General features: G+C 47.5%; 48 protein-coding genes, 1 tRNA gene and 3 pseudogenes (1 of these 52 running past the window's edge). 32 read left to right on the forward strand and 20 right to left on the reverse strand.

The genetic code is table 11. The features are described 5' to 3' along the window. The first annotated feature begins 160 nt into the window (after positions 1-160). The 3 genes from JCM15548_RS00005 to JCM15548_RS00015 all read left to right on the forward strand — a co-directional run bounded on the left by JCM15548_RS00005 (position 161) and on the right by JCM15548_RS00015 (position 4,812). Positions 161-1,768 carry a capsule assembly Wzi family protein gene (locus JCM15548_RS00005; protein ID WP_162198149.1) on the forward strand — a complete coding sequence of 536 codons (1,608 nt, stop codon included), beginning with the start codon at positions 161-163 and terminating at the stop codon, positions 1,766-1,768. Positions 1,769-1,864: 96 nt separating this feature from the next. Further along, positions 1,865-3,259, forward strand: coding sequence for a sugar transferase (locus JCM15548_RS00010; protein ID WP_062121827.1), 1,395 nt, complete (start codon positions 1,865-1,867; stop codon positions 3,257-3,259). 59 nt (positions 3,260-3,318) lie between these two features. Next, on the forward strand, positions 3,319-4,812 hold the full coding sequence (locus JCM15548_RS00015) for a DUF4296 domain-containing protein (RefSeq protein WP_062121830.1): 1,494 nt from the start codon (positions 3,319-3,321) through the stop codon (positions 4,810-4,812). A 135-nt stretch (positions 4,813-4,947) separates the two neighbouring features. On the opposite strand, the gene JCM15548_RS00020 is transcribed toward JCM15548_RS00015, so the two are convergent. After that, a complete protein-coding gene (locus JCM15548_RS00020) occupies positions 4,948-6,207 on the reverse strand; it encodes a phosphoglycerate kinase (RefSeq protein ID WP_062121834.1) in 1,260 nt (419 codons plus the stop codon). 172 nt (positions 6,208-6,379) lie between these two features. Between JCM15548_RS00020 and rnr the strand changes: the two genes are divergently transcribed. The 3 genes from rnr (at position 6,380) to metA (ending at position 10,160) form a co-directional block, all read left to right on the forward strand. Next, positions 6,380-8,548 carry a ribonuclease R gene (rnr, locus tag JCM15548_RS00025; protein ID WP_062121837.1) on the forward strand — a complete coding sequence of 723 codons (2,169 nt, stop codon included), beginning with the start codon at positions 6,380-6,382 and terminating at the stop codon, positions 8,546-8,548. 76 nt (positions 8,549-8,624) lie between these two features. Next, positions 8,625-9,233 carry a TetR/AcrR family transcriptional regulator gene (locus JCM15548_RS00030; protein WP_062121840.1) on the forward strand — a complete coding sequence of 203 codons (609 nt, stop codon included), beginning with the start codon at positions 8,625-8,627 and terminating at the stop codon, positions 9,231-9,233. A gap of 12 nt (positions 9,234-9,245) precedes the next feature. Beyond that, positions 9,246-10,160 (forward strand): homoserine O-acetyltransferase MetA, encoded by a 915-nt coding sequence (gene metA, locus JCM15548_RS00035; protein ID WP_062121842.1) that lies wholly within the window; start codon positions 9,246-9,248, stop codon positions 10,158-10,160. Positions 10,161-10,163: 3 nt separating this feature from the next. Here the strand turns inward: metA and JCM15548_RS00040 are convergent, their stop codons facing one another. After that, a complete protein-coding gene (locus JCM15548_RS00040) occupies positions 10,164-11,057 on the reverse strand; it encodes a DUF8429 coiled-coil domain-containing protein (RefSeq protein WP_062121845.1) in 894 nt (297 codons plus the stop codon). A 187-nt stretch (positions 11,058-11,244) separates the two neighbouring features. Between JCM15548_RS00040 and JCM15548_RS00045 the strand changes: the two genes are divergently transcribed. The 4 genes from JCM15548_RS00045 to JCM15548_RS00055 are packed head-to-tail and all read left to right on the forward strand — an operon-like array spanning position 11,245 to position 14,744. Next, the gene (locus JCM15548_RS00045) at positions 11,245-13,101 is read left to right on the forward strand and encodes an Ig-like domain-containing protein (protein WP_227625256.1); all 1,857 of its coding nucleotides are present in this window, start codon (positions 11,245-11,247) and stop codon (positions 13,099-13,101) included. 33 nt (positions 13,102-13,134) lie between these two features. Beyond that, entirely contained in the window at positions 13,135-13,305 is a 171-nt protein-coding gene (locus JCM15548_RS22350) for a hypothetical protein (RefSeq protein ID WP_227625257.1), read from the forward strand. Continuing rightward, on the forward strand, positions 13,299-13,955 hold the full coding sequence (locus JCM15548_RS00050; RefSeq protein ID WP_227625258.1) for a DUF3108 domain-containing protein: 657 nt from the start codon (positions 13,299-13,301) through the stop codon (positions 13,953-13,955). The genes JCM15548_RS22350 and JCM15548_RS00050 overlap by 7 nt, the downstream gene beginning before the upstream one ends. Before the next feature lie 9 nt (positions 13,956-13,964). Then, positions 13,965-14,744 carry a CHAD domain-containing protein gene (locus tag JCM15548_RS00055; RefSeq protein WP_062121847.1) on the forward strand — a complete coding sequence of 260 codons (780 nt, stop codon included), beginning with the start codon at positions 13,965-13,967 and terminating at the stop codon, positions 14,742-14,744. Positions 14,745-14,766: 22 nt separating this feature from the next. On the opposite strand, the gene JCM15548_RS00060 is transcribed toward JCM15548_RS00055, so the two are convergent. From JCM15548_RS00060 to JCM15548_RS00075, 5 genes are all read right to left on the reverse strand, one after another. Further along, the gene (locus JCM15548_RS00060; protein WP_157482267.1) at positions 14,767-15,090 is read right to left on the reverse strand and encodes a hypothetical protein; all 324 of its coding nucleotides are present in this window, start codon (positions 15,088-15,090) and stop codon (positions 14,767-14,769) included. 230 nt (positions 15,091-15,320) lie between these two features. Next, on the reverse strand, positions 15,321-15,689 hold the full coding sequence (locus tag JCM15548_RS00065; RefSeq protein WP_227625304.1) for a glycosyltransferase: 369 nt from the start codon (positions 15,687-15,689) through the stop codon (positions 15,321-15,323). Continuing rightward, positions 15,686-15,955, reverse strand: a complete 270-nt coding sequence (locus tag JCM15548_RS22355) for a hypothetical protein (protein WP_227625319.1) — start codon at positions 15,953-15,955, stop codon at positions 15,686-15,688. Before JCM15548_RS22355 ends, JCM15548_RS00065 begins: the two co-directional genes overlap by 4 nt. Beyond that, complete coding sequence (locus tag JCM15548_RS00070; RefSeq protein ID WP_062121857.1) at positions 15,871-16,425, reverse strand: hypothetical protein; 555 nt, start codon at positions 16,423-16,425, stop codon at positions 15,871-15,873. The genes JCM15548_RS22355 and JCM15548_RS00070 overlap by 85 nt, the downstream gene beginning before the upstream one ends. 8 nt (positions 16,426-16,433) lie before the next feature. After that, complete coding sequence (locus JCM15548_RS00075; RefSeq protein WP_062121860.1) at positions 16,434-17,213, reverse strand: radical SAM protein; 780 nt, start codon at positions 17,211-17,213, stop codon at positions 16,434-16,436. Between the two features lie 122 nt (positions 17,214-17,335). Between JCM15548_RS00075 and JCM15548_RS00080 the strand changes: the two genes are divergently transcribed. The 7 genes and pseudogenes from JCM15548_RS00080 (at position 17,336) to JCM15548_RS00110 (ending at position 22,802) form a co-directional block, all read left to right on the forward strand. Next, on the forward strand, positions 17,336-18,454 hold the full coding sequence (locus JCM15548_RS00080; protein ID WP_062121862.1) for a DNA polymerase III subunit: 1,119 nt from the start codon (positions 17,336-17,338) through the stop codon (positions 18,452-18,454). A gap of 77 nt (positions 18,455-18,531) precedes the next feature. Then, entirely contained in the window at positions 18,532-19,674 is a 1,143-nt protein-coding gene (locus tag JCM15548_RS00085; RefSeq protein WP_062121865.1) for a PSP1 domain-containing protein, read from the forward strand. A gap of 28 nt (positions 19,675-19,702) precedes the next feature. Next, positions 19,703-20,136: pseudogene (locus JCM15548_RS00090) on the forward strand (gliding motility lipoprotein GldH). A 93-nt stretch (positions 20,137-20,229) separates the two neighbouring features. Continuing rightward, positions 20,230-21,012, forward strand: a complete 783-nt coding sequence (gene trmB / locus JCM15548_RS00095; RefSeq protein ID WP_062121871.1) for a tRNA (guanosine(46)-N7)-methyltransferase TrmB — start codon at positions 20,230-20,232, stop codon at positions 21,010-21,012. Next, positions 20,978-21,352, forward strand: coding sequence for an MGMT family protein (locus JCM15548_RS00100; protein WP_062121874.1), 375 nt, complete (start codon positions 20,978-20,980; stop codon positions 21,350-21,352). Before trmB ends, JCM15548_RS00100 begins: the two co-directional genes overlap by 35 nt. A gap of 54 nt (positions 21,353-21,406) precedes the next feature. Further along, positions 21,407-22,552, forward strand: a complete 1,146-nt coding sequence (locus JCM15548_RS00105; RefSeq protein ID WP_227625259.1) for an Mrp/NBP35 family ATP-binding protein — start codon at positions 21,407-21,409, stop codon at positions 22,550-22,552. A gap of 13 nt (positions 22,553-22,565) precedes the next feature. Next, on the forward strand, positions 22,566-22,802 hold the full coding sequence (locus tag JCM15548_RS00110; protein ID WP_227625260.1) for a NifU family protein: 237 nt from the start codon (positions 22,566-22,568) through the stop codon (positions 22,800-22,802). Here JCM15548_RS00110 and JCM15548_RS00115 read toward each other — a convergent pair. The 4 genes from JCM15548_RS00115 to porW all read right to left on the reverse strand — a co-directional run bounded on the left by JCM15548_RS00115 (position 22,799) and on the right by porW (position 29,298). Continuing rightward, positions 22,799-24,025, reverse strand: a complete 1,227-nt coding sequence (locus JCM15548_RS00115; RefSeq protein WP_062121877.1) for an alanine dehydrogenase — start codon at positions 24,023-24,025, stop codon at positions 22,799-22,801. The genes JCM15548_RS00110 and JCM15548_RS00115 overlap by 4 nt on opposite strands. Before the next feature lie 62 nt (positions 24,026-24,087). Further along, the gene (tsaE, locus tag JCM15548_RS00120) at positions 24,088-24,510 is read right to left on the reverse strand and encodes a tRNA (adenosine(37)-N6)-threonylcarbamoyltransferase complex ATPase subunit type 1 TsaE (RefSeq protein ID WP_227625261.1); all 423 of its coding nucleotides are present in this window, start codon (positions 24,508-24,510) and stop codon (positions 24,088-24,090) included. Between the two features lie 9 nt (positions 24,511-24,519). After that, entirely contained in the window at positions 24,520-26,076 is a 1,557-nt protein-coding gene (gene porX / locus JCM15548_RS00125) for a T9SS response regulator signal transducer PorX (RefSeq protein WP_062121881.1), read from the reverse strand. 51 nt (positions 26,077-26,127) lie between these two features. Continuing rightward, a complete protein-coding gene (gene porW / locus JCM15548_RS00130; protein ID WP_083984883.1) occupies positions 26,128-29,298 on the reverse strand; it encodes a type IX secretion system periplasmic lipoprotein PorW/SprE in 3,171 nt (1,056 codons plus the stop codon). Between the two features lie 123 nt (positions 29,299-29,421). On the opposite strand from porW, the gene JCM15548_RS00135 reads away from it, so the two are divergent. Next, entirely contained in the window at positions 29,422-30,765 is a 1,344-nt protein-coding gene (locus JCM15548_RS00135) for a sigma-54-dependent transcriptional regulator (protein ID WP_062121886.1), read from the forward strand. A gap of 98 nt (positions 30,766-30,863) precedes the next feature. Here JCM15548_RS00135 and gcvH read toward each other — a convergent pair whose 3' ends face one another. The 4 genes and pseudogenes from gcvH to thiL all read right to left on the reverse strand — a co-directional run bounded on the left by gcvH (position 30,864) and on the right by thiL (position 40,482). Then, on the reverse strand, positions 30,864-31,241 hold the full coding sequence (gcvH, locus tag JCM15548_RS00140) for a glycine cleavage system protein GcvH (RefSeq protein ID WP_062122098.1): 378 nt from the start codon (positions 31,239-31,241) through the stop codon (positions 30,864-30,866). 84 nt (positions 31,242-31,325) lie between these two features. Beyond that, positions 31,326-38,749: pseudogene (sov, locus tag JCM15548_RS00150) on the reverse strand (T9SS outer membrane translocon Sov/SprA). Positions 38,750-38,848: 99 nt separating this feature from the next. Continuing rightward, on the reverse strand, positions 38,849-39,430 hold the full coding sequence (ruvA, locus tag JCM15548_RS00155; protein ID WP_062121895.1) for a Holliday junction branch migration protein RuvA: 582 nt from the start codon (positions 39,428-39,430) through the stop codon (positions 38,849-38,851). 14 nt (positions 39,431-39,444) lie between these two features. Further along, a complete protein-coding gene (gene thiL, locus JCM15548_RS00160) occupies positions 39,445-40,482 on the reverse strand; it encodes a thiamine-phosphate kinase (protein ID WP_062121897.1) in 1,038 nt (345 codons plus the stop codon). Positions 40,483-40,742: 260 nt separating this feature from the next. On the opposite strand from thiL, the gene rimP reads away from it, so the two are divergent. The 14 genes and pseudogenes from rimP (at position 40,743) to pdxA (ending at position 54,167) form a co-directional block, all read left to right on the forward strand. Continuing rightward, positions 40,743-41,090: a ribosome assembly cofactor RimP gene (gene rimP, locus JCM15548_RS00165; protein ID WP_227625262.1), complete on the forward strand. Its 348-nt coding sequence runs from the start codon at positions 40,743-40,745 to the stop codon at positions 41,088-41,090. A gap of 141 nt (positions 41,091-41,231) precedes the next feature. Next, on the forward strand, positions 41,232-42,473 hold the full coding sequence (gene nusA, locus JCM15548_RS00170) for a transcription termination factor NusA (protein ID WP_062121900.1): 1,242 nt from the start codon (positions 41,232-41,234) through the stop codon (positions 42,471-42,473). Positions 42,474-42,550: 77 nt separating this feature from the next. Next, positions 42,551-45,658, forward strand: a complete 3,108-nt coding sequence (gene infB / locus JCM15548_RS00175) for a translation initiation factor IF-2 (protein ID WP_062122099.1) — start codon at positions 42,551-42,553, stop codon at positions 45,656-45,658. Positions 45,659-45,875: 217 nt separating this feature from the next. Next, positions 45,876-45,948: transfer RNA gene (locus JCM15548_RS00180), tRNA-Met, on the forward strand. Between the two features lie 118 nt (positions 45,949-46,066). Further along, positions 46,067-46,339, forward strand: coding sequence for a hypothetical protein (locus JCM15548_RS22360; RefSeq protein ID WP_227625263.1), 273 nt, complete (start codon positions 46,067-46,069; stop codon positions 46,337-46,339). 2 nt (positions 46,340-46,341) lie between these two features. Continuing rightward, entirely contained in the window at positions 46,342-46,959 is a 618-nt protein-coding gene (locus tag JCM15548_RS00185; protein WP_227625264.1) for a M23 family metallopeptidase, read from the forward strand. Between the two features lie 21 nt (positions 46,960-46,980). After that, positions 46,981-47,603, forward strand: a pseudogene (locus JCM15548_RS22365) (1-deoxy-D-xylulose-5-phosphate reductoisomerase); the annotation flags it as partial. Positions 47,604-47,771: 168 nt separating this feature from the next. Next, on the forward strand, positions 47,772-48,134 hold the full coding sequence (locus JCM15548_RS22370; protein WP_227625305.1) for a hypothetical protein: 363 nt from the start codon (positions 47,772-47,774) through the stop codon (positions 48,132-48,134). A 79-nt stretch (positions 48,135-48,213) separates the two neighbouring features. Continuing rightward, positions 48,214-49,533, forward strand: coding sequence for an RIP metalloprotease RseP (gene rseP, locus JCM15548_RS00195; protein WP_062121902.1), 1,320 nt, complete (start codon positions 48,214-48,216; stop codon positions 49,531-49,533). A gap of 44 nt (positions 49,534-49,577) precedes the next feature. Beyond that, on the forward strand, positions 49,578-49,784 hold the full coding sequence (gene tatA / locus JCM15548_RS00200; protein ID WP_062121905.1) for a twin-arginine translocase TatA/TatE family subunit: 207 nt from the start codon (positions 49,578-49,580) through the stop codon (positions 49,782-49,784). Between the two features lie 370 nt (positions 49,785-50,154). Then, positions 50,155-51,171 (forward strand): DUF4837 family protein, encoded by a 1,017-nt coding sequence (locus JCM15548_RS00210; protein WP_062121910.1) that lies wholly within the window; start codon positions 50,155-50,157, stop codon positions 51,169-51,171. A gap of 8 nt (positions 51,172-51,179) precedes the next feature. Continuing rightward, complete coding sequence (locus tag JCM15548_RS00215; protein WP_062121912.1) at positions 51,180-51,551, forward strand: hypothetical protein; 372 nt, start codon at positions 51,180-51,182, stop codon at positions 51,549-51,551. Positions 51,552-51,600: 49 nt separating this feature from the next. Next, positions 51,601-53,058, forward strand: coding sequence for a leucyl aminopeptidase family protein (locus JCM15548_RS00220; protein WP_062121914.1), 1,458 nt, complete (start codon positions 51,601-51,603; stop codon positions 53,056-53,058). A 44-nt stretch (positions 53,059-53,102) separates the two neighbouring features. Then, positions 53,103-54,167, forward strand: coding sequence for a 4-hydroxythreonine-4-phosphate dehydrogenase PdxA (pdxA, locus tag JCM15548_RS00225; protein WP_062121916.1), 1,065 nt, complete (start codon positions 53,103-53,105; stop codon positions 54,165-54,167). 9 nt (positions 54,168-54,176) lie between these two features. On the opposite strand, the gene lpxA is transcribed toward pdxA, so the two are convergent. The 5 genes from lpxA to JCM15548_RS00245 form a co-directional block, all read right to left on the reverse strand. Then, positions 54,177-54,968: an acyl-ACP--UDP-N-acetylglucosamine O-acyltransferase gene (lpxA, locus tag JCM15548_RS00230; RefSeq protein ID WP_062121918.1), complete on the reverse strand. Its 792-nt coding sequence runs from the start codon at positions 54,966-54,968 to the stop codon at positions 54,177-54,179. A gap of 1 nt (position 54,969) precedes the next feature. Further along, positions 54,970-56,367 carry a bifunctional UDP-3-O-[3-hydroxymyristoyl] N-acetylglucosamine deacetylase/3-hydroxyacyl-ACP dehydratase gene (locus JCM15548_RS00235; RefSeq protein ID WP_062121920.1) on the reverse strand — a complete coding sequence of 466 codons (1,398 nt, stop codon included), beginning with the start codon at positions 56,365-56,367 and terminating at the stop codon, positions 54,970-54,972. A gap of 79 nt (positions 56,368-56,446) precedes the next feature. After that, positions 56,447-57,019 carry a UDP-3-O-(3-hydroxymyristoyl)glucosamine N-acyltransferase gene (gene lpxD / locus JCM15548_RS22375; RefSeq protein WP_227625306.1) on the reverse strand — a complete coding sequence of 191 codons (573 nt, stop codon included), beginning with the start codon at positions 57,017-57,019 and terminating at the stop codon, positions 56,447-56,449. A 2-nt stretch (positions 57,020-57,021) separates the two neighbouring features. Next, positions 57,022-57,462, reverse strand: coding sequence for an LpxD N-terminal domain-containing protein (locus tag JCM15548_RS22380; protein ID WP_227625265.1), 441 nt, complete (start codon positions 57,460-57,462; stop codon positions 57,022-57,024). A gap of 74 nt (positions 57,463-57,536) precedes the next feature. Further along, a protein-coding gene (locus JCM15548_RS00245; protein ID WP_062121922.1) for an HD domain-containing protein crosses the window boundary here: on the reverse strand, positions 57,537-57,671 show its 3' portion. The gene runs 1,119 nt beyond the window's last position; the window shows 135 of its 1,254 coding nt (coding positions 1,120-1,254); the start codon falls outside the window, past its right edge; its stop codon occupies positions 57,537-57,539.

Below are 57,671 nucleotides of genomic sequence, written 5' to 3' on the forward strand. Positions count from 1 at the left end.
TCCCCGCCCTTCACACCCCATCAACCCATCCCGCTTCGCCTTCCCTTCCATAATCAAAAAAATGGATGTATTTTTACAGCCTCAAAGCCGTTAACCGAATAATTGGGCCCATCCATTGGTGGTCGATCAAGTGAAAGGCGAAGTATAAATGATTTTTTGTATGATGAAAAAGCACTTGCTTTATATGTTTCTGCTGGTCGGTTTAGTGGCGCAGGCCCAGCAAAAGATGGAAATCCATGGAGGCGTGTCGGCAGAGGCCATGGCAGCAGACGGTGACCTTTTGCCCTTGTGGCTCTATGCTCGTCAGCAGGGCCGTTGGGGCCTGGATGCTGATGCGCAGTTTTTGGGCAGGGGCTTCGTTGGGGCGCATTATGCCCCTGGTGAGCGCCTGAGTGTGTCGCTGAAGGCCGAAGCCAATTACAACAGGGCGGTGACCGATTTTTACCTGCACAGTTACGCTTTGGATGTGCGCTGGCAGGCCTTGGGATTGCGCGTGGGGCGCCACCTTTTTGATCCGGTTTTTGAAAAAGGGTACAGGGGACATGGTTCTTATCTGTTTGGTGATAATGCCCGACCAGTAGATCGGATCACAGTGGGGATTCCGGATTACACCAGCTTGCCCGGGTTTTTTAATCGAATTGAAATAAAGGGGGAAGTGAGTCATGGCTGGCTGAACGATGAGCGTGCCGGTGCAGCTAAGTTTCATAAAGAGGTTTTGTTGCACGAGAAATATGCTTATGTGCGTTGGGATGGCGGACGATGGAAACCCTATGTCGGACTAAATCATTCTGCTTTTATGGGAGGATATAATTCCAGGGGGGACCAAATCCCCATTGATTATTGGCGGTCCATTCTGGCCAAGGGCTCAGAAAAAATTGGTGGAGGAGATGCCACCAATGCCGGAGGGGCGCATATGGGGTTGTTCGATTTTGGGGTTTATTTGGAAAGTGAGGCGGGAAGGTTTCGCTTTTATTACCAGGCCCCTTTTTCCGACGGATCGGGCATGCGACTGTTGGCCAGAAATCTGGACCAGATTGTAGGGGTATCCTGGAAGCCCTCTGGACATCGTTTTCTTCACAATTTGACGCTTGAATGGATTCATACGGCTCATCAATCGGGCAACGGTATGCCCGATGCCCGGGTGACCCATGAAAATGGAGATCAGCAGTTGATCGTCTCTTTTCAATTGGAGGATCCCGACTACCGGGAGGCCTTGATGACCCGCTTGGGTGTGGCTGATCCCGGGAGTTATTCCAAGGATGAGGTGACGAATTATTTACAGGACCATTTCAATAACGGGAATCGCTTTGGTGGCCGGGATGGTTATATGAGCAACGGGGTGTATCCGGCCGGATGGACGCATTACGGCATGGTAATGGGTTCACCGCTCAATTTGACATCCGATCAGCTGGCCCCCTTAAATGCCTCTTTGGGTAATTATGACCGTAACCTTATTGTGAACGATCGATATAAGGCCCTACATGTGGGGGCTGACGGACAAGTGGTGCCGGGTTTAAGGTGGCAGGCGATGGTGACTTTTACCCGGAATTATGGGTCCTATTTTCAACAGTATCCAGGTCGTTACTCCTGGGACGAGACACCGGACTATTTCTTTAAGGGAGGACGGAGTCAGTTCTATTCCCGTTTGGGTTTTGGGTGGCGGTTGCCGACGGAGCAAAGTCTCGAATTGAAGGGGGTTTTGGGTCTGGATGCGGGAGCGTTGAATAAATCTGTTGGGGGACGGTTGGGTCTGGTTTGGTTGTTTTGATTTTCAGCGGTTTAGCTTTTAAAGTGAGACCTGTCAGAAAAATCATTGGAAAAGAATTTTCATTAGATTATCTTCGTACCACTAAACGGAACAGAAATGCTTAAGGAGAAAGCGCGGGCGATTAACACTGTCCTAACCATGGTGGATGTAATCCTTGCCATTATTAGTTTTAATCTGGCCCTTTTTATTGAGTTTGGCAGGATTTCAGTATTGCACCATAAGGATAGTGTTATCCTTCAGTTACTGATCGTTATTTATTGGACCTTGTTGTCCAATGGACTGGGAACCAATATTATGTACCGGTCCAGGCCCTATTCAATGGTGCTTTTCAACTGTCTGGGACTGTCTGTTGTAGGTACCCTCTTTTTGGTTATTTCTGCCTGGGCCTTTAATCTTTTCTACTTGGGGATTCAGTTGTTTGGTGTATTTGTTGTTTTGAATCTCATCTTTACTTTTAGCTTTAAGACCCTGGTTTATCAATTTCTTAAAAAAGCCAGAAAAAAGGGTCTCAATTATCTGAATATGGTCATCATTGGCGATCATACCGCCAATGCCTTTGTCCGGCAGTTGGTTAAGCACCCGGAATGGGGGTACCGCATTACCGCCGTGATAGGTGATGCTGCACTGGAGAAGGATTGTGCAGATGTGGCGCCTTTGCTGCCTGCGAATACGGATATCGAACAATTACTGCGGGATAAAACCGTTGATGAAATTATTATTTGTAAAGAAGATATCAACCCCCATCAACTGGAGTCTCTGGTCCAGATTTGCTCTGAAGTCGGTGTGGTTTTTCGCATGTATTCCCCTTTCTTTAATATGTTGGCCAACAAGACCCACATGCATTATTTCGGCACAACTCCTTTGCTGACCATCTCGAATACACCAATGAACTATCTGGCACTGAAAGCCAAGCATTTTTTTGATGCTGTGTTTTCGGGTCTGGTTTTGATAGGCTTGTCGCCCGTGTTTTTAGGCATTGCTTTGGCCATTAAGCTGGATTCCAAAGGGCCTGTGTTTTTTAGTCAGAAACGCGTCGGTTTGCGGGGCAGGCGGTTTCAGGTGCTGAAATTCCGGACCATGGTCGTCAATGCGGAGGAACTCAGACAGCAATTGTTGGAAAGGAATGAAATGGATGGGCCGGTTTTTAAGATCGCGGATGATCCAAGAATCACCAGAGTCGGTCGCTTTCTGCGAAAAACCAGTCTGGATGAGTTGCCCCAGTTCTTCAATGTGCTGATGGGGGAAATGTCGGTGGTGGGACCGCGTCCGCCACTTCCGGATGAAGTCCGCGTATATGAGCGCTGGCAATTGCGTCGCCTGTCCATGAAGCCCGGAATTACCTGCATCTGGCAAGTCTCAGGCCGCAATGACATTCCCTTTGAAGAGTGGATGAAAATGGATTTGGAGTACATTGACAACTGGTCGCTTAAACTCGATTTTGTGCTCTTTTTGAAAACCATCAGAACCATGTTAAGAGGGGATGGCCGTTAATGGATCGATGCGGGCCAATCAGGTACGGATTTTGTTGTCATTTCTGATAAATAAATAATTTGAAAAGGAAATTTGTAAGTATCGTATTTGTGATAGCCGTTCTGGTAGCACCGGCATGCGGTCGGTACCGGTTGCCGGATGGCTTTCCGGAGCCCGACGAGATGGCCACCATTCTGGCAGATATCCATGTGGTGGAAAGTACCATCACTTATTTGCCGGGGCATACCGGATCCAGAAGCAAAGAAATTCCCGGTAATTATAAATTTGTGCTTGAGAAGCACGGTTTAACCCCGGCTGAATTTGACACCATCAGGAAATGGTATGTGGAACACCCGGAATTATACCAGGACGTTTACAGTAAGGTGATTGAACGCTTAAGTCAATTGGATGCGGACGTACGCATGCAAAATGAGCGGGAGAAAGAGTTGCGGGCGGAGGCGGAAAGACGGGCCCTTGAAGAGAAATTGCAAAACCTCTGGCAGGACTCCACGACCATTAGCTTAACGCCTGAAGATAGTGTGGTGAATGGCCATCCCTTTAGAATTGAGGTGGACACGCTGGCATTGACCGGTGAGCTTAAAATGAGTGCGGATTATCAGTTTATGCGGAAGGATCAAAGTCGTTCACCGCGCATGATGTTATCTGCTTTTTACAATGACAGTGTGGCTGATACGGTGTATCAATGGATCGATCATTCATTTCAAAAGCAGACAGAGGAGTTGTTTTTAGCGCTCAAACAAGATACAGCGCCCAAATATATCGACGGCTACTTATTGTTGAGGGATTCTTTGAATGCTGCTTCTGTTGAAATCAGTGCCATTCGCATTCAGGTGCTCGTTGATACCTTAAGCACCCAAAAACCGGAAGCAGGGGGAAAGGATTCCGTGATTTTACTTGCTCCCGAGAGGTTCGGTAAGCCACTGAAAACCAGATTTGACATGGCACATTCCCGTTTGTTTACGGCCCATTATCTGTTGCAGAAAGATGGCACTTTGGGCCCCTGGCCCGTGGTGGAGATGTCGGATGATGGCAGGGTCTTGTCGGTGGAACTGCATCCGGAGGGCCTGAAGGAGCGACCAGGCATGCAGCTGCATGGCGGACTGCTGATGGCGGGATTGGTGGATGTGGGGTTCATGGATCCGTCTCTTGTCTATTCACAAAGAGTACTCAATCGTCATTTTGCTTTGGGTACCCTGTATTTGGGTCATATCTCCACCGATCCACTGCTTTATCCACCTCCTTTTTTTGTAAAGCCCCTGGAATACGTGGTGGATGCCTGGCCGTTTTTACCTAGAGACAAGGACAATTATCAAACGCCCCTGCTGGAAAGGATCCGAACCTATTGCCGTAGCGTGCCGGGCGGTAACTGGCTGGAAATAATTGCTCAGGTGGCCGAATGGACCGCTCATCAAAGGGCTGATTTGAAAGACAAGGGTTTTGTTGAGCCCGGTAATCAATGTGGATTAATGGTGATAAAAAACCTGGATCTGAATACGATGATCATGTCCGAGGACCTGCAGGTAAAGTGGCTGTCGGTCCCTTCCTTAAAATAAAGAGGGACGTCATGGCTGACATCCCTCTTAAAGTTGTTTTTGATGCTATTTTCGTGAATGACGGTTTCAAAAACGAGAATAGCCCTCTGTCCCGGTTTTACGGGACCGTCTTAGGCCTTTTCTTATAAAGACGAATTAGCCACGGATGGCTTTGATACCCGGCAGGTCTTTGCCTTCAAGGTACTCCAGCAATGCACCACCGGCTGTCGAGATGTAGCTCACACCATCGGCAAAACCAAATTGGTTCACACAAGCTACAGAGTCACCTCCGCCAATAAGTGAGAAGGCACCTTTTTCAGTGGCTGTGACAATGGCCTGACCAACGGCTTTAGAGCCGGCAGCAAATTTTTCCATTTCAAAAACACCCACAGGACCATTCCAAAGGATGGTGGCTGAGTTTTCAATCACTTCCTGGAAAGTCTTAATCGACTCCGGTCCGGCATCCAGTCCCAACCATCCGTCTGGAATATTGTCGGCCGCACAAACCTGCGTATTGGCATCGTTGCTGAATTTGTCACCCGCTACGACATCGGTGGCCATGTAGAGGGTCACCCCTTTTTCAGCTGCTTTTTTCTCCAGGTCTTTGGCCAGTTCCAGGTACTCATCCTCGCAAAGAGAACTACCAATTTGTCCGCCGCGTGCTTTCAGGAAGGTGAAAGTCATGCCACCGCCCAAAATCAGATTGTCCACTGAGTCGAGCAGGTTCTCGATGATGGTAATTTTTGAGGATACTTTGGCTCCACCCATAATGGCGGTGAAAGGACGCTTAGGCGCCTTCACTACTTTGTCGAGACTGTTGACTTCACTTTCAATCAGAAAGCCGAACATTTTACTGTCCGCATCAAAATAGTCCGCAATGATGGCTGTAGAGGCATGGGCACGGTGGGCCGTACCAAAAGCATCGTTCACATACACGTCGGCCAAATCAGCCAGTGACTGGGAAAATGCTTTTTGTTTTTCTTTCATTTCAGCTTTGGCCGCCTTCTTTTCTTCATCAGAAGCGTTATCTGCCAATTTGGGTTTGCCCTCTTCTTCCAGATAGAAACGAAGGTTTTCCAGTAATAACACCTGACCGGGTTTCAGAGATTCAGCTTTGGCTTTTACCGCTTCGCCTACACAGTCGCCGGCGAAGATCACCTCTGTGCCAATGGTCTTGGCCAGGTGAGTCTGGATGTGTTTCAATGAAAAGTCGGGATTGACTTTCCCTTTGGGACGTCCCAGGTGCGACATGATAATAGCAGAACCGCCATCCTTAAGAATCTTTTGGATGGTGGGCATGGCCGCACGGATGCGGGTGTCGTCTGTGATTTCAAATTTGTCGTTGAGTGGCACGTTAAAGTCCACACGAACAATGGCTTTTTTGCCGGCAAAATTGTAGCCTTCGATTTTTGACATATTATTGTAGTTTATAGTGTTTTATTTGAAGCGTAAAGATACAAATTTTATGCGGTGGAACTAAATAAAACAGGGGGTAAGCCTGCTAAAAAACCTTTTTAATTGTAAATTGCCAAATGCCTGTGGTAATTTTGTTATCTTTGGTTAGAACCCTGGTTTAAATAGAAATAGTATGACGCAAAAAGAAGGAAAACGACCAAAGCGGTCTGAAATGTTGACAATGATTCAGGATGTTTTTTCAAACAATCCGAAGAAAACCTATAATTACAAGCAGATTGCTTCCATGATTGATGTGACCAAAAAAAGCGGACGTCAATTGGTGGAAGTATTGTTATATGAATTGATGGAAAGCGGTGTGTTGAGTGAAGTCTCATCGGGCAGATTCAAACTGCTGTCGAGGGGCGGCTCATACATTACCGGCAAAGTGGATATGACCGCCTCCGGTGCGGCCTATATTGTGCCGGACGATGGCGGCGATGATGTTTTTGTCGCTCAGGAGAATCTGAACACCGCCCTGCACGGAGACAGGGTTAAGGTGCTGCAGTTCGCCCGGAAAAGAAGGCGGCAGGGGGAAGGTGAAGTGGTGGAGATCATCAAGCGGAAACGAGAGTTGTTTGTGGGAATTCTGGATGTGAGCGCCAATTTTGCTTTTCTGGTGGCCGATAACAAGGTCATCAATAATGATATTTTTATACCCAAAGATAAGCTCAAAGGGGCTAAGAACGGACAAAAGGCGGTGGCCCGAATTGTGGAGTGGCCCGCCAAAGCCAAAAATCCCGTGGGTGAGATTGTGGATGTGTTGGGCAATCTGGGCGATAATAATGCCGAGATGCACGCCATTCTGGCGGAGTTCAATCTGCCTTATGTCTATCCTGAGGAGGTCGTAGCAGCTGCAGAAAAAATTCCGGAAGCGATTCCTCAGGAGGAGATTGCAAGGCGGAAAGACTTCAGAGGCGTCACGACTTTTACCATTGATCCGGCGGATGCCAAAGATTTCGATGATGCCCTGTCCATTCAAAAGTTGGGCGATGATCTTTGGGAGGTGGGCGTGCACATTGCGGATGTTACCTATTATGTGGACCCGGACTCGATCATTGAAAAGGAAGGGTACGAACGGGCGACCTCTGTTTATTTGGTGGACCGGGTGGTGCCTATGTTGCCGGAGCGCTTGAGTAATTTCTTATGTTCGCTGCGCCCCAATGAGGACAAACTTTGTTTTTCAGTGGTTTTTCAAATCAGCGGTGATGGTCAGATTAAGGATTCCTGGGTGGGGCGTACCGTCATCAACTCTGACAAAAGATTTGCCTACGAAGATGCCCAGGCCATTTTGGAGTCGGGCGAGGGAGAGCTGGCCGAAGAATTAAAGCTGATGAATGCCATGGCCAAAAATCTTCGCAACGCGCGCTTCAAAAAGGGCGCCATTAGTTTTGAACGCATAGAGGTCAAATTCGATATTGATGAAAATGGCAAACCTTTGGGCGTTTTCTTCAAGGAATCCAAGGATGCCAATAAGCTGATTGAGGAGTTTATGTTACTGGCCAATAAACGTGTGGCTGAGCTAATCGGCCTGAATCAGTTAGAAAAGAACAAGCGGAACGAGCCAAAAACCTTTATCTACCGGATTCATGATGAACCCAATCCGGATAAGTTAGAGACCTTCAGTAACTTTGTGCGCAAATTTGGTCTGGAAGCCCAACCGCAAGGCAAAGAAAGTATTAGTCAGGCCCTGAACCGCCTGCTGCACGACGTGCAGGGCAAAAAGGAACAGAACATTGTGGAGACGTTGGCGATTCGTACCATGGCCAAGGCGGTTTATTCAACGCATAACATTGGTCATTACGGTCTGGCTTTTAAGCATTACAGCCATTTTACCTCTCCCATTCGTCGTTACCCGGATATGATGGTTCACCGACTTTTGCAACACTATTTGGATGGTGGTAAGTCGGCCCCCGCCGATAAATACGAGGAAATGTGTGAACACAGTTCGGACATGGAGCAACGCGCCGCCGATGCCGAACGGGCCTCCATCAAATACAAGCAGGTCGAGTTTTTAAAGGAGCGCGAAGGCGAAGTGTTTGAAGGGGTTATTTCGGGCGTGAGTGAGTGGGGCCTGTACATTGAGTTGATAGAAAACAAGTGTGAAGGCATGGTGCCCATGCGGGAGCTGGACGATGATTTCTACCAGTTTGATGAAGATAATTACTGTTTGACAGGCAAGAAAACGCACAAGCGTTTTCAGCTGGGAGATGCACTTAAGATAAAGGTTGCCAGAGCCAACCTTGAGCGAAGACAGCTTGATTTTGTGCTGGCAGGAGACGATGATGATGCCTGGATGCGTTAATTTATGCGGGTCTAATTGCAGGGCAATGAGAAACATTTTTTATTTTTGTCTGTTATAAGAAATAAAAACAATATGTATGAGTCTCGAAAATAGTTCACTTACGCCTTCACAGGACGCCAATCGCACTGCTATATTGGATGCATCCCGTGATCTTTTTGCCCGTTTTGGTTACAAAAAAACCACAATGGAGGACATTGCCATGGCTTTGCGAAAAGGAAAAAGTTCCCTTTATTACTATTTTAAGAATAAGGAAGAGATTTTTCAGGCCGTTATTGAGCTGGAGTCGGAATTGTTGCACAGTAAGCTTCAGGAGGTGGTTAAAACCGGCGGGGATGCTGCTCAAAAGTTGCGCAATTATGTAACCATCCGAATGGAGACCATCGGCCAACTGGAGAATTATCAAAAAGTTCTCAAGGAAGATCTGTATGGGGGCTATGATTTTCTGGGGTCTTATAAACAAAAGGGCGACGAGCTGGAAGAGGGGCTTCTTAAAACGATCCTGGATGAAGGGGTTGCCACCCATGTTTTTCATGTAAAAAACACCAGGTTGGGGGCCATTGGGATTGTTACGGCACTTCGTGGTCTGGAAATTCCCCTTTTCAGGGGGTCTGCCAATGCTGAAGACCTGTCTCTTCAGCTCGATAATATTCTGAACATTCTCTTTTATGGCGTAATGAAGCGTTAATGAATTGTTGATATGCCGGTAAATATTCCTGATACACTTCCTGCAAAGGCCTTGCTGGAGGCTGAGAATGTTTTTGTGATGGGCGAGAGTCGTGCCATATCGCAGGACATACGGCCGCTGCGCATTCTTATTTTGAATCTCATGCCCTTAAAAATTGTGACCGAGTCGCATCTTTTACGGGTGTTATCCAACTCTCCACTGCAGGTGGAGGTCGAGCTTTTGATGACTTCCATGCATTCTCATCGAAATACGCCGGAGGAGCATTTGGTGGCTTTTTATAATACTTTTAAAGAGGTGAAGGATCGATATTTCGATGGCTTGATTATCACAGGCGCACCCATTGAGTTATTGGATTTTGAGCAGGTGACCTACTGGTCGGAGCTATGCGAAATAATGGAATGGAGTAAGACCCATGTGACCTCCACCTTTCATATATGCTGGGGCGCTCAGGCTGGTATGTATTACCATTTCGGCATTAAAAAGTATGAGTTGAGTAAAAAGGTGTTTGGTGTGTTTGAGCACAATGTGCTGATACCCACCGAGCCGCTCTTACGTGGATTTGACGATCGTTTTTTTGCTCCCCATTCCCGCTATACGGAAGTGCGCGTGCCTGAGATTAATAAGCACTCCGGGTTGATCCTGTTGAGTGAATCCGTCGAGGCAGGTGCTTTTCTGGCGGTGTCTGAAGACCGTCGGCAAATATTTGTAACGGGGCATCCAGAGTATGACCAAAACACGTTGGGAGAAGAGTATTGGCGCGATGTTAATAAAGGTATGGAAATAGGGGTGCCGGACAATTACTACCCCGATAACAATCCGGAAAACCCTCCGACGGTTACCTGGCGAAGTCATGCCCACCTGCTTTACTCCAACTGGTTGAACTATTACGTTTACCAGTCGACCCCCTATACTTTAGGTGAATTATAGCTGCTAACGTAAGGTGAAGCGCAAGGATTTGAGGTGAAACCCATCTGCGAATACATCTGCGATATACTCCCCGCTGATGAGTTCGCCTGCATCTGCATCGTAGAACAGACATACATCCAGTTCTTCACCGCCATATTCCACCGAACGCGTGGCGGAGTAATTGATGTCAGAGCCTTCATGTTCAAAGGTGTTGTCCCTTGAATGCATCAGCAACTGCCCATCCGGTCGCTCAATCCGCAAAAAGAATTCTTTCATGCCAACGGGTGAGGTCACGTTTTTGAGCAGGGTGAAACAGACCCGTATTTTTCCGATCCGGCCGCTTCTTTCTGTTTTTCGACCACTGGGCGTGAGTCCCTCCGCCATCATATTGGTCACATCCAGTCGACTGGCAATGGTGACTTTCTCTTCGAGGTTGGACTTGACTTCCTCTAATTCCCTGTAAGAACTAGCTATTTGTGTGTAACGTCTGCGGTGCTCCAGATTCTCCTCCGTTAACTCCATATTGCGCTGGTTGAGAGAGTCTATCTGCACAATGTAATTGCGCAGTACGCCCCTGAGGGTGGTGAGTTCCTTTTGAAATTCCCGTATTTTTGCGGTGTTGGTAGCCTTGATGGTTTTAATTTCTTCTACCAGTTGCGAAATGCGCTCCCGTTCGGCCTCAAGCATCAGGTTGAGGGTGTCGTTATCGCTGTAAAGGGAATCATAGTTGACCATCAGATTTTGATACTCCTCGGTAAGAATGGTCTTTTCTTCATTCAAATTCTCCACGATGGAGGTCATTTCCTTGTTTTGTACGAAAAAAAGAATGCTGACCACCAGGAGAATAAGTCCTATGGCGCCCAGCGCCATATAGAGCTTTTTATTATTGGTGGGTTTATTATTTTCTGGCGTTTCCATAAAATTGATTGATTATTATTCGCGTAAAATTAGGGCTTTTTACGCATATGGCAATTCTCAAAGACAGAAAGTAGGCCATAATGCTAATATTTGCCAATAAATTAGTCTGGCACTGATGTTGCATAGCGGTTAAAAATGGAGAAAGTTTATAACTTTGTCCAAGTGCGGATGTTTTTAAGTGTTTTCTATGAAATATAAAATGAAGTTTTTTTCCATGGCGGTCAGTCCAAAGATGCTGAGTTTTTTGGGGGCCCTGTTTTTGCTGGGTATCCTGTCGGGTGTTTTTGGTGGGTGTGCCAGCACCGGATACCCAACGGGTGGTCCCCGGGATGAGACACCCCCGGAGATGGTGAGTTCAACGCCAAATCAGGGGGCACTGAGTTTTTTGGGTGAGGAGATCCGGATTGAGTTTGATGAAATCATTCAATTGACAGATATCTTTCAGAAGTTAATGGTTTCCCCGCCTGTGAATGAAGCACCCGTGGTGACGGCCAGGGGGAAAACCCTTTTGGTGCGTTTTCAGGAAGATTTGCAAGCCAACGCTACTTATACGCTCGATTTTGCCGATGCCATCCGGGATAATAACGAAGGTAATATTTTGGAGAATTTCACTTTTTCATTTTCCACGGGGGAGTATATTGATAGTCTGGCCATTTCCGGTCATTTGTTTAACGCGTCTGATTTAGCGCCTGTGGCAGATGCCCTGGTGATGGTCCATACCAATCTGGCCGATTCTGCCTTTCGCAAACAAGTGCCCATTCGCGTGACGCGAACCAATACCAACGGGCGATTCTCGATTCAAAATCTGGCTCCGGGCGAATACCGGCTATTTGCTTTGGAGGATGCCAACCGAGATTTTAAGTATGACCAGCCGGGAGAGCGCATTGCCTGGCGGACGGAGTTGGTTTCGCCCTATGTCGGCTTTCATGAAAGGGTAGATTCGGTCTCTGCTGATTCGGCCGTTGTTGTGAAGGAGCAGGCCTTTTTACCCGACAGTCTGCAGCTATTTATGTTCAAGGAGGACAATGTGGAGCAGTACCTGGTAGATAACCAGCGCCCCTCCCGCAATCGGGTGGACTTTAGTTTTAGTCGCCCCCTTTTACAAGCCATGGAAGTGCGCTTGGTGGACCAGGCGGTGGACAACTGGTTGGTCTATGAACAGTCGATGCAGCATGACAGTGTCACGCTTTGGCTGACCGATTCGGCAGTGATTAAAAGTGACTCTTTGTTGATGCAGATCAGGTATCCTGTGCTCGATTCACTCAAAGAAATGGGTTGGGAGACAGACACGTTGAATGCTTACTTTTTTGATACCCATGAAGTGGAGAGTCGGGGCCGTCGGCGCGGTGAAGAGGAGGTGGTAGCCGTGCTTCCTTCTTTGCAGATAGAGGGCCTGAAAGGCAGTCTTGAAATTTTGGAAGAATTGTCCTTGACCTTCCCTACGCCAATATCGGCTTACAACAGGGAAGCCATCCGACTGTTTCAGATGGTGGATACCATTCCGGAATCCATCGAGTTTGATTTGGTCCAGGACAGTGTGCGGATTCGGCGCTACGTTTTCGATTTTGACAGAGCGCCGAATGAAACCTATGTGGTGGAAATTGATTCAGCCGCCTTTACCGATGTTTATGGATGGGTGAATCGTCCTCTGAAGCAGACGGTGGATGTTAAGCCGGAGGACAGCTATGGCATATTTTATTTGAATATTCATGAACCAAAGGACAACTGGCTGGTTCAGGTATTAGATGGACAGGAACGCATTGTCCGCAGTGCTTCTGTCCCCGGCAATGGAAAGATTGGATTTCGCTACCTGAAGCCGGGAAAATATTATGTAAGAATTGTGGAAGATAAAAATTCCAACGGGCAATGGGATACCGGAAATCTGGAAAAAGCAAGGCAACCGGAAAATCTTTTTTATTACCCGGATGAAATTAATATCAGAGCCAATTGGGATCATGTCGTGCCCTGGGATCCGCAAACTTTTAGCGTCTATGACTTTGTTACCCGTATGAGAACCAAACCGGAGGGTGGCGGGCGACGTTAAAGGTGGTTGTATTAACGTTAATATGGTATTTCAATGTTGTTAAAACAGATTAAGAGCCTATGGCTGGTGCTGATTCTATTTGTGTCTGTGGTTGATGCGCGCGCTCAGTGTACCAGTGTTAACACTGCTTTTGGGGATGGAGAACAGGTGACCTATAATGCTTTTTACAATTGGGGATTTATTTGGCTAAATGCGGGGTGGTAACATTTTCGGTAGAATCTGCTGAGTGGAGAGATCAATCGGCCTATCTTTTGAAAAGTGTCGGTGTCACCCACAGAGGGTACGACCGTCTGTTTATGGTGAGGGACACTTTTGAAACCTATGTCGACAAAGAAAGTTTAAGACCCTTTGAATTCAAACGTATTACCAATGAGGGGTCCTATTCGTCCACCCACCACTATGTTTTTAACAACCACAACCGCACCATCCGGTCCAGAATCAGTAAAGAAGGAGGGCCGGTGAAACATGCTGTTTTGCCCTGGCCCGATTGTACGTTTGATATTCTTACCATGATTTACCAGGCCCGTAACATTGATTTTTCCAAATATCAGGTGGATGATAAAATACCCATTGTGATGGTCGTGGATGGTGAAATTCATCACTTGCATATTCGCTATCTGGGCAAAGAGGTGGCCCTCACGAGGGATGGACGACAATTTAATTGTCTGAAGTTTTCCCCGCTACTGGTAAAGGGAACCATTTTCGAAGCGGGAGAGGATATGACGGTATGGGTGACCGATGATCAAAACAGGGTGCCGATTGTGGTAGAGGCTAAAATTTTAATTGGGTCTGTAAAAGCCGTATTTGTAGAGGCCGAGGGTCTGCTAAGTCCTTTTGCCTCAGAAATAAAATAGTTTTGGGCCATGAGAAGAGACCAGATATTACAAGTGGCCAAGGAACAATATCAATTGTTTCTTGAGCATTTCAAATGGTCGCTGGTGAGCGATGAAGCGGAGTACATTCATCAGTTTCGGGTCTCGGTTAAAAAGCTGAGTGCACTTAAGTTACTTGTTTCTGATCCGCTTATTTGGGATTTTATTCAACCGGTCTACAAAACAGGGGGAAAGGTGAGGAATGTACAGGTGATTCTGGATCTGTTGAGCACCTTTACCACTCCGGCACCTGAAGGTTTTAAGCAGTATCTCTACGATCGGCTTCAGGAAAAAAGATTCAAGCACGACCAATTGGCCGGCACCATCAAACTATTAAGCGACAAGCAGTTTTTTGCCGCCTTTAAAGCCTTTTTGGAGGAACATTACGATGGTGATGGCAAGCATTTGGAAACAGTCATTCTTTGGCATGGCAGAAGGGCTTGTGAATGGATTCGAAAAAATAAGGCCGGTGAGGCATGGCATGAGGCCCGGCGTTATTTTAAGGCCTGTGCACATCTCATTCAGATGGCGGATGCTGTGGGTGAACCGTTGACACTGGACGAAGGCTTTTTTCGTTACCGGGAGATGGAACAGCTATTGGGTCTTTGGCACGATCTTTTTGTGCTGAACAAATGGATGGACAAATATGCCTTGCAAGCGGGGAGCAAGCGGAATGATCTTTGGTCGTCTTTTATCAGCGAAAAGACAGAAACCATGCTTCGGACGGAAGCGGATATCTGTCTTTTGGCCAATGATTTCAATATGCCTTAAACGGCCGTTCCTGGGAACCTTTTCAGGCGAGCTCCTGCCTGAGGAATGATTTTGGTTGTGATTTATGGAAGGGGTTCTCTTGCCCGTTATTGGGCGTCCTGGTTTTTATTCCGATGTCGGACGCTCCTGCCTCTACCTTTGGCGGAAAATTCATGAAAAGCTCATAAAATTTCACCTGCTCAAAATAATTCAGTTTTATTTTGGTGGGACTTAACAGATATTTTTTTACCCAAAAATCGGTTTTTGAACTGATGCTTAAGTTTTGTAAGCCTTTTATTTTCATGAAATAGTCCATGATTTGATCGTCCGAAAACCGCTCTTTGGTGAATCCATGGAATGTTTTCATAACGGCTTGCTTTTGCGCTTCTCCTTCAGGAAAAATAACAGCATGCAAGGTGCCATGTGCTTTTTTTCTGATGATGGCAGGAAATAGTTGCCTGCAAAACCAGAAGCATGACGTGGCGGCTAATAATAAAATTGATAAAATCCAAATCAACATGGCTTTCCGTATTATATGAAACTGATACGAAAGCGGATTGGATTGGTTACATAAAAGTAGGATTTTATCCGGGAGGATTAGTAGGATAGCGGATCGCTTGTGAGTGTGTCCAGTGCCACCTGAAGCAAAGGGTTGTCCGGAAGGTTTTCAGAGATGGGACCGGACAGCCGAGTTGCCGTTTTTTCCCATTCCAGGTTTAATAGTTTGTGCTGGGGAACAAAGGCATGTGTCTTTTGGTGGAAAATGGCCAGGTAGCCCTGTTCTGTTTGTCCGGGTGTCGGCACCAGCAAAGCTTTTTTATTCAGGAAGTAGAGGTCCATCAGCGTGCTGTATCCTGAACGGGTAATAATGACCGGGGTCTGAAGAAGCAGCTGGCTGAGCTTACCTTGATTGAGATGGGGAATAATGGTGAGGTTTTGTTCTTTCGGCAGTTTGTGTTTTATCAGGAGATCCGGGTCTCCGGTAACAAGGAGCTTTTGAAGGGGTAGGGCGCCAGTTTTTGGGTCAGTAGATCTTTGAGGATGGTCTTTTGTGGTTCCGGACCCGACAAGAGGGACAGGCACGCGTAGTGGATGGGGGTATCCGCTATGGGGGCCGAGGGATCCATAAATCTGGAGAGGGGACCGACTAACCGACCGTTGGGGGGCAAGGGGTAGCGATGGACCAGATCACCTGCCAGCGAGTTGGCCCGGTCAAAATCCGGTAGCAGCATTCATCAAAGGGTTTTATCAGACGAAGAATGAAGCGATGTCCCAGTCCCTCGGCCCACTTTAAGGCCCCCGGGAGTTTGACCATCAACTGGTGGGTTATCAGGATGCTACGTACTTCGGGGTGACGCGCGCCATAGCGGTTGTCGGATAGGATGGCCACCGGCCGGTGCTTTTGCACCAGCTGTTGGGTGATGTTTCTTTCTTTGTTAAGCCATTTGAACCAGAGCGGTAATTGACGGATTAGTTTGGGGATGAGGTAAGCGGATTTGGTGTAGGTGACCTTAGGACCCGGAAAATCGTCAAAAGAGAGGCCCGGTACCGCTTCATTGATCAGCTCCTTGAGGGGCGACTGGGTGGCTACCACCACCTTAAACCCCATGGTTTGCAGGCGACGAATGATGGGGATGTCTCGTGTGGCATGTCCCAGTCCCCAATTGAGGGGGCATATCAGGATGGTTTGGTTGGTTTTCATAGGTGTTGTTATTCAGAGACTTGCGTCTGAATGCCGATGGCCTGGACCTGCTCAGCAATTTCATGGAGTCTTTTTGCGGGCGTTTTAATCAGTGTGTCAATGGGGGTTTCTCTGGCAATGGTGTATATCATGACTTCTTTGGGGGATATTTTCCGGATGAGTTGCAGCCATGCGCCCACCTCTTCATCGCTGCTGTTGTCTACCGGGTTACCTTGATAGTAGCCACTGACAAATAAGGTTTGGATGCTTACCTGTCCCTTGAACCTTTGAAGGTGCTCAACCGTTTCGGCCAGATCAAAGTGACCCTGTGGCTGGTCCAGCACACGAATGGTGGCTTCAATGCCCGAATCGAGCTTCTGGATGTTGTCATCCACTTTGAGTAGGGCGTCAAAAACGGCGGGTGAGTGCAGGCGTGTGGCGTTTGATAAAACAGCCACCCGGGCCTTTGGACAAAAGCGGTCGCGCAGCTGAAGCGTGTCGTCAATGATGCCCGGAAAGTGGGGATGCAGGGTTGGTTCACCATTACCGGCAAAGGTAATGACATCGGGCAGTTGTTGTTTGGCCGACATTTCCTGCAGCTTGGCTTCCAGGTGATCACGGACTTCCGGGCGGGTGGGCAGGAGGGGTGCAGGTGCGCCTTTTCCCGGATTGAATCCGCACTCACAGTAAATGCAGTCAAAGGAACAGACTTTGCGATTGGTGGGAAGCAGATTAATGCCTAAGGAAATACCCAGTCGGCGGCTGCTGACCGGGCCAAAAATAATTTCGTCAAATAAAAAGGTGGGCATGCCTGTTTTTTTGTTTCAAAGTTAAAAGTATTTTGGTAAATGGAAGTGTTATACCTTCCTTTAAAGATGCATGTTTGATTACAACGTTTTTCTTATCTTTGACAGAACAAAAACAATTAGGGATGCTTTTTAGTGATATTGCAGGGCAACAAAGCGTAAAAGAACATTTGGTTCGCACCGTTAGAGAAGGGCGTGTTAGTCACGCCCAATTATTGGCTGGTGGTGAGGGTACCGGTAGTCTGCTACTGGCTTTGGCCTATGCGCAATATCTGAATTGCCTGAATCCGGGGGAGACAGATGCTTGTGGTATTTGCAGTTCTTGTGTGAAAGCGGCCAAATTGGTGCATCCCGATATTCATTTTGTGTTTCCGGTCGTCAAGGAAGGCAACCGGGCGGTCAGTGATGACCGCATTAAAGAGTGGCGTTTATTTTTGCTGGAGCAAAAATATTTCAGTGCCGGCCAATGGTTTGAGCATATCTCAGGTGGAAAGAAAGCCGGGATGATTTATGCCGATGAAAGCCCGGAAATTCTTCGGAAGCTCTCCATGAAGAATTATGAGGGAAAGTACAAGGTGATGATCATCTGGTTGCCGGAGCGCATGAACGATACCGGTGCCAATAAATTATTAAAGATTTTGGAGGAGCCACCAGCCAACACGGTCTTTTTATTGGTGTCGGAAAATCCCCAAACTTTGTTGGCCACCATATTGTCCAGGTCGCAGCAACTCAGTGTCCCACCCATTGATACGGAGGACCTGACCCGTGCCTTAAGTGCGCGTTTCACAGTGCCCGAAGCAGAGGCCAGAGTGGCAGCGCGACTCGCCAGGGGGAATTATGTGAAGGCGGTTGGGAATTTGGATGCCACCAGGGACCAATCGGGTTTCTTCGACCTTTTTGGCTTATTGATGCGTTCCACCTATTCCCGTAAAATTTTCGAAATCCAGAAATGGGTGGATATGGTAGCACCCCTGTCGCGCGATAAAATGAAAGCTTTTATCGACTATTCGGTGGGCATGCTGCGCGAGAGTTATATGTACAATTTCAGGCAACCCGATCTGGTGTTTTTAACCCCTTTGGAAGAGTCTTTTGTGCAAAAGTTTTCCGCCTTTATCACCGAAAAAAACGTGGAGCCCATGGTGGGTGAGCTACAATTGGCTTACGCGCACATTGAACAAAATGGGAACGCACGTATTATACTGTTCGACATGGCCATCAAGATGGTGCCGATGTTTAACACCTAAGGCAGGAATTTAAGTTTCCGGGATACGGAAATTCAATATAAATCCGGACCTTTTCAAGTCCGCTAAATAGTTAGGTAATGGAACAAGATATAGCAGAGCACAAGCAGAGTAAGTGCGACACATGCGGAGACCGCTGCGGTAAATTAGAAGTTTTTGATTGGTTGAGTGATTTGCCGGATATGACGGATGGCAATGACATCGTTGAAGTACAATTTAAAAATACACGTAAAGGGTTTTATAAGAACACCAGTCAGGGAAAGTTGAATAAGCGGGATGTCGTGGCGGTAGAAGCCTCCCCGGGTCACGATATTGGCATTGTGACGCTTACCGGAGATTTGGTGTTGTTACAGATGAAAAAGAACAATGTATCGCCCGGTAATTATGAATTTAAGCGCGTTTATCGCAAAGCCAAGCCGGCTGATATAGAAAAATGGGAGGAAGCCAAAGGTCTGGAAAAGGAAACCATGCTGGAATCGCGCAGGATGGCCTGGGATTTAGGTTTGAATATGAAGATTGGCGATGTGGAGTATCAGGGCGACCGGACGAAGGCTATTTTTTATTACATTGCTGATGAAAGGGTCGATTTCAGGGAGCTCATAAAAGTCTTGGCCGAACGTTTTAAGGTACGTATTGAGATGCGTCAAATCGGTGCCCGTCAAGAGGCTGGCCGGATTGGGGGTATCGGTCCTTGCGGACGTGAACTGTGTTGCTCTACATGGTTGACCAATTTCAAGTCGGTGACCACCAACGCCGCCCGTTACCAGGAGATTTCTTTGAATCCGCAAAAGTTGGCAGGACAGTGTGGTAAACTGAAGTGCTGTCTGAATTACGAACTGGATGCCTATCTGGATGCGCAGCAGGACTTTCCCAATACAGCTATTCCGCTGGAAACCGAAGACGGGACTTATTATCATTTTAAAACAGATGTGTTTAAGCGTTTGATGTGGTACAGTGCCGGTCGTGAAAATGCCGGAAATGTGGTCACCCTGACAGTGGATAAGGTGAAGGAGATTATTGTGATGAACAAGCAGGGTCGGAAGGTCAAAAAGATGGATGATGAGGTGCCGGTGGTTGCGCCATCCAAGGAAATTGGATATGAAAATGTCATTGGTCAGGAAAGTATTACCCGTTTTGATGAAAAAACCAACAGAAGCAATAAGAAGCGCAAAAAGGGTCGCCGTCCCAACAAACCACCCAGAAGTAATGAAAAGAAAGGCTAAATTTCAAGTTTTACCGGCACTCCTGGTGATGGCCGTCTTTACCTTTTCCTGTCAATCCTCTGTCGTTTTTGACGAGGTGTTTGAGTTGGGAGAGCAGGGTTGGCATAAGGACCAGAAGGCCGTTTTTCAGGTAGAGATATCCGACACCTCACAGGTGTTGGATGTTGGTATGACCTTTCGTCATAGCGATGACTATCCTTACAGCAATATTTGGCTTTTTGTGGATATGGAAGGTGACAAAGGTGTTTTGGTCAAAGATACCCTGGAGTTTTTCCTGTCGGAGACCGACGGTCGATGGCTGGGAAAAAGAGAGGGGATTTGTACGAAGTGTCGGCCATGTATCAGCACGCCGTTAAACTGTCGCAGCCGGGCAGCTATCGGTTTGAGATTTCGCACGGCATGCGACGGGAGGTGTTGCCGGAGATTGTTTCGGTAGAGTTTTGGATGCAAAACGCTCATTAGTATTTGGTAGGAGCGCCTTGTGTTGAACGCCTTCTTACAAAAGACGGAAGAATCATGACTGGGCATACAGGCATTAATTAAGAAGATGGTGTTGTGGGAAAGAAGAATAAATTAGAGAAATTTGCGGAAATGGATACCTTTCCAAATGTGATTCAGGCGGCATTTGATGAGGTGTTTAGAAAGGATTATCATTTAAAGGGAAAGTGGTCTGACTCCTTTTTTGGCAACGGGCGTCCCATTGTTTTAGAATTGGGCTGTGGTAAAGGCGAATATACGGTTGGTCTGGCCAGACAATTTCCGGATAAAAATTTTATTGGCATTGATATTAAGGGCGCCCGGATGCATGCCGGGGCTCAACAGGCCGTTAATGAAGGCCTTAAGAATGCGGCTTTTATTCGTACCCGCATTGAGTTGATTGAATCCTTTTTTGGCCCTGGCGAGGTGGATGAGATTTGGCTGACTTTTCCCGATCCGCAAATGAATAAAACGCGGAAACGTCTGACATCCTGTCGCTTCATGGAGATGTATGCCCGGTTTTTAAAACCGGGCGGTACCGTTCATTTAAAGACCGATAGTCGTTTCCTCTATACCTATACGCGAACAATGGTCCTGCACAACCAGCTTTCCATGGTGAATGATTTTTCGGATTTGTACCACAGTGATTTTGAGGATCCTCTTTTGTCCATTAGAACTTATTACGAGGAGCGCTTTATGGCCCATCAGATTCCCATCAAGTATCTGAGTTTTCTGCTGGATCATAAAAAACCATTGGCGGAGCCGGAAGTGGATATCCCGCATGATATCTATCACAATGCCGGACGCAGTGTAAAACTCTATGAAAATGACCAGAAAGCACCCCCCAACCTCAACGTCTGACGACTTTTCGTTTTTTGAGCGGGTTTACGCCGTGACACGACTGATTCCTTATGGCAGGGTGACTTCCTACGGTGCCATTGCGGCTTATATTGGTTCACCGGGTGCTGCGCGCATGGTGGGCTGGGCGCTCAATAAATGCCACACGCTTCAGGAATTTGTGCCTGCGCACCGCGTGGTGAACCGCATAGGGGTTTTATCGGGCAAACACTTTTTCCCCGGGGAAAATACCATGAAGGAGTTGCTGGAGGCCGAGGGGCTAAACGTCCAAGACAACCAGCTACTTGACTTCGATCGCCATTTCTGGAATCCCGCCAGCGAATTGTCCCAGACCGATATTTGAGGACGAAAGATTAATGATATTTGAAGATCGGGATGTGATATATTTTTTTTACTTTTGTTCTTAAGTTTAAAGAGTTTAAATAAAATTAACGATGAGTTTTTATCCACAATTGGTACTGGACACTTTAAAGCACGTGGTGCATCCCGGCAAGGTCAGGATATTGTAACACTGGGCATGGTGGCCGATGATATTCGCATTGAAGGAAAGCGTATTAGTTTTTCACTCCTGTTTGACAGGGCCAATGACCCTTTGGTGGCCCCCATAAAAAAAGCTTGTGTGCAGGCCATTGAAACATATATAGGCGATGGTGTTGAGATAAGGGGTAATATTTACGTCAAAGTAAAACCCCGACAGGTGAAAAAGGAAGAACCCTTATTGTCGGGAGTTAAAAATGTGGTGGCCGTGGCCTCCGGAAAGGGTGGTGTCGGCAAATCAACGGTCACCAGTAATTTGGCGGTGGCCCTGGCGCTACAGGGCTTTAAGGTGGGCTTATTGGATGCCGATATTTTTGGGCCCTCCATGCCTAAAATGTTTGGTACGGAAGACGCTCGTCCCATGCTCGAGAAGGTGGATGGTAAGGATCGGATTATTCCGGTAGAAAAATATGGGGTTAAGTTACTGAGTATAGGATATTTTGTGAATCCAGAGGATGCGCTGGTGTGGCGGGGAGCCATGGCCACCAATGCTTTGAAGCAGTTGATTGGTGATGCCCTGTGGGGAGATCTGGATTATCTGATGATTGATATGCCGCCCGGTACCAGTGATATTCACCTGACGATTGTACAAACACTGGCGCTGACTGGTGCGGTGGTAGTGAGTACACCTCAGGAAGTGGCCTTGGCCGACGCCCGCAAAGGTATCAGCATGTTTCAGGGGAAACAAATCGATGTGCCGGTTCTGGGATTGGTCGAAAACATGGCCTGGTTTACCCCTGCTGAATTGCCGGACAATAAATACTATATTTTTGGTGAGGGTGGTTGCAAGCGTTTGGCCGAATCACTGAATGTTCCGCTTTTGGGACAAATTCCTATTGTGCAGAGTATTCGTGAAGGGGGAGATGAAGGGCTACCTTCGGCCTTGCAGCCGGATACCATTACAGGTATGGCATTCTCGCAATTGGCTGAAGCTGTTGTGGAAGCTGTGGAGAAGCGAAACAGTCAGTTGCCTCCAACAAAAATTGTTCAGATAACCAAGAAATAACCGGATTGGGTGTATGGAAAAGAACGAAATATTAGAAGAGGTGAAAATAGCCCTGGAGGGGATTCGTCCCTACCTTCAGGCAGATGGCGGGGATATTTCCATTGTGGAACTGACGGACGACATGGTGGTAAAGGTTCGCTTGCAGGGTGCCTGCGATGGCTGCCCCATGAGTATGCAGACCTTGAAGAACGGGGTGGAGATGGTCATTAAAACCAAAGTTCCCATTATCAAAGAGGTGGTCGCTGTTTAAAAGGCGGCCAGCAATAAACCGATGTCTTTAAAAGGCATGCCGAAGTGGCTGCCGATATAATTATTGGTCAGGATGCCTTTGTAAATATAGGTGCCGTTACTGACCCCCATATCTTCCTTGATGAGCTGATGGATGCCTCCGGCGTCCGCCATGCGCAATACCACAGGTGCAAAAATATTACTGAGAGCGATGGAGGCGGTTCGGGCCACGCGGGAGGCCACATTGGGCACCGAATAGTGTACAACGCCTCTTTTGTTGATGTAGGGATGTTCCGGATTGTAGCCGGATTGACTGCTTTCGAAGCAGCCACCATTACCGACGCTTAAATCCACAATGACGGAACCCGGTTTCATTTGGTCCACCTGGTCGCTGGTGATATAAAATCCCGGGTCACTGTCGAAATACCGCAAACTGGCGACCACGGCATCGGCCGATTTCAAAGCTTTGGTCAGGACCCGCGGATGCAGAATGGAAGTAAACAGTCGCTGTCCCACATTTCTTTCCAGCTCTTTCAGATTTTTGTAGGAATTATCAAAGATCTTGACCTGACAGCCCAAGCCGAGTGCCGCCCGGGTGGCAAATTCCCCAGCCGTTCCGGCGCCTATAATGACCACTTCAGCCGGTGAAACGCCCGTGATTCCTCCCAAAAGGACACCCTTGCCGCCGTGGGCCTTACTCAGATATTCGGAGGCTATGGTAATGGCCGCATAACCTTCTATTTCGCTCATGCTGCGAATGACCGGGTAGCAGCCCGCTTCGTCTCTCAGGAATTCGTAGGCAATGGCATTGATGCGCTTATTCATCATTTCAGAAATGCGTTCTCTGCTCTGTCCCGGTAAATGCAGAAAAGACAGCAGCAGTTGGTTGGGCGACATCAAGGCAATTTCTTCACTCTGTGGCGGGGATATTTTAAGAATGATTTCACTTTTGTAGACTTCTTCTTTGCTTTTGGCGATGGTGGCGCCGGCTTCAGAAAAGTCTTTGTCAAAATAGTTGGCAGCATTTCCGGCGCCGGTTTCCATAATCACTTTGTGACCATTGTCAACGAGCAGTTCAACTCCCTGGGGTGTCAGCGCCACACGATTTTCCGATTGTCCGGATTCAGCAGGCAGTCCCACAGTCAAAGAGCGTTGCCTTCTGCCGGTTTCCAGCATTTCTTCGCGTGGAATTATTTGTGATTGTCGGATGGCAAAATAGGAGGCCCGTTTCTCAATATCGGTCATGATGGTATGCGTTTCATTAAAGAGATATGCGCTGTTTTTTCAACTACCGAAGGTACAAAATATTATAGTAATTCGAATCTAATTGACCTGGAACCATCAGGCAGTTCCTCCATGCTTACGTTGATGCGGTTTTCAGGCAGGTAGTCTGCTGCTTTTTCGGGCCATTCGACGAGACAAATGTGCCCGCTGTAAAAATAATCCTCACCGCCCATATCCAGGAGCTCTTCCGGTTCTTTGAGGCGGTAGAGGTCAAAATGGAAGACCTGCTGCCCCTCTCCGTTTTGGTATTCGTTGATGATGGCAAAACTGGGGCTGTTGACTGTATCCGCAATGTTCAGGTGCCGGCACAACACTTTAATGAAGGTGGTTTTGCCAACGCCCATGTTACCGTAAAAGGCTGCTACAGGCCGGTCGGCCAATAATTGGGCCAGCGCAGCTGCGGCCGGCCTTAAATCTTCCGGTGTGTTTGCCAGGAAATGCATCATGGGCCAAAATTAACGCTTGGGCTCCAATATTGCAAAAGGAATCATCATTTCTTCCATGGAGATGCCGCCATGCTGAAAAGTGTCTTTGTAATAACCCGCATAGTAGTTGTAATTGTTGGGATAGGCAAAGAAATCGCTACCGGTCGCAAAAATGTAGGAGGTGGATACATTGGGGCGTGGTAGCATTATTTGTTCGGGCTTCCTGACTTCAAAGACCGATTTGGCATCATAGGCCAGATTTTTTCCCTGCTTAAAGCGCAGGTTGGTATTGGTGTTTCTGTCGCCCACCACTTTAACGGGATTTTGGACGCGGATGGTGCCATGATCGGTGGTCATGACCACATTGACATCGTCCTGCGACAGCCGTTTGAGCAAATCAAACAAGGGGGAATGGTTGAACCACGACTGGGTGAGGGAACGGTAGGACGATTCGTCCGAGATCAACTCCCGAATCATCTTCATTTCGGTACGGGCGTGGGACAGCATATCCACGAAGTTCACGACGACCACCGATAGTTGGTGGTCTTTGATGTGACTGTAGTTATCGAGCAGCCTGCGCCCTGCATCCGCGTCACTGATTTTTTGGTAATAGACTTTGACGTTTTCCCGGTTACGTGTAAAGTAGTCGTTGATCAGCGCTTCTTCATGTTGATTTTTACTGCCTTCATCTCCGTCCTCCACCCATAAATCGGGCCGTATCTTTTCGATATTGGCGGGTAGTAGTCCAGAGAAAATGGCGTTTCTGGAATATTGGGTGGCCGTGGGCAGAATGCTCATGTAGAGCTCATCTTCCCGAAGACTGAAATAGGGGGCCAATTCCCGTTTGATTAATTCCCACTGGTCGGATCTGAAATTGTCCACCACAATCATGACCAGCGGCTTCTTCTCCTTTAAAAGTGGCAGGATCTTCCGCTTGAAAATGGTGTGCGACATCAGGGGGGCATCATCTGCCTGCAGCCAGTCGGTATAATTATCTTTTACAAAGCGGGTAAATTGGTTGTTGGCTTCGGTCTTTTGCATCAAAAGCACTTCGCTCATGGGACTGTCAGAGTCCTGTAGCTCCAATTCCCAGTAAACGATTTCCTTATAAATTTGGTACCATTCGGCATAGGTGAGGCGGTCGTTCAGGCGCATGCCTATTTGTGAGAAGGCCGACTGGTAATCGGTGGTGGTTTTTTTGGAAATGAGTGATTGACGACCCAAAGTGCGTTTGATGGAAGATAGTACTTGCTTGGGATTGACCGGTTTGATGAGGTAATCGGCAATTTTACTGCCAATGGCCTGGTCCATGATTTCTTCTTCTTCACTTTTGGTAACCATGATGACGGGGAGCGCCGGCTGGCGCTCCTTGATGCGCATAAGGGTTTCCAGTCCGCTGATGCCGGGCATGTTCTCATCCAAAAAAACCAGGCTGTAATTCTGTTCAGACAGCATGGCAATGGCATCCTTGCCATTGGTGGCTGTGTCCACTTGAAAGCCTTTCTCGGTTAAGAAAAAAATATGGGGTTTAAGATGTTCTATTTCGTCGTCGACCCATAAGAGCCGGTATTTTTGTATGTTTTCCATTGCTGTTGATTTAGTGCGTTTATCCTTGCACCAGTACAAAACTCAAGCCACTTATTGGGGCAGGTCTTTTTGGAAGTCGGCGTATTTTTCCAGATCGCCTTCTTCTTCTATTCGTTGAAAGTTTTGGGGACTCACGAATGTTTGATACCAATTGGCCGCTCTTAGCTGGTTGTTCCAGAAGGGTACGTCCTTTAAGGAGCTGATGAAGTCTTCGGCATCGGCCCGACTGTTGAATGATTCTACAATAACAGCCGTGTTTCCGTCGCCCAAATCCACTGAACGAACCTGGGCGGTCAGCCCGAAATTGTTAAGCGCGTGGCTGGTCAGGAAGCCGGAGACTCTACCCACATGGTTGCCGGAAGGGACGACGACCATGCCCCAATGGGGGCCGTCTTCGGTGGAGAAGGCGTTCGACATGACCGGCTCCTCAAGGGCCGACTCCAGATTTTCGAAGGTCATATCGATGGTGATTCCGCCACCCCCGTTCAGGTAGTTTTGTGAAAAGAACCGACGATAGGCATTGAAGTCGCCCGTAGTGGATAAGGCCACCAAATTGCGCTCGGTGCCGGCTAATAACATGGGTTCTTCAATGTTCTCCACCTGCAGCAAGCGGGTGTTCGATCGCAGGCCATAGTAGTAGTCCATGGCTTCGCGACTGTTGGCAAAGGGGCCAATGGTTACCAGCTTTTCTCCGGAGGAGAGATTTCGTGCTGCCAGGTTGTAAGCGGCCAACAGGAAGCGGTTGAAGTTATAGTCGGCCAGATTAAAAATCAATTGATTGATGTCGGCCCGGTTATTAACAATGACAAAAATGCTGTGCGGCTGGTCCGGTTCAAAATCAAAAGCGGAGGCAGGCTCCGTGGACAGGGAGTCGGCGACGCTGCCATCTGTTGTGGCTATAGACCGGTCGCTGAGAGAGCTCGCCGGGCCAATCGCCGGCTGAAGTCCTTCACCTAGCATGGTCAGCCATTGTTCGGCCATTTTTCCTTCCGCACTGGTGGGATGTTGGCCGACCAATTGCCGGAGTTCCGATTCAAATGCCACTTCATTCCCCAACTTTCCGTAGCTTACAGCTGAAAGCAGCAGGGCTTTGCGCAGCAGTTCTTCCTGATCGGTTTTGTTTTTCATGTCGGACAAATGCGATAAGGCCTCATTAAAGCGGTTGTTTTGATAGGCACTGAAGGCATTCTGATAGGTCCGTTGAATTTCTTCCCCGGCATTTATGAGGGTTTGCGCATGATTGGGATCGCGCAGGAAAGGTGCATAGCGCCCGTCGGGAAACCTGCTTAAGAGTTGCTGTTTCATGCGTTCGCTGCCGGCCTCGTTGTCGATTTCCATGTAAGCTTTGGCCGACCAGAATAAGGCCTGTTCGGCTAATTCATGCTGAGGTTGGGCGCTGAGTAAGGCATCAAACATTTCAATGGCTTTGGCAGGATCCTTGAAATAATCGAGGAAGATCATGGCGGCATTGAAGTAGGCATTGGCTAGTTTCTCCTGCGATTCAGCCAGTTGCTCCGGGCTTCTGGGAACATCGGTCAGCAACTTTTCTTTTTCCGGCAGGTTGGTAGTGGGCCGTTGTCCGGTCATTTGTTCTGCCATTTCTTCCTCCAGACCCGGCAAATTTTCGCCCGGTTGTCCCGGCATGGCCGTTTGTTGCATCTCCGGCTCGTCGGCTTGTGACGACTTGTCGGACCGGCGCCAGTTATCCTGAGCGGCGCGGCGGCCCCATTTGCGCTCAAACTCCATTTTGCCCAGACTAACGGTGGTGGGATTGTAGAAATACCATTGTCCCTGATTGTCCGTTTGTTGGTTGAGTTGGTTGGAGAAGGACCGGTTAAAAACCGGGTCGAAGTCCATCCCCTGATTCCTTCCACCGCCCACAGACTGGTTGAGTTGGGCCTGCCTTTCATTTTCGATAATGGCTTCAACGAAGGCATCCAGTTCTTCTTCCGTCAGGCCGGCCAGTCGCTGAAGACTGTCTTCACGTTCTATGGTGGTGTAATGGGTGGTTAAATCTTTCAAACCGGTGTGGCGGAACCGGATTTTTTCCATGCGCTGGTCGGTTTCCGGTATCAGAGTGAGGGAACTGTCGTAATAGGCGTAAGATGCCGGATAGCGTGGTAATTCAAAATAGAGGTCGGCCATTTCCAGATAGGCTTCGCTTAACAGGTATTGATTGCCCATATTGTATCCGGTCGACAGCTGCAGATTGGTCAGTGCCTGCAGGGTATCCTTTTCCTGTAAATAGCTATGGGCCAAAGCCAGATAGATCAAGTCGCGAAATTCCTGATTTTTAAACTGGTCGGCCATCTTGTCCAGTTCTTTGCGGGCCGGTGAAAAATCATTATTCAAGCGGCTTTCAAGCAAATAGGCATTGATGTTCGCATTTAAGCCCATTTCGTAGTCCGGGTTTGACCGGGCTACCTGCTGATAACTTTCATGGGCCTTGTCCAGTTGACCGGATTGCTCATAAAGCTGGGCCAGTAGATAATGGCGTCTTGTTTTATCCCATTTGCTTTCTGCTTCTGAAGCCGCTGTCAGCATGAAGGGGATGGCGTTGTTGTATTGTTGCGTTCTGATGAGATAGTCGGCATAGGTGACCATGTAATCCCCATAATATCTGGCAGGTGCCTGTCCCAGTCCGTTGTATTGTTCGAGTAAGAGCCGGGCATTCTCAAAATCGCCCATTTCAACTCTGGTGCGTGCCATCCAGATAAGGGCTTCAAAACGGGCCGGCTGAGCAGGAAACTCACGCAAAACGTATTCAAAAACCGAGAGTGCGTCGTTGAACTCGTGGTTGTATAAATGGGCTTTACCTATTAAGAGGTAGGCATCATCCACGTAGCGGTTAAATTCTCTTTGGTTGTAAAAGGCTTCGTAGGTAGCATTGTTGCCGCCGGGTTTGCGTTTGGGCTTGACCGTGATGCTTTTTTTCTGTATGATTTTCAGGCCCTTGGCAATGGCCCGATCCATTTCGCTTTCAACGGCACCGGCCTTGTCAGCTCCGGAATAGGGGAATAGCGGAAGCAGGGTCGTGAAATTATCATTGTGCGCCTGCTTCAATTGTTCTTCACCCTGGATAAAGCTCTGCTGGCCATTAAACAGGGTGTTGTAGCGGGCGGTCATGCTGTTGTAATTTCTTGACAACCAGGTGTTCTTTTGTGTGGAACACGATACTAACCAAAGGGCGGAGATGATTATGAGTAGTTTTCTGATAAACATTGGTATTAAAGCATCATTGTATTATTAAAACAGGCTTTTGGGCAATTTATTTTGTGGCTCGCCAAATAAATAAAAACATTTCCTAAATTTACCTTTAATCTTATACATTTTTGATTTTTTGAGATGAGAATTTATGTGATTGAAGATGACCGAATGTTTAACCGACTAATTGTCCGCGCTTTGGATAAGGATAAGGATGTGGAGATTGTACCATTTTTTAATGGTACCGATTTTTTGGCCAGGTTATCTGACAATCCGGAGGTGGTCACACTCGATTTGGGCTTGCCGGATTATTCTGGCGCCGAAATTTTGCGGAGGATCAAGCAATCCCATCCTGAAACCGAGGTCATTATTATTTCCGGTCAGGATGATTTGAAGATGGCCGTGCAGTTGCTCAAAGAAGGGGCTTACGATTACATTGCCAAGGACGAAAATGTGCGGGAGCGCCTGGTTCACTGTTTGCACCATATAAGGGCCCAGCAGAAACTACAGCAGGAGCTGAAGCAGTTGAAATCTGAAATATCTGTCAAATACGATTACTTGCAGGCCATCATTGGGGAAAGTGAAAGTATGAAACAGGTGTTGTTGCTGGTTGATAAGGCGGTTAAAATGAGTAATGTCCATGTTTCGATTACCGGCGAGCCCGGTACGGGCAAGAAATTATTGGCCAAAGCCATTCACTATAATTCAGAGCGCAGGGATCAGCCTTTTGTTATTGTGAACGTGGGCGCCATTCCTGATGAATTGATGGAGGGAGAACTGTTTGGTTTTGAGAAAGGGGCTTTTGACGGAGCCAGGCTGCGACAAAAGGGGAAAATTGAGGAGGCGGCTGAGGGGACTTTATACATGGAGGATGTGGATTTGCTTGGACCCGATTTGCAAATTAAATGGCTTCAGTTTTTACAGAATGGCACCATCCGTCGATTGGGGGCTAAGACTGAAATCAGGGTGCATACCCGGGTGATATCCGGATCCACCATTGATTTGGGGGAGGCGGTTAGAAACAAGCAATTCAGGGAGGATCTTTACTTCTGTCTGATGGGCATTCCGCTTCATCTGCCGTCGCTCAAAGAGCGCCAAAAGGACGTGGTACTTTTGGCTCAATTTTTTTTAAAGCATTTTTGCGACGAAAATGGCATAACGCCATTGGAACTGACTTCCGAAGCCATGCGGAAATTGTTGAATTACCCCTTTCCGGGCAACGTCAGAGAGCTAAAGGCTGTGGTGGAGCTGGCAGCTGTGCTGACCAATACAGCTATGGTGGGCGAAGACCATATTGTGTTCAACGGTGTCAGTTCCACGCCGGATTTGCTGACGGAGGAATTGTCGCTCAAAGCATACAATGAAAAAATAATTCGGCATTACCTCGATAAGTATCAAAATGTGATGGTGGTGGCCGAGAAACTCGACATTGGGAAGTCGACCGTTTACAATTTGATCAAAAAATGGTCTGAGCTGAAAGAATAGGTCGTTAGGTCGTTAGGTCGTTAGGTGGAGAGGGAAAAAAATGCGGCCATTCTTTTGGAATCGCCGCATACTTGTATGGGAATGAACGGATGTCCGTGTTAGCTAATAAGTGCCTGATATTCTTCTGCACTGATTAAAGTGTCCACTTCTGCCAGGTCTTTGATGTCAATTTTAACCATCCAGCCACCATCGTAAGGCTCTTTGTTGACCAACTCAGGTTGAGATTCGAGATTCTCATTGACCTCAATAATTTTACCGGCCAGAGGCATGTAAAGATCTGATACGGTTTTAACTGCTTCAATGGTGCCGAAAACTTCTTCCTTTTCCAGCGCTTCATCTTCTGTGTCGATTTCAACAAAAACGATATCGCCTAATTCACTTTGGGCAAATTCGGTAATACCAACGATGGCCGTATTGCCCTCTATTTTGACCCATTCATGGTCTTTGGTGTACTTTAAGCTTTCAGGTAAATTCATGTTGCTTTTTTTAATAAGGTTACCTGCCAAAATTAAGGATTTTTTATTACACGGGATACCTTTGGTTAATTTTTATTACAATGGTTATTGCGCCAGAGAGAATCTGAAGTTAACACCAAAGCTGCTGTTGGTGATAGGGTAACTGGTGGAAATGTATGGTGCGTTGAATTGCCGGTCGTAAAAAAGCTGCATGTTAAAGCGGTCGCTTAACACGTAATCGGCCGTGAACTTCAGGGTGGTTATTCTTTGACCTGCTGTCATTTGGTTGAGACCTTCTTCGATGCGTCGGATGATGGAGAAATTGTCCCGAATGGAGATGTCGGCCCGCAGATTCAGGTCGGACGACATTTGTCTTTGTCCACTCCCCGAACCCAGAATCATATCCATCTTGTCAAAGCGATAACCCAGTCCGACCACATACTCCTCATTGTAATTTTCGATGAGCTGGTTGTTGTTCAGACTCAAGTTGATGATGCGGCTTTTTTTGTATTCTGCCCGGGTGGAGAGGCTGTTGTTCCAGGTGATGTTGAACTGGATGAAGGGGGCAAATTGTTCCGATATGGAAACCCCGTTGATCTGGTATTTGGGGATGAAATTGCCCTGTTCATCGCGCATGAAACTGAAGCCATCGCGCATTTCCTCCCAGTCTAAATTGGTCAGGTACTGGCCAATGTTGTAGGTGGAACGGTAAGCGTGGCTCACATCAAAGGAGCGGATGTATTTCTGAAACCATTTGATGCGCGACAAGCCATCATAGGTCACCCGCCAATTGGGGCGCATTTGAAGGATGGAGGGAATGGCATCCAGGAATACGCCGTCGGCCTCCTTTCCCGAGTAGGCGGCCATGAAAGCAGGAATCAGGACGTCTTGGGCGCTCAGACTGTAGCCGTCCACACCGCCTTCGGTCACCTCGAGATCTTCATTGGCGTATCCTTCGGGACGGTAGGTCTGACCTTCAATGGCTGCGTAGGGCGTGTCGGTATAAATGCCGTTGGGATGTATCATTCCGCGACGCTCATGACCGAGGCGGTCGGCAATGGTCTGCCGGTTTTCCAGAAACTGGTCAAAGGTATTGGATTGATAAACGCCTTTTTTATCAATTTTTTCGAAGGCTGTGCCAATGGTATTAAAGGTCATTGAGAAACTACCCGATTCCATGGTATTGTAAACATCAAAGCCGCCGTCCTGGTATAGATAGTACTCGCTCAGATTATTGGCATATCTCCGGTTGGAGGTCAGGTCAATTTTCAAGCCACTGATGGGCTCCAGCATCACCCGCAGGGTAATGTCCTGGGTGTGGCTCATCGAGTAGGCGGAATTCAGGGTGGAGTCGGTGGTGAGCCAGTTGTTGTTGGCCGCATCCATGGCGAAATCACGGGATTGCCACCCTAAAAGAAAGGGAAGTCCCGGTGCTTGCAGGCCATCGAAATTCTCTGCACCCATAAATTGGGTTTCAGGCAGATATCCGGGAAGGATGGTTCCATTGTTCTCCGAATAGGTCAATGACACATTCCGGATACTGGTCAGCAGTCGCAGTGAGAAATCCTTAATGGCTTTCCCCATGTTGCTTTCCTCTGTTTTCTGACCGGTAACCATGATGCGGCCGTTGGACACATCCTGCTGGGGGGTAAATGTGAGGGTGTTGTTGTCCACCACTACCTGATCGCCCCGCACCGGGTGGCCCGATTCGTTGAATACACGGGCGGTTACCGTTGAGGTCTCCAGGCGGTGGTTGACCGTAAAGGGTTCGCCCGCTTTCATTTCCTGGTTGTGTTGGGTAAAGCGGACCGTTTCTCCGCCCTGATTGGCACTTTGTTGTGGACGCTGGGCCGGACGGTTCAAATCTCTTAAGTAGGTCGATTTGTTATACAGGCTGTTAAAGTTGAGCTGGGCATTGCCCTGAATGTTATTGGAGTTGCGAATGGTATTGCCCCACTCATAATCCAGTCGGGTCACCGGCCCCTGTTGCCAGTTATACAAAGCACCGTAATTGACAGATGCGGATGTCCAGTCGAGATAGGGCAGCTTATTAACAGGAATGTTGTAACTCAGGCTCACATTGTGCTGATAGTTGGTGGTACGCCCCATATTGGTGATGTTGGTCATAATGGAATCCTTCCATTCGGCATACTCATCTTTATATCTGTTTTTGCTCACCGGGCCCTCCGGCTCGTCGATCACCGCATTGTTGGTGGATCTGAAATCAAATTTAAGCGATCGGCTCAGGTTGTAGGTGAGCTCAAAAAAGCGGTTCCAGTAAAAATCCTTGTTAACGGTCAGCGGTATCTGGAAATCGGGGTTGCTGATGTTTCTCAGTTGCTCTTCCCGGTATCCGCGTTGTACTTCCCATCGGTAGCCCACCTGAGTAGCGCCAGGTAGAAGTTGAAATCGCGGATGAGGCCCAGGGCACTTCCCTCAAGGTTCTTAAAAGGTTCCACCGGTTTAGGCCGGTTGATGAAATTATAGGACAGGATTCCCCGGTATTCCTTGTCGGTCAGGTATTCCGTATCAATGCTTCTGCGGTAGGTTTCGTTGTACGAATAAGTCGCGCTTAAATTGGAAGGCGCATAAAAGGGGGTTTCATTGTCCTTGGGCTGAATCCGGACATTGGTGAAATTGATGCTTTTCCGTTTGGTGTAATCCTGGGAAACCTTTTTCATACTGTCGCGTTGAGCAGATGTTCCGGCATTGTCCAGGGCCTTTTCCATGGGAATATCTGGATCCAGCGGGTAGTATTCGGGAGTGGCCACCTGCTCGCTAATGGCAGCGTAGAAGGGGATGGAGAGGCGACTTTCGGGACCTAAAAACTTGGCCAGTTCCAGATTGGTGGCCACATCGTACTGGTAGAAATCTTCCTGACTGCGCTCTGTTACACTCTGATCGATGCTGCCAAAGCCAATGGTGCTGGCCCTTCCGGCCACAGAGACTGAGCCGAGGTCGGCCAGTTTAATATTCATGCGGCTATTGGCGGCCCAACCACCTCTTTCGTTAAAATCGGACAGGCGCAATTCATTCATCCAGATTTCAGCTGTTTTGGCATCTATGGAGGCATTGCGCACCCCTATCATGAGGGTTTTAACATTCGATAGGTTGGGGTTACCTTTGATTTTTATTCTGTTATTCGGATTTTCCGGGTCGTACCAACGGTATTCATCCGTGAGTTGTATGTTGGCATCGGCCATGCGCATGGCGTCATTTCTGCGCAGTTTAATTTGCTGAAACAATTCCAGAGGAATGTCCATGCTGTTTTCTTCCGGCCATACGGCAAATCTTTCAGAGGTATTGCTGCCCACATAGTAGCCATGTGGGGTGAGTTTCAACGGTAACTCGTATTCGTAATAGTTGTTTTGATAGTCGGTTCCCAAGCGGATAAAGGCCACCATCTCACCATCCTGGAGATCGTATCCCGGCACTGCCTCCGCATGTATCTCCATTTGGATGCGGCGGTATTGGCGGATATCCATACCAATGTTTTTATATACCGCCCGAGCATCTCCACGGGCCAGATTTTCCACTTTCAGCGAAATGGACTGTTCGTTGAGTTCCCGCACAGACGGGTTAGCGGGGTCAATCACGCGGTCGATGCCCGGAGGCAGGACGTAGTTAACCGGTTCCCGATTGCCATTTTCTTCAATATTGACCGCCGATACTTCAAAGTTGGTATTGGGGTTGGGGGTGACATTATCCCGAATGTCGAAGAGTTCTCTTTCATAGCGACGCCATTCTGCACGTATCAAATCGAGCGAAGCAAAACGCAGAATGGTGGTGTCGGCAAAATCATGCATAAACATACGCATGAAGCGCACCGATCTTAAGTCATCGATGTTACCGATGGTTGTATCGGGATTATGCACCGGGATTTTAAACTGGTACCATTTAACGCTGCCCTCCTTATCGTTCTCCAAATCGATGTTCTCTGCCAAAACAATGTCGGTGATGTAGTTTTGTCCAATTTCCATTTCGCCGGGACGCAAGGGAATTTCAAACTGGTAGTAGTTTTCAGACTCACTCAGGGTGTTATCGCGGTTGATGTCCTCCCCATCGGGAATGTTGGTGGCGGCGGTGCTGTAGGATTCACCCGAATTCTCTGATGGGCGGGAGTTGCCTTCCGGGTTGTTGTAGTATTTGTAACGGTCCAGAATACTCATTTCCATTCGGTCGAGCTCACTGCCTCTGAAGTATTGAAAGTCGTCGGCCGCCGGGTCATTCATGATTCTTTCATAGGCTTCGTCCGACAAATTACCACTGGCATGAAGGTTCTCGATGGCCGTCAGAAAGGATGAAGGGCTCTGGCCGTAGAAAGTCCGCTCTGTTTCAGAGTTCATCCCGTTTAAGCCCACATCCTGCATCATTCTGGTGGCCGCATCGTTGCTAAAGGCGGTCACCAGACTTTGCTGCTTGGGGATGAAACCCCAGGCTGTTGTGTCCACATCAAAAGGTTCTCCCGGACCAGGCAGTCCCTGTTCAAAAAACTTTCTTGAATCTTTGAGGATGTCCTCGGAGATGTCTCCGAGGTTGATGTATAGCATACCCCCTTCGCTGGTGTCCGCGTTATAGGCAAAAGGGTCCATCACCCAAAATTCGATGTGGTCAATGTTGGCCGACTCAAAATCGTTGGTGTCGATTTTGCGCATAATACCCCCCCAGCTGTTTTTGGGTTCCGGCAGTTCACCCTCAAAGTTCAGGTTGGGGTTGAAGTTATAGGGCCCCCTTTCTTTGGGGTAATAGGCCAGGTTGAGCACAGAAATATTGGTGGGTTCGCCGTAGGCCGGATTTTTGAAGGGGAAGATTTCCCTTTCATAAATCTCCCGCACATAGTGGTTGGACAGCTGCTCTTTGTCTCTTCGGATATGATCGGGCCGCAGGTTGCTGTTTCTGACAAAAAGGGGATCGATGTTGTACCAGGCCAAACGGGCCCGGTTGTATCCGTAGGCCAGGTCATTGTTGAGGTTTGCATTGGGAAACATGGACTGCCCCTGGGGCGTACTGGCCAAATGCCAGGCATCTCGCTGCTTCATGTCGATGGGGATTTTGGTCCCCTCAAAATCATCGATATAGGAAGTCCCCTCTTTATTAATCACACTGGGGTGTCCGGGAATCAGGTGGGCAAATTCCGCCTCAAAGGCCACCGACGAAGGTGTTTTGGTCTCGACCAAAGGCAATTTGTCAATCAGCGACGTGATGAGGTTGGATTCGGTGAAATAGGAAGCGTTCAATCCCCAGATGGTATTGGCAATGGGCTCATCTCCAAAATTGACTTTCTGTGTCAGGGGCCTTTCCCTCAAATGCATGATGGTACCACCAATGTTGAAGTCCTCGCTGAAACGATAATCGAGGTGCGTACCAACCAGGGTTTTGGTCTGCAGGTTAAACAGGGATTGGCTTTCAAGGGCCACCTGGATGGGGGTGCCCGACTCCAGCAGTCCCTGATTCAAAATGCGGATGCTTCCGGAAGTGTAATCCACCGAGTAATCGACGTTCTCCGTTAATTTCAGTCCACCGGCCGTCACTATCACCGAACCCCGCGGAATGTTAAAGGCATTGAGGGATATCTCTGCTCCACCTGCCGATTTGTAGGAGCCTTGCAGGCGGTATTTGTTTTTTTCTGCGGTCTGACTGGCAATGGTTAAGGTGGAGTCGTACAATTCTGTAAAGACGTATTTCTCGCGAATGTCTGGGTCCAGGTTTTGCAGTTTATTTTCCATGTGTGCCCCAAAGGGTTCCAAAATCGGGAAGATGATGCGGCCCTGTGCCGGAATAATCGTGAATCCGGGCACGTAATCGAAGGTGCCATCGGGGTAGGGTTCCTGCTGACTGTTGAGTTTGTCCAGTTCCATGATGGAAATGTACTGCTCACCGTTGAGGTCCCCCTCCTCTGTAAAAGTGTTCATGTAACTTCCCAGGGAGTCGTTCATGTAAACCACGTTCAGCCTGAAATCTTCCTGACTCACCTGATAGGCGCCCATGGCGTAGATGTTTTTCATCATCAGTTGCCAGGTTTTCATGCGGGGCGACAGGTTGGTGCCTTTGATCAGCTTCATGATCAGCGCCTGGGGTGCTTCAATGCCGGCATTACTGAATTCGCCCACCCTGTATACCTGTCCGTTATACGTATACTCAAAGGCAACGGCCAGCACTTCATCGGCATTCAATTGGGTGTTGAGGGATATATAACCCAATTTGGTGTTGAGGGTGTATTCCGAGGCAGGAACCAGCCGGGCATTTTCAATGCGCTCATAATCACGGGCCGTGGTGAACCGGTTGTTGTCGCCCGGGTCAACCACGACATCGTTCAGGATGGTGGTCGATTGATTGATGTCGCGGATGCCGTTGGTATTGGCCATTTCGTTATAAAGCGCGTTGGCTTTATTGAAGGGATAAAGGATATTGGGTTTTCCTTCCCAGGTATTGGGTTTTTCCATATCCTGAAGGCCTTCTCCCAAATCGGAGAAAGCCACAATGTTTCTGGAGTTTTCGAAGTCGCTCGACCGGTTGGTAATCCATACCTCCACTTTGGTAATGTTGAAGGGCGAATTGACGACCGGCAGGTTTTCCATGGCCCGGTTGAAATTCTTTTTGAACACATGGGACAGGAAGAAGTGCCGGTTTCTGTCATACTCATCGGCAGCGAGGTCAAAATCCTGCGTTTGTGCGCCGCCCTGGATATTCATCACCGAAGTTTCTCCCTTTTGTTGAGAAAAGACGGTCTGGATGGATAGTTTGCCAAATTGCATCTCCGTTTTGACACCGAATAAGCTTTGGCTTCCGGTGATTAATGTTCCGGGCAATGAAAGGCTTACGTTACCGGCCTCAATATTTTTGATGATTTCGTCTTCTCCGCCTTCGTATTCCAGATTGATTTGATTTTCAAAGTCGAAGGTCGCTTCGGTGTTATAGTTGATCCCCAGTTTAAGCCGCTCACCTATGGTTCCCTGAATATTCATCTGAATTTTCTGCTGGAAATCGAAAGTGGTGGTTTTGCGCATGCGCTCCTGAAGCGTGGGATTATCTATTTTGGTGGTGTTCACGCCAATGCGTAGTTCGGCGATTCCCTGGGGACGAATGTTGATGACATTGCTGCCAAAAACACTTTCGAACATTTCGCCGCCCACCCTGAAGCGCCCGAAGCCACTGCCTTCAGCTCCGGAAGTCTCCCGGGCTTGTTCACTCCAGTAGTTTTGCATGGAGGTCCGCATCAATTCATTGTTGTACTCCTCCAGGGTCATGGTGTAGGGGAGTTTTACCGGAATGTTGCCAATTTTTCGGTGCACCGCAACCAGCCCGGTTTCGGGGTCGTACTCTGCGGAATAGTCTATGTTGTCCGGATCCTGAAGGTGGATAGCTGAAGTTTTCTTCTGTTGTTGAGATGGCAGTCCCGTTGAAGGAGGATTGACTCTTTGCGGGTCAATTTCTTGCGGCTCCGGTTCCTGCTCGGAGTCGATGGATTGTTCGGACCATTCAGGACCTGTTGCCGGCACGCCGGGAACAGTTTCAATGGCACCCGCCATGACAAACAAAGACGTAAACAGTGGGACTAATAATTTATATGTGAAATTCTTTCTCAAAGGAACAGGGTTTACAATAGCCCGGCAGCATCATTTTCCGGATTACATCATTTTTAAAGCTTGCTTGATAACCTGCTCAACACGCGCATCTGGTTGAGCCGACAGAATTTTGTCGATGGCTTTTTGGGAGGCCGCACGCGCAAATCCCAACATCACTAAAGCAGATAACGCTTCATCGCGGATGGTATTGTCTGCGCCGGCAAATAATTTTTCGTCTGCCTGCTCTTTCCCAAGCTTGTCTTTGAGATCCACAATGACCCTTTGGGCTGTTTTCAGCCCAATGCCTTTGATGCCTTTGAGTTGATTGGTGTTTTCAGTAAGAATGGCTACCCTCAGCTCCTCCGGAGGAAGCGAAGACAGCATCATGCGGGCCGTATTGGCACCAATGCCGGAAACGGAAATCAACAGCTGAAACAGTTCTCTTTCTTGGCGGTCGAAAAAGCCGTAAAGGGTATAGGCATCTTCCCGGATGTTTTCATGGATCACCAGGGTGGTTTCCTGTACTTCCTTAATGGCGGTATAAGTGTTGAGAGAAATATTGATGAAATAACCCAGCCCGTTGTTTTCAAGCACCACGTGGGCGGGACTGCTTTCTACGATCTTACCGGAAATGTATTCGTACATAATGGATGCTTACTTTATATGTTAAGGTTTCCCCAACCTCTGGCTTTTATATCAATTTCATCATCGGCATTGGAGATCATTCTGCAGGCCTTATCTTCCTCTGTGATATGGCCTATGACAGAAACTTCCTCCGGCAGCCCTTCCTTGTTCTTTTCATACACTTCCAGAGACAGGGTGAAAAGCAATTCGAAATCTTCCCCGCCATTCAGTGCCGCAATCAATGGATTGTAATTGAGTTCCCTGGCTGCTTTCAGGGTGTTTTGATGTAAAGGTATTTTATTTTCATATATGCGACAGCCGGTTTTTGACGACCGGCACAATAATATTAATGAAGTGGCCAATCCTTCCGATATACCCGTCATGGAAGTGGGCACCAGGTCCAGCTTTTCCATGGCTGTGAGAAAGGCTGTGCGCCCTTCGGGTTTCAGTTGCCGCTTAAGCACATATTCATTATCGCCAAAGACCGGCTGTGAATGGTCGTTCGATTGCAAAACGCGCTTTTCTCTTTCCAGCAGGTGCAGTCCCATCAGCGCACCGCCCAAATCGCCGGTCACACAAATGACATCCGTTGGTTGGGCGCCGGATCGGCGCACCAGGCCCTTCTTGTTTTCCTTTCCCGTCACATTCAGGGCCATGGTCAAGCCAGTTAAAGAGGCGGCCGGCTTAAAGGCGGTTAATTCTGTCTGGTAATGTTCGCAGGCGGCAAAAATACCGCTCATCAGGGTTTCCAACATCTCCAGCGTGATTTTGTTGCTTAAGCCTATGTTGATACTGATTTGGGAGGGGGAGGCATTCATGGCCAGAAGATCGTTCACGGCCACCGTAACCGCTTTAAATCCCAGGTGTTGTAAGGGGGTATAAGTCAGGTCGAAATTAATACCTTCCAACAGCAGGGTAGTGGATGACAAATGTTCCGGTGCTGTCAGGATAGAGCAGGCATCCTCACCCATGGCAGGTAACTCAGAGGTATTAAGGGGTTTATATTGTTTTTGGAAGTGCTCAATAAGGCCATACAAGCCTAAGTCAGAAAGGGAGGTCGCCTTTTCACTCATTGCAGAAAAATTTGTTGGTTTTTATTTAACGGTCAAAGATACAAATTTAAGCGCAGACACTTATTTCTGGAGGTAAAAGTTTGGAAAATAAACTATTCATCACTACATTTGCGCAGATTTCGAGCCTGAAAAGAATAGGGGACTTTTTGTCCCCTATTTTATTAATGGTTTTGGAAATCAGAAGCTTAAATGATGCTCGTCCAATCAAGTTGTGTGGCTGAGTAGTCGCGGCTTTTTTCATTATAAATGGTTGATTGAGTATGATTTCCAAAGAGCAAATCATGGGTATTATTCAACAACAGGTAGAAGAAGAAAACTATTTTGTTGTGGATGTTGAAGTTAAGCCTTCAAATAAGATCATTGTGCACCTCGATGGTGATCAGGGGGTGCCCATTGAATTCTGTGTTTCCATTTCCAGATTAATTGAGCACACACTGGACCGGGAAGCAGAAGATTTTGAATTAGAGGTGTCGTCTCCCGGCATTGGTCAGCCCTTTAAAGTTCATCGTCAATTCACAAAGAACATCGGACGGCATGTCGAGGTCGTTGGTAGAGACGGCATGAAGCATACAGCGAGCTGTTTTCGGTGTCACAGGAAGGTTTTGTGATCAAGGAAGAAAACAGGGTTAAGCCGGAAGGGAAAAAGAAAAAAGTGTTGCAGATTTCCGAACATCCCTTTATTTTTGAGGAAGTTAAGTCAGTAAAAGAGATAATTAAGTTTTAATTCAGGATTATATACCAATTTGGCAATGGAACATATCAATTTAATAGATACTTTTTCGGAGTTCAAGGAGCTAAAGAATATTGACAGGGTAACGCTTATCCGGGTATTGGAAGATGCTTTCAGAAGTGTGCTGGTGAAATTGTTTGGCACCGATGAGAACTTTGATGTAATTATTAATACCGATAAAGGTGACTTCGAGATTTGGCGCAACCGGGAAGTGGTGGCCGACGATGAAGTGACCGATGAGAACTTGCAGATTTCATTGTCGCAGGCCAAGAAGATAGATGAAGATTATGAAGTGGGAGAAGAGGTGACCGATGAGGTGAAGTTCATCGATTTTGGTCGTCGCGCCATTTTGAGTCTTCGGCAGAACCTGTCATCCCGCATCATGGAGCTTCAGAAAGATGCTATTTACAACAAATATAAAGAGCGCATCGGAGAAATTGTAACCGGGGAGGTTTACCAGATATGGAAACGGGAAATGCTGGTGCTGGATGATGAAGGCAATGAACTGATTTTGCCGAAAACCGAGCAGATTCCCTCTGATTTCTACCGCAAGGGCGACAGCATTCGGGCTGTGGTGGCCAAGGTGGACATTCGCAACAACAACCCCTTTATTTTATTGTCACGTACAGCCGAAGTCTTTCTTGAAAGATTGTTTGAGTTGGAAGTGCCTGAAATCCATGATGGCTTAATCACCATCAAGAAGATTGTCCGTCAACCTGGTGAGCGCGCCAAAGTGGCTGTGGAATCTTATGATGACCGGATTGACCCAGTGGGAGCCTGTGTGGGGATGAAGGGATCCCGGATTCATGGCATTGTCCGTGAATTGCGGAATGAGAATATAGATGTTATTAATTATACCACAAACATTCAATTGTTTATCCAAAGGGCTTTGAATCCTGCTAAAGTGAGCAGTATTAAAATTCTGGAGGCCACTAAAAGGGCACAGGTTTACCTGCAGCCCGAGGAGGTTTCTCTGGCCATCGGTAAGGGCGGATTAAATATCCGTCTGGCCAGTCAGCTCACCGGATATGAACTGGATGTTTATCGTGAGACAGAAGAAGAAGAGGAAGAGGAAGATGTATCTTTGGATGAATTCTCTGATGAAATTGAAGATTGGGTATTGGCGGCCTTAAAAGGCATTGGCTGTGACACAGCCAAATCGGTACTCGATTTGACGGTTGAGGATTTGGCCAAACGTACCGACCTGGAAGAGGAGACCATTCAGAATGTCATTTCAATATTAAAATCTGAATTTGAATAATTCCTTTATCTTTGTCAATTAGAAAGATAGTATTAAAACCTCAACAGATCTTCTGTATTAAATTGAAAGTACCTTTTATGGCAGTTGGACAAAGACTTAGCAAAGTAGCAAGAGAATGTAATGTGGGAATTTCCACCATCGTGGAATTCCTTCATAAAAAGGGGATCGAGTTAGATATGAACCCCAACACCAAAGTATCTGAGGATACTGTTGAGCTTTTGAAAAAAGAGTTCAAGCAGGATCATAATGTGAAAAAGGCTTCTGAAGAGCTGATTGATCGCAAGCAAAAAGAGAAGAAAGAAGCTGTTTCCATTGAGAATGTCCAGAAAGCTGCAGAAGAAGAAGTTGAGGAAGATGATATTTCTATTGATGAGATTGTTGGCAGGGCTAAAAAATCGGTGGATGTAAAGGTGGTAGGCAAGATTGATCTTGACAAGCCCAAGCCAAAGGAGGCCGAGCCCAGGAAAGAAGAAAAGCCGGTGGAAGAACCGGTTAAAGCCAAGGATGAGCCGGCTAAGGTAAAGGAAGCGCCTGAGCAGCCTAAGGCAGCACCCGCTGCTGAAGCAAAAAAGGAGGTGCCTGTTGCCAAAGAAACTCCGGCAGAAGAAGTACCTGCTAAGAAGGAAGAAAAAACACCGGAGCACATACCGGTTAATGTTGATAAAGCGGCTGAATCACCTAAGGTGGTCGGTAAAATTGATTTGGATTCGCCCGCTAAAAAGAGTGAAACCAAAAGTGGTTCTGCAGAGAAAGCCAAATCCGCTGAGCCGGTCAAGGAAGAAAAGCCCAAAGCCAAAGAAGAAAAGCCTAAAGAAAAACCGGTTGATCCCAAGCCCGTGGCGGAGGCGCCCAAAGCACCAGCACAAGCGGTAAAAGGGGATGAACCTAAATCTCAGGCAGAAAAGGATCAGGCCAAAGCGGATAAAGGCCAGAATGAGGGACGTGGTAAGGAGGATTTCATGCCCACTCAGGTAAGGAAATTGTCAGGCCCCACTGTTGTGGGCAAGATTGACCTACCCATGGACTCCCGCAATGGTGCCGAATCTAAAGAGGATCGGAAATCGCGCAGGAAGAAGCGGAAGCGCATCAAGAAGGAAAAGGAAAAAGTAAATATACCTGCCACAGGTACGGCCGGTGATAAACCCGTACCTCACAAGGCCGGAGATCCCCCAAGACCTCAGACGGGCAAGCCTGGTGATAAGCGACCCGGTCAACCTGGTGCAGCCAATGCAGCCAACAAGAAGAAAGTCAGCAAGGTTAAGAAACGTCCGGCCCGTCCGGAAGTGAGTGAGGAGGATGTGGCCAGGCAGATCAAAGATACTTTGGCCCGTTTAACCACCAAGAGTAAATCCAAGGCTTCCCGTCACCGCCGCGACAAGCGGGATGTGGCTTCTCAACGTCACCAGGCCGATCTCGATCGTCAGGATGAGGAGAAAAAAGTGTTGAAGGTAACGGAATTTGTTACGGCCAATGAGATGGCCAACATGATGGACATACCGGTCACGCAAATTATTGCTTCCTGTATGAGTCTGGGTTTGTTTGTGTCGATCAATCAGCGATTGGATGCAGAAACCATAGCCCTGGTGAGTGAAGAATTTGGCTACAAAGTAGAATTCGTTAGTTTGGAGCTCATCGACAGCATTCAGGAAGAGGAGGATGATCCGGCTACTTTGAAAGACCGTCCCGCCATTGTTACGGTCATGGGGCACGTTGACCACGGTAAAACGTCACTGCTTGACTTTATTCGAAAAGCGGATGTGGCCGCCGATGAGGCAGGGGGTATTACCCAGCACATTGGAGCCTATAGTGTCAAACTGGAGAACGATCGTCAGATAACTTTCCTGGATACTCCGGGTCACGAAGCCTTTACGGCCATGCGTGCACGGGGTGCTCAGGTGACCGATATTGCCATTATTATCATTGCCGCCAATGACAGTGTGATGCCACAGACCGTTGAAGCCATTAACCATGCTTCAGCTGCTGGCGTGCCCATTGTTTTTGCGATAAGTAAGATTGATTTACCCGGCGCCAATCCCGATAAGGTACGGGAGTCACTGGCCAATATGAATTATTTGGTGGAGGACTGGGGAGGTAAATACCAGTGTCAGGAAGTTTCGGCCAAGCATGGTACCAATGTGAAGGACCTGCTGGAAAAAGTCTTGCTGGAAGCGGATATGCTGGAATTGAAAGCCAACCCTGACAAAGGGGCCGTTGGTAGCGTTATTGAATCTACGCTGGATAAGGGCCGCGGTTATGTGGCTACCCTATTGGTGCAAGCCGGCCGGTTGAAGGTGGGCGATTTGATTCTGTCGGGTAGCTATTATGGACACGTTAAGGCGATGTTCAATGAGCGCAACCAGAAAGTAGAATCTGTTGGTCCTTCAGAACCTGTTTTGATTCTGGGTCTGAATGGTGCCCCACAGGCCGGTGAGAAGTTCCATGTAATGGAGAATGAAAAAGAGGTCAAGGACATTGCCAATAAACGTCAGCAGTTGCAACGCGAGCAGGGCATGCGTGCTCAGAAGCACATCACGCTGGATGAGATTGGCCGTCGTATCGCCATCGGAAACTTCCAGGAATTGAACCTGATTGTGAAAGGTGACGTGGATGGATCCATCGAAGCCCTGGCTGATTCATTGATCAAATTGTCCACGGAAGAAATTCAGGTGAACGTTATACACAAAGCGGTAGGAGGAATTTCTGAGTCCGACATTATGTTGGCTGCAGCCTCTAATGCCATCGTCATCGGTTTCCAGGTGCGTCCGTCATTAGCAGCACGAAGAATCGCTGAGAAAGAGCAGATTGATGTCCGTCTCTATTCCATCATTTACGATGCCATAGAGGAGATCAAAGCAGCCATGGAAGGTATGTTGTCGCCCGAGATTAAGGAGACCATTGTGTCGACCGTGGAAGTCCGAGAGGTATTCAAGATTACCAAAGTAGGTACTGTCGCCGGTTGTATGGTCAAAGAGGGTAAGATCAAACGAAATTCTAAAATCCGCCTTATCCGCGACGGTATTGTTATCTATACCGGAGACCTGGGCTCACTGAAACGTTTCAAAGACGATGTGAAAGAAGTGGCTTCCGGCTTTGAATGTGGATTGAACATCAACAATTTCAACGACATCAAAGAAGGCGACATTATTGAAGCCTACGAGGAGACCGAAGTTTCCAGAAAGCTTTAAGCATAAAGCGAATCTTTATATAGAGGCCGGATTTCCCCTATGGATTTCCGGCTTTTTTTATTGATGTCCCATGCCTCAAGTAACCAGCTAAATACATGAATAGAGCCAGGATCATCTTTTTTATTTTGAAAATAAACAGGTGGATTGTTTGCAAACACCAGCAATATACCTTACATTTGCAATCGCAAAAAGAGAGAGAAACGACTCAGAAATATATTGCGGGGTGGAGCAGTTGGTAGCTCGTTGGGCTCATAACCCAAAGGTCATCAGTTCGAGTCTGGTCCCCGCTACTTAGAAGCCTTTGTAAACGATAAGTTTGCAAAGGCTTTTTTTGTGTGTTTTAAGTCCTTAGTTTTGTTCCCCTTCTGTTATTTTTTAATAAATTTGCTGTCCTACAAAATAATTGGAATGAGTACACAAAAAAAGAAAAAATCTCTTCTCAAGAAACTGAGCAGTAAGTATCGTCTGGCCATCTTTAATGAGCAGACTTACGAAGAGCTTTTTGTGGTGAGGCTTTCACGACTGAATGTTTTTACTGTAGTAGGGACTTTGGGGGTTATTCTGATCGTTTTGGTGTCCTTGTTAATTTCGTTTACCAGTCTTCGGGAATACATTCCGGGATATCCCGATGCGCAGCAAAGATTGCTGATTGTAAGGAACGCGCAAAGGTCGATTCTCTGATTGTGGAGATCAAGCGGAGAGATAAATTCATCAACAGCTTTCAATCGATTGTGCGGGGAGAGGATCAGGAAGTAGGGGCCACTCCGGAAGATGCATCCGTAGAGATGCGGGCCAACGGCAATGGTAACGGCAATGACAATGTCAATTTTTCAAGATCCGATGAGGATTCTCTTTTTAGAGTCCAGGTGGAGCGGGAAGAACGCTTTAATCTATCGGTGCGGGAAGTTCCCCAGAGTGCCATCGCTTTGGAGAGTGCTTTCTTTGTCAGCCCTATTAAAGGTTTGGTCATAAATGGTTTTGGCGAGACCACCGGACATTTTGGGGTGGACATTGTTGCGGCTCCCAGTAGCCGGGTGTCAGCGGTCATGGACGGGATGGTGGTTTTTTCGGGCTGGACGGTCGAAACCGGATATGTTATACAGATCCAGCATCCGAATAATCTCATTTCTATTTATAAGCACAACGAAATATTATTGAAAGAAATTGGTCAGGTGGTTAAAGCCGGTGAGGCCATTGCCAGAATTGGTAATTCGGGAGAATTGACCTCCGGACCACATTTGCATTTTGAGTTGTGGTACAATGGCTCGCCATTGAATCCGGTCGATTACATGACCTTTTAAATGAGTAAACCTTATATTTTAATGCACAAGAACATTGCCATTCTGGGTTCAACCGGTTCAATTGGTACTCAGGCACTGGAAGTCGTTGATGCGCATCCCGACCGGTTTTCAGTCGAGGTTTTAACCGCCAATAACAGTGTAGATCTTTTAATTGAGCAAGCCAAAAAGTACCAGCCCAATATTGTCGTAATTGGCAATGAAGCCCACTATTCATTGCTTTCAGAGTCCCTGAAGAATGAATCCATAAAGGTTTATGCAGGTGAAGAAGCCATGAGTCAGGTGGCGGCCACTTCTACAGTGGATATGGTATTGACATCCATGGTGGGGTTTTCGGGCCTGCTGCCGACCATCCGGGCATTGGAGGCTGGTATTCCGGTGGCTCTGGCCAATAAAGAGACCCTGGTGGTGGCCGGTGATTTAATCATGAATCTGGCACGGCAAAAGCGTGTTCCGGTCATCCCGGTCGATTCGGAGCATTCTGCCATCTTCCAATGCCTGCAAGGCGAACCGGGTAACGAAGTCGAGAAAATTATGTTGACCGCATCGGGGGGGCCTTTCAGAGGCAAAAACGTCGAGTTTTTGCGCAAAGTCACCCGTTGCCAGGCGCTCAATCATCCAATTGGAAAATGGGACATAAAATCACCATCGATTCAGCCTCTCTGATGAATAAAGGTTTGGAGGCCATTGAAGCCAGATGGTTGTTTAACTTAAAACCAGAGCAGATTGAGGTGGTGGTCCACCCGCAGTCCATTATTCATAGTATGGTTCAGTTTGAAGATGGCTCCATTAAGGCCCAAATGGGTCTGCCCGATATGCGCTTACCCATTCAGTATGCCCTTGGTTTTCCTCAGCGCCTGCCCAACAGTTTTCCACGCTTCAATTTTATGGACTTTCCTTCACTGACTTTTGAACAGGCCGACGTGTCGGTGTTTCGCAATCTTTCGATGGCTTATGAAGCCATGCGGCAGGGCGGTAATGTGCCTTGCGTACTGAATGCAGCCAATGAAGTGGCGGTGGAGGCTTTTTTAAAAGGGAAATGCGGCTTTGTGGAGATGTCTTGCATCATTGAACAAACCATCGGGAAATGTGGTTTTATTGCCAGTCCCACCTTCTCTGATTACGTGGAAACGGACCGTGAGGCGAGGGAGGTGGCCCAATCGCTTATAAAAGCTTAGTGTGATAATGATGAGGCATGACCGGCGTGTTCGGAAAAAGCTTATCTTTGTAGATTCAATTATACAAATTATTATTTAGATGGATGTTTTAATTAAAGTTTTGCAGCTAATTCTCAGTCTTTCCATATTAGTTATTCTGCATGAGTTCGGTCACTTTTTCTTTGCCCGCTTGTTCAATACAAGGGTGGAGAAGTTTTATCTCTTTTTCAATCCCGGGTTTTCCTTGTTCAAGTTTAAAAAGGGCGATACGGAATATGGCATTGGCTGGTTACCTCTGGGGGGCTATGTGAAGATTTCTGGCATGATTGATGAATCGATGGATAAGGAGCAATTGGCCCAGCCACCGCAACCTTACGAGTTCAGAGCGAAACCGGCCTGGCAGCGGTTATTGATTATGGTTGGTGGTGTGGTGGTGAATTTTATTTTGGCCATTGTTATTTTCTGGATGATTCTGTTTCGCTGGGGGGACTCGTATATTCCTGCTGAAAATGCCCGTTATGGCCTTTATTTTCATCCGGTAGCGCATGAAATTGGCCTGCAGGACGGAGATAACGTGCTGGCCATTAATGGCGAGAAGGTGGAGAATATTTCTGCCATTGTTCGGATGGTCCTGATTGAGGATGCACACACCATGCTGGTTCAGCGGGGAGATTCACAGTTTTCTCTGGCGGTTCCTGAAACATTTAAGAATACAGTGCTTTCAGAAGAAGTTCGGGTCCTGGCCAGTTATCAGGTGCCAGTTTTGGTGGATTCTGTGCTGGAGGATTCCGGAGCGGGCAGGGCCGGCTTGCAAAAAAATGACCGGATAGTTTCTGTCGATAGTATAGCGACACCCTATTTTAATCAGTTTTCTTCATCTCTGATTGGCATGCGTGGTGAGGAAACCAATGTAGGGCTTTATCGGGATGGTCAGTATATGCAACTGCCCGTAGAGGTGAGTGCGGATGGAACGCTTGGATTCTTTTCCAAGGCACCCGGAGAAATTTTAGGAGAAGAAACCATGACCTATAGTCTGGCTTCCGCTTTACCAGCGGGTATCGATAAGGGGGTTGGCTTGCTGACCAACTATGTGAAGCAAATGAAGTTGATATTTACCAAAGAAGGTGCCAAGCAGATCGGTGGTTTTGGTACCATCGGCAGTTTGTTTCCTTCTGCCTGGAACTGGGAAGCATTTTGGTACACCACGGCCTTCTTGTCTATCATTCTGGCCTTTATGAATATTTTGCCGATTCCTGCTTTGGATGGCGGACATGTCTTGTTTTTGCTCTATGAGATGGTGGCCCGACGAAAACCCAGTGAGAAATTTATGGAATATGCCCAGATGGTGGGCATGGTATTGTTGCTAAGTTTGTTGGTCTTTGCCAATGGCAATGATTTGTATAGGTGGTTGTTCAAATAATCCGAATAGGATTTGTACATTTGTAATAAACTAAAATTGAAGATATGACAGCTCCATTTTTTCTGATGGGTATCCCGGGAGGCTGGGAACTAATCGTTATTATTCTGATCGTTGTACTGTTGTTTGGCGGCCGTAAAATTCCGGAGTTGATGAAAGGTCTGGGACAAGGAATGAAAGAGTTTAAAAAGGCGCGTAACGAGGAGGATGGTTCTTCTAATCCGGATAAAAGCAATGAAACTTCAAAGGAGTAGGCTTTCTCCTTTAGGTAGATTTTAATTGAGTGCATAGGGCCCCCTGAATGTTCGGTTCATCGGGGGCTTTAGTTGTTTTAGAATGAAGTTGTCAAGTCTGATCTTATCGCCATGCTTATCTTTCTGGTTCGTGGTGTCTTCCTTTAGAGCTAAAGTGTTTGGCCGTTGTTGAATCGGCGCTGGACCCAAAGGCCAGCTCGGCATTTGGTGCCACGGGTTTGGCATTCAATGATCGAAAGGATAATTAGTTGAGCATATTCCATTCAATTTTTGTATCTTGTTTCTTTAATACGTACAGGCGGTTGTTAGGGATGGCTTGAATGAATTTGTCAGGGTGTTTTGATGTGAAACATTTAATTAAGTGTTAGTTATGAAAAGGATGAAATTGGGAATAGTATTTGTCTTAGTGGTTTTGGCGCTATTTTCAGGGTGCAAAAACACGAGTAATCAGAAACCAAATATCACCGGTGCCATGGGAGAGGTATTGGTCGTGATGGATGATAAGTGGCGGAACGGTCCTGAAGGTATAGCGCTTCAGAGTGTTCTCAAACAGCCGATGGAGGGCTTGCCCCAGATAGAGCCTATTTTTACTGTTTCAATTACGCCGCACAGGGCCTTTAGTGGAGCCATGCGTACCTTTCGTAATCTGCTGATAACCAACATCGGTCCGGATGTTGAAAAGGAAGGGGTTCGGTTTTTTAGTGAATCGAGCTGGGCCAAAGGACAGGCAATGATTCATATCAACGCCAAAACGCCGGAGCAGTTTTTGGAACTGGTGGATAAAGAAGAGTTGCGAATTCTGGGGTTTATGCTTAAAGCGGAACGTCAGAGAAGTCTCCGCTATTACACCAAATTTGTTGCCGGCGATTTAACCGACCGGGTGAACGATAAATGGGACATTAAAATGATCATTCCCAATATATTTACGGTAAAATCCGATAAGGATAATTTCTCATGGATGTCGCATGAAACGCCCTCTCTGAGTCAGGGTATGTTGATTTATAGTTTCGATTACGTAGGAGAGGGCACTTTCTCCCGGGAGTATCTGCTGAATAAACGGGATTCCGTATTGCGCCACAACGTTCCGGGACCTTCAGATGGTTCCTATATGTCCACCGAGCACGAGGTGCCGGTCACTTATAAGTCCTTTAAAAATAACGGTCATGAAGTTGTTGAATTGCGGGGACTATGGAAGGTCGTCGGCGATTTAATGGGAGGCCCTTTTGTGATGCATGCGCATTTAGATAAGGCCAGTAACCGGGTGGTAGTGACCGATGGTTATGTTTTTCTTCCCGAAGAACCTAAAAAGAGAAATTATATCTGGCAATTGGAATCTTTGTTCTATTCCCTTAGTTTTCCGGAAGAGCAAGCGGATGCCGGACAATAAATGAATGTATGACACTCCCGGTATTTTCTAAAGATGAATTACAGAAAGCGACCCAGAAGGAAGATCTGATCCTGGCTGCAGCCAATCAGATCATTAAGGATTTTGCTGAGTTTGGCCTGGAGGTTCACTTTTCGGGCAAAACGGCTTCTTTTTATGAGGAGTTGTCCGGCCAGTTGGAGGTGCACGTTCGACAACTGATCAGTGAAAATTATTCTGGTTTCATGGGTTTGTTGTACCGGATTGATATAGGCCCCCGGGAAATTGCCCAATACGAGGCAGATATGAAAGGTTTTCCATACCCCCGAATGATAACGGAGTTGATCATTCACCGGGAGATTAAAAAAGTGCTTTTTCGGGCTTATTTTAAGCAGAAAAAGTAAATAAACCGGGGAGCTATCCCGGTTGGAATTTAATTAAATCAATCAGAAAATGTCAGTAGTAATCAGATCAGCCATAGAATTACCAACAGATGTTAGTCCTCTGTTTTTAAGTGCTGAAATAGCTTTGTTGAAAGATTTTCAGGTTTCTGAAAAGGAGCTTAATTATATGGAGAAGAAGAGGACCAAGGAGACCTCCGGCGGTTTTTTTATGATTAACCGTCTCGATCAGATATTGGGCCTTTTGATGCCTGACCATTCGGATACCCCGTTCGATCAGATGGAGACGCTTCGCAGACAAGGTGTGCAGGTGGCTCAGCAGTTGAAGGAAGAGGGCCTGACAAAGGTGGCGCTGATGGACTTAATGGATGCGCCCGATTTGGTGTTGGCTTTGGCGGAAGGCGTTGCTCTGGCCTCCTATAGCTTTGACAAGTATAAAAGTGACAAGAAGGAGGCGGTGGACTTAGAGATTTTAGTGGTAAGTCCGGGCTTGTCGGGTTGCCAAATAGCTGCCATGAACCGGGTTGTCGAAGCGGTTTTTATTGCGCGGGATTTGGTGAATGAACCGGTGGGCTTTTTGAATGCCGAACGTTTGGGCCAGACGGTTCTGGATTTGTCCAAAGCCTACGGTTTTACCGCTGAGGTTTTTAACAAAAAGAAAATCGAAGCTTTAAAGATGGGTGGTTTACTGGCTGTGAATCAGGGGAGCATTGACCCGCCCACTTTTTCGGTGATGGAATGGAAGCCGGACAATGCCAGAAACGCTCAGCCCATTGTTTTGGTGGGAAAGGGCGTTGTATATGACACCGGTGGTATTAATCTGAAAACCCCTGCAGGTAGTCTGGATACCATGAAATGTGATATGGGGGGAGCGGCTTCGGTGATTGGTGCTATGGTGGCAGTGGCTGCCAATGAATGGCCCATACATGTCATTGGTCTGGTGCCGGCCACCGATAACCGGCCGGGCGGTAATGCCATCGTTCCCGGAGACATCATAACCATGCACAGCGGAACTACGGTGGAGATCATTAATACGGATGCTGAAGGGCGCTTGATCCTGGCAGATGCACTCAGCTTTGCTAAAAGGTATCAACCGGAACTGGTCATAGATCTGGCGACTTTAACCGGTAATGCAGTAGTGGCCATTGGCTCACACGGCACGGTCGGTATGGGAACGGCCTCTGAAGAAGTGAAAGCCGCACTGGGACAGGCAGGCGATTCGGTTTGCGAGCGGGTGGTCTGGTTTCCTTTTTGGAAGGATTATGATGATGAGGTAAAATCAGAGATCGCAGACATAAAGAATTTGGGGAGTAGAGAAGGAGGTGCCATTTCAGCCGGCAAGTTTTTGTCGAAATTTGTGGAGGCACCATGGCTGCATCTCGATATTGCAGGGCCGGCTTTCCTTGAGCGAAAAGCCCATTACCGCGGGATTGGCGGCACAGGCGTTGGCGTACGTATGTTGGCCCGTTTTATGGAAGGTATTGCCGGTTCCTCAAAAGGCAATCAATAGCGTTCTGGTGAGTGGAATTTATAATATCCGGAAAATAGAAAAATATGAGCAGCGAAAAAATAAAAGTAGGTATTACACAAGGAGATATCAACGGCATTGGGTATGAGGTCATATTCAAAGCTTTAGCTGATCCCAGAATGCAAGAGGTCTGCACCCCTGTGATTTATGGTTCATCTAAAGTGGCGGCCTATCATCGAAAAGCCCTGAATCTGCCTTCTATTAGTTTGAATAGTATCAGCAATGGCCGTGAAGCGCATACCAAACGCATCAATTTGGTCAATTGTCTGGACGATAATGTTCGTGTTGAATTGGGAAAACCGACCGAAGCCGGTGGTCAGTCCGCTTTTCTGGCGCTGGATAAAGCGGTGCAGGATTTAAAAAATAAGGCCATTGATGTGCTGGTTACGGCCCCCATCAACAAAAAGGTGATCCAGTCCGAGTCGTTTAACTTTCCCGGTCATACCGAATATTTGGCCAACGCCTTTGGCGGAACGCCACTGATGCTGATGGTTAGTGATTTGTTGCGGGTAGGCGTGGTGACCGGGCACATTCCGGTGAAGGAGGTCAGTGCTGCCCTTAGCCAGGAATTGATTGTTGAAAAATTAAAAATTTTAAACCAAACCCTGAAGCAGGATTTTGTCGTGCGTCGTCCCCGCATTGCCGTGCTTGGACTGAATCCTCATGCCGGTGATGAAGGCTTGTTAGGCAAGGAAGAGATTGAAATTATCAAGCCGGCTTTGGAACAGGCGAAGAAAGAAGGAATAATGGCTTTTGGCCCCTATCCGGCGGACGGTTTTTTTGCGACGGACGGCTTCAAGAAATTTGACGCCATTCTGGCCATGTATCACGATCAGGGTCTCACACCTTTCAAAGCCCTGTCTTTTTCAACCGGGGTTAATTTCACGGCCGGATTACCGGTGGTTCGTACCTCACCCGACCATGGAACGGCATACGAAATAAGCGGTCAGAATGAGGCGGATGAGCAGTCCCTCTTATCGGCCATTTATCTGGCGATTGATGTGTACAACAACCGCCAGATGAATGATGAAATAACGGCCAATCCATTGAATACGCTGGACACGAATTCCCTGGCGCCGATGAATGATTGAAGTGAGCGGCTACGCTTCGTTTCCTGATGCGTAGCCTCTTATGATACCTCGTTGGGAGTTTCTTACAAAGAGCAGGATGTCATCCCGCTCGTTGGAGGCAGGTAATTCTGCCTCTATTCGTATCAGGGCATCTGAATTGTTGAGGCTCGATTGAAAAAGAACCCGGTAACAATCCTGGATGTCCCGGATTTGCTCGTTGGTAAAAGATCTGCGCCGGAGTCCAATAGAATTAACCCCCACGTAGGACAGGCGTTCGCGACCCGCTTTAATAAAGGGAGGAATGTCTTTGCTTACCAGAGATCCGCCGGCGACCATCACATGGGCGCCAATGTGTACAAACTGGTGAATGGCCGAGAGGCCCCCGATAATGGCCCAATCTTCAATGACCACTTCACCTGCCACTTGAACGCTGTTGACCAGAATGACATTGTTGCCAATGATGCAATCGTGCGCTACATGCACATAGGCCATTAGCAGGCAATTGTTGCCAATGACGGTCTTGTTGCGGGCTTTGGTACCTCTGTTGATGGTTGCAAACTCACGAATGGTGGTGTTGTCTCCGATTTCAACCGTGGTTTCTTCACCGACGAATTTCAGATCCTGCGGCACAGCGCCAATAACGGCACCTGGAAATATATTGCAGTTTTTGCCAATGGTCGTACCTTCCAGAATGGTCGCATTGGAACCAATTCTGGAGCCTTCACCAATCACCACATTCTTGTCGATGGTTACAAAGGGCTCAATCACCACATTGGGGGCGATTTTTGCCTCGGGATGTACGTATGCTAATGGTTGCTTCATTTTACTTGTTTTTGATTATTTGAGCCATGAATTCACCCTCCGCCACTATCGTGTCACCCACAAAGGCCAATCCTTTCATATTGGCCACGCCGCGGCGAATTTCTGTCATGAGCTCCAGCTTAAAGATAACGGTATCACCGGGAACGACCTTTTTACGAAATTTGATGTTGTCCTGCTTCAGAAAGTAAGTGCTGTAGGTGTGCGGGTCTTCCAACTGATTTAGAACCAGAATGCCGCCTACCTGAGCCATGGCCTCAACCAGCAGAACGCCCGGCATTACGGGCTCATCCGGAAAATGGCCGGTAAAAAAAGGCTCGTTACCAGTTACATTTTTAACACCTACAATGATTTTTTCCTGCAGGTCGATGACCTTGTCCACCAATAAAAAAGGATATCTGTGCGGCAGAAGACTCTTTATTTGATTGATGTCAAAAACAGGTTGCTTGTTGGGGTCGTAAGGTGGGGCGTCGATTTTTAATTGACGCTTGCGAATTTCCTTGCGCAGGAGCTTGGTGAATTCAGCATTGATTTTGTGTCCCGGCTTGCTGGCAATGATGCGTCCTTTAATGGCACTGCCACACAAGGTCAGGTCACCGATCACATCCAATAGTTTATGGCGGGCCGGCTCGTTGGTGAAATGCAAATCCAGATTGTTGAGAATGCCGGTGGGTTTTACCTCCACAGAAGGTTTGTGGAAGAGGGCTGCCAGTCGGTCCAGTTCCTGCTGAGAAACTGGTTTGTCAATAATGATGATGGCATTGTCCAAATCCCCGCCCTTAATCAGGTTGTTTTGGAGTAAAGGTTCTAATTCATGGAGAAAAACGAAGGTGCGGCACATCGATATTTCTTCGTCAAAGGCATCCAAATCTTCAATGGTGGCAAATTGGTTGGCCAAATGCAGCGATTGATTGAAGGAGATCATCACTTGTGCTGAAAAACCGTTATCGGGCAGCGCAATGATGTAGCTGCCGGTCTCCGGGTCCTCCACCATCATTTTTTCACGTACCTCAAAATACTCGCGATCGGCCTTTTGTTCAACAATGCCAGCCTCTTTGATCGCTTGAACAAAGTATTTGGAACTGCCATCCAGAATGGGGGCTTCGGGGCCATCCACGTCTATTCTGCAGTTGTCCACACCCAGTCCGCGCAAGGCAGCGAGGCAGTGCTCAATGGTGCTGACTTTTGCTTCCCCTTCTTGCAGTACGGTTCCACGCTGGGTGTAAGATACGTTATCCACCAGGGCCTTAATGAGGGGTTGTCCCTCCATGTCAATTCTTCTGAATTTATAGCCATACCCTTCCTCTTCGGGATTAAGGGTTAAGGTAACATTTACCCCGGTATGTAATCCGGGACCTTTAAGTGAAACGGATTTTCCGATCGTCCTTTGTTTTTCAGCCATTTAGAATTACTGTTAGAATACTTACCAGAAACAATAAAAACCACTTACTGTTCACAGGTGTTGGATGGTTATGTTTGTGTTATTTTTTTTCGAGCTGGTCGATTTTGGCCCTTAATTCAGGTAGTTTTCTGAATACTACATAGGCCTTGTTATAAAGCATGGCATCGAAAGCAGGAGAGCCCATCTGAACGGTACCCTCTTTGACAATGCTTTTTGAAACGCCTGTCTGTGCGGCCAGTTTGACCCCATTGGCAATGGTCAGGTGACCGGCAATGCCAACTTGTCCGCCAAACATCACATTTTTACCGATTTTGGTGCTGCCGGCAATGCCCGTCTGTGCTGCCAGAACACTGTTTTCGCCAATCTCTACGTTGTGGGCGATCTGAATCAGATTGTCCAGTTTGGTGCCTTGGCGAATAATGGTTGATCCCATGGTGGCCCGATCGATGGTGGTGTTGGCGCCAATTTCCACATGGTCTTCGAGCACCACGATGCCTACCTGGGGAATTTTTTCAAATTGCCCGTCGGCCCCGGGTGCAAAGCCAAAGCCATCGGAGCCTATAACGGCACCTGAATGAATAACACATTTGGTACCAATTTTACAGCCTTTATAGATTTTAGCTCCGGCATAAACAATGGAATTATCGGCGATACTTACCCCATCGCTATATAAACCTGCGGAAAAATCTGGACGTTGTTGCCAATGGTCACCTTTTCACCTATGTAGCTAAAGGCCCCTACATACACAAAATCTCCTAATTGAGCCGTTTTGTCGATGAAGGAGGGTTGTTCAATTCCTGTTTTCTTCGGCAGGGACTCCTGGTACATTTGCAACAATAAGGCCAGTGCCCGGTAGGCATCCTCCACACGAATAAGCGTGGCTTTAATGGCTTTCTCTGGTTTAAAGGTCTTGTTGACAATGACTACAGAAGCTTCTGTGCTGTATATGTATGATTCATATTTGGGGTTGGCCAGAAATGTGAGCGTTTCGGGACGTCCTTCTTCAATCTTTGATACATCCCGCACAATGGCTTGAGGATGGCCATCCACCTCGCCACCAATAAGTGCCGATATCTGTTCTGCAGTAAATTCCATTAGACATAAATTTGGTGCAAAACTACGAAAATATCTAACTTAAAAAAAGGACGCAGCGCTAATGGTCAGGCCTTTTATGCGCCAAATGCCTGTCGCAACACTTTTGGATAACAAAGGATTTGTTTTATGACCGTTTTTCCGAGAACCGATAAATCCAGCATATCTGACGCATTGGCGATGTCTTTGACGGTGTTGTCGCGACAAAGAAT

Origin of the sequence: Geofilum rubicundum JCM 15548 (genome assembly GCF_000974365.1) — a bacterium.
Taxonomy (GTDB): Bacteria; Bacteroidota; Bacteroidia; order Bacteroidales; family Marinilabiliaceae; genus Geofilum; species Geofilum rubicundum.

What these genes read in the sequence shown, in the direction of transcription:
- JCM15548_RS00060 (WP_157482267.1), bottom strand. Translation starts at nt 15,090, where the DNA reads ATGAAAACATTCCATGGATTCACCAAAGAGCGGTTTTCGGACGATCAA.
- JCM15548_RS00220 (WP_062121914.1), top strand. Translation starts at nt 51,601, where the DNA reads ATGTCAGTAGTAATCAGATCAGCCATAGAATTACCAACAGATGTTAGT.
- JCM15548_RS22370 (WP_227625305.1), top strand. Translation starts at nt 47,772, where the DNA reads ATGCGCTTACCCATTCAGTATGCCCTTGGTTTTCCTCAGCGCCTGCCC.
- JCM15548_RS22350 (WP_227625257.1), top strand. Translation starts at nt 13,135, where the DNA reads ATGTTGTTAAAACAGATTAAGAGCCTATGGCTGGTGCTGATTCTATTT.
- JCM15548_RS00085 (WP_062121865.1), top strand. Translation starts at nt 18,532, where the DNA reads ATGGAACAAGATATAGCAGAGCACAAGCAGAGTAAGTGCGACACATGC.
- rnr (WP_062121837.1), top strand. Translation starts at nt 6,380, where the DNA reads ATGACGCAAAAAGAAGGAAAACGACCAAAGCGGTCTGAAATGTTGACA.
- JCM15548_RS00055 (WP_062121847.1), top strand. Translation starts at nt 13,965, where the DNA reads ATGAGAAGAGACCAGATATTACAAGTGGCCAAGGAACAATATCAATTG.
- JCM15548_RS00040 (WP_062121845.1), bottom strand. Translation starts at nt 11,057, where the DNA reads ATGGAAACGCCAGAAAATAATAAACCCACCAATAATAAAAAGCTCTAT.
- JCM15548_RS00215 (WP_062121912.1), top strand. Translation starts at nt 51,180, where the DNA reads ATGACACTCCCGGTATTTTCTAAAGATGAATTACAGAAAGCGACCCAG.
- JCM15548_RS00100 (WP_062121874.1), top strand. Translation starts at nt 20,978, where the DNA reads ATGACCAGAAAGCACCCCCCAACCTCAACGTCTGACGACTTTTCGTTT.
- lpxA (WP_062121918.1), bottom strand. Translation starts at nt 54,968, where the DNA reads ATGAAGCAACCATTAGCATACGTACATCCCGAGGCAAAAATCGCCCCC.
- tsaE (WP_227625261.1), bottom strand. Translation starts at nt 24,510, where the DNA reads ATGATGCATTTCCTGGCAAACACACCGGAAGATTTAAGGCCGGCCGCA.
- JCM15548_RS00020 (WP_062121834.1), bottom strand. Translation starts at nt 6,207, where the DNA reads ATGTCAAAAATCGAAGGCTACAATTTTGCCGGCAAAAAAGCCATTGTT.
- JCM15548_RS00070 (WP_062121857.1), bottom strand. Translation starts at nt 16,425, where the DNA reads ATGAAAACCAACCAAACCATCCTGATATGCCCCCTCAATTGGGGACTG.
- rimP (WP_227625262.1), top strand. Translation starts at nt 40,743, where the DNA reads ATGATTTCCAAAGAGCAAATCATGGGTATTATTCAACAACAGGTAGAA.
- JCM15548_RS00010 (WP_062121827.1), top strand. Translation starts at nt 1,865, where the DNA reads ATGCTTAAGGAGAAAGCGCGGGCGATTAACACTGTCCTAACCATGGTG.
- nusA (WP_062121900.1), top strand. Translation starts at nt 41,232, where the DNA reads ATGGAACATATCAATTTAATAGATACTTTTTCGGAGTTCAAGGAGCTA.
- JCM15548_RS00045 (WP_227625256.1), top strand. Translation starts at nt 11,245, where the DNA reads ATGAAATATAAAATGAAGTTTTTTTCCATGGCGGTCAGTCCAAAGATG.
- JCM15548_RS00080 (WP_062121862.1), top strand. Translation starts at nt 17,336, where the DNA reads ATGCTTTTTAGTGATATTGCAGGGCAACAAAGCGTAAAAGAACATTTG.
- JCM15548_RS00135 (WP_062121886.1), top strand. Translation starts at nt 29,422, where the DNA reads ATGAGAATTTATGTGATTGAAGATGACCGAATGTTTAACCGACTAATT.
- JCM15548_RS00210 (WP_062121910.1), top strand. Translation starts at nt 50,155, where the DNA reads ATGAAAAGGATGAAATTGGGAATAGTATTTGTCTTAGTGGTTTTGGCG.
- gcvH (WP_062122098.1), bottom strand. Translation starts at nt 31,241, where the DNA reads ATGAATTTACCTGAAAGCTTAAAGTACACCAAAGACCATGAATGGGTC.
- JCM15548_RS22360 (WP_227625263.1), top strand. Translation starts at nt 46,067, where the DNA reads ATGAGTACACAAAAAAAGAAAAAATCTCTTCTCAAGAAACTGAGCAGT.
- JCM15548_RS00115 (WP_062121877.1), bottom strand. Translation starts at nt 24,025, where the DNA reads ATGACCGATATTGAGAAACGGGCCTCCTATTTTGCCATCCGACAATCA.
- JCM15548_RS00235 (WP_062121920.1), bottom strand. Translation starts at nt 56,367, where the DNA reads ATGGCTGAAAAACAAAGGACGATCGGAAAATCCGTTTCACTTAAAGGT.
- tatA (WP_062121905.1), top strand. Translation starts at nt 49,578, where the DNA reads ATGACAGCTCCATTTTTTCTGATGGGTATCCCGGGAGGCTGGGAACTA.
- JCM15548_RS00005 (WP_162198149.1), top strand. Translation starts at nt 161, where the DNA reads ATGATGAAAAAGCACTTGCTTTATATGTTTCTGCTGGTCGGTTTAGTG.
- JCM15548_RS00110 (WP_227625260.1), top strand. Translation starts at nt 22,566, where the DNA reads ATGGAAAAGAACGAAATATTAGAAGAGGTGAAAATAGCCCTGGAGGGG.
- JCM15548_RS00030 (WP_062121840.1), top strand. Translation starts at nt 8,625, where the DNA reads ATGAGTCTCGAAAATAGTTCACTTACGCCTTCACAGGACGCCAATCGC.
- porX (WP_062121881.1), bottom strand. Translation starts at nt 26,076, where the DNA reads ATGGAAAACATACAAAAATACCGGCTCTTATGGGTCGACGACGAAATA.
- JCM15548_RS22380 (WP_227625265.1), bottom strand. Translation starts at nt 57,462, where the DNA reads ATGGAATTTACTGCAGAACAGATATCGGCACTTATTGGTGGCGAGGTG.
- JCM15548_RS00075 (WP_062121860.1), bottom strand. Translation starts at nt 17,213, where the DNA reads ATGCCCACCTTTTTATTTGACGAAATTATTTTTGGCCCGGTCAGCAGC.
- thiL (WP_062121897.1), bottom strand. Translation starts at nt 40,482, where the DNA reads ATGAGTGAAAAGGCGACCTCCCTTTCTGACTTAGGCTTGTATGGCCTT.
- metA (WP_062121842.1), top strand. Translation starts at nt 9,246, where the DNA reads ATGCCGGTAAATATTCCTGATACACTTCCTGCAAAGGCCTTGCTGGAG.
- infB (WP_062122099.1), top strand. Translation starts at nt 42,551, where the DNA reads ATGGCAGTTGGACAAAGACTTAGCAAAGTAGCAAGAGAATGTAATGTG.
- JCM15548_RS22355 (WP_227625319.1), bottom strand. Translation starts at nt 15,955, where the DNA reads ATGCTGCTACCGGATTTTGACCGGGCCAACTCGCTGGCAGGTGATCTG.
- pdxA (WP_062121916.1), top strand. Translation starts at nt 53,103, where the DNA reads ATGAGCAGCGAAAAAATAAAAGTAGGTATTACACAAGGAGATATCAAC.
- ruvA (WP_062121895.1), bottom strand. Translation starts at nt 39,430, where the DNA reads ATGTACGAATACATTTCCGGTAAGATCGTAGAAAGCAGTCCCGCCCAC.
- porW (WP_083984883.1), bottom strand. Translation starts at nt 29,298, where the DNA reads ATGTTTATCAGAAAACTACTCATAATCATCTCCGCCCTTTGGTTAGTA.
- rseP (WP_062121902.1), top strand. Translation starts at nt 48,214, where the DNA reads ATGGATGTTTTAATTAAAGTTTTGCAGCTAATTCTCAGTCTTTCCATA.